At 47.5% G+C, this 57,671-nt stretch carries 41 protein-coding genes (1 of these 41 running past the window's edge); 30 read left to right on the forward strand and 11 right to left on the reverse strand.

Going from position 1 to position 57,671, the window contains the following annotated elements:
• Together H8K36_RS13085 and H8K36_RS13090 are read right to left on the reverse strand one after the other, a co-directional pair.
• On the reverse strand, positions 1-310 hold a 310-nt coding region (locus H8K36_RS13085; protein ID WP_186916944.1), incomplete at its 3' end, for a helix-turn-helix domain-containing protein.
• A gap of 116 nt (positions 311-426) precedes the next feature.
• The gene (locus tag H8K36_RS13090) at positions 427-3,030 is read right to left on the reverse strand and encodes a TonB-dependent receptor plug domain-containing protein (protein ID WP_186916945.1); all 2,604 of its coding nucleotides are present in this window, start codon (positions 3,028-3,030) and stop codon (positions 427-429) included.
• Positions 3,031-3,490: 460 nt separating this feature from the next.
• On the opposite strand from H8K36_RS13090, the gene H8K36_RS13095 reads away from it, so the two are divergent.
• The 11 genes from H8K36_RS13095 (at position 3,491) to H8K36_RS13145 (ending at position 23,683) form a co-directional block, all read left to right on the forward strand.
• On the forward strand, positions 3,491-8,614 hold the full coding sequence (locus H8K36_RS13095; RefSeq protein WP_186916946.1) for an alpha-2-macroglobulin family protein: 5,124 nt from the start codon (positions 3,491-3,493) through the stop codon (positions 8,612-8,614).
• An 83-nt stretch (positions 8,615-8,697) separates the two neighbouring features.
• A complete protein-coding gene (locus H8K36_RS13100; protein WP_186916947.1) occupies positions 8,698-9,252 on the forward strand; it encodes a PH domain-containing protein in 555 nt (184 codons plus the stop codon).
• A 375-nt stretch (positions 9,253-9,627) separates the two neighbouring features.
• Entirely contained in the window at positions 9,628-10,713 is a 1,086-nt protein-coding gene (locus tag H8K36_RS13105; RefSeq protein WP_186916948.1) for a DUF5694 domain-containing protein, read from the forward strand.
• A gap of 505 nt (positions 10,714-11,218) precedes the next feature.
• Positions 11,219-11,650, forward strand: a complete 432-nt coding sequence (locus H8K36_RS13110; protein WP_186916949.1) for a hypothetical protein — start codon at positions 11,219-11,221, stop codon at positions 11,648-11,650.
• A 96-nt stretch (positions 11,651-11,746) separates the two neighbouring features.
• The gene (locus H8K36_RS13115) at positions 11,747-13,450 is read left to right on the forward strand and encodes an alkaline phosphatase D family protein (protein WP_186916950.1); all 1,704 of its coding nucleotides are present in this window, start codon (positions 11,747-11,749) and stop codon (positions 13,448-13,450) included.
• Between the two features lie 99 nt (positions 13,451-13,549).
• On the forward strand, positions 13,550-15,610 hold the full coding sequence (locus tag H8K36_RS13120; protein WP_186916951.1) for an esterase-like activity of phytase family protein: 2,061 nt from the start codon (positions 13,550-13,552) through the stop codon (positions 15,608-15,610).
• A 225-nt stretch (positions 15,611-15,835) separates the two neighbouring features.
• Positions 15,836-17,248: an amino acid permease gene (locus tag H8K36_RS13125; RefSeq protein ID WP_230404623.1), complete on the forward strand. Its 1,413-nt coding sequence runs from the start codon at positions 15,836-15,838 to the stop codon at positions 17,246-17,248.
• Positions 17,249-17,302: 54 nt separating this feature from the next.
• Entirely contained in the window at positions 17,303-17,677 is a 375-nt protein-coding gene (locus H8K36_RS13130) for a DUF2845 domain-containing protein (RefSeq protein ID WP_186916952.1), read from the forward strand.
• 334 nt (positions 17,678-18,011) lie between these two features.
• Positions 18,012-21,626, forward strand: a complete 3,615-nt coding sequence (locus H8K36_RS13135) for an ATP-binding protein (RefSeq protein ID WP_186916953.1) — start codon at positions 18,012-18,014, stop codon at positions 21,624-21,626.
• Positions 21,627-21,752: 126 nt separating this feature from the next.
• Entirely contained in the window at positions 21,753-22,376 is a 624-nt protein-coding gene (locus tag H8K36_RS13140; RefSeq protein WP_186916954.1) for a DUF7010 family protein, read from the forward strand.
• 113 nt (positions 22,377-22,489) lie between these two features.
• Positions 22,490-23,683: a pyridoxal phosphate-dependent aminotransferase gene (locus H8K36_RS13145; protein WP_186916955.1), complete on the forward strand. Its 1,194-nt coding sequence runs from the start codon at positions 22,490-22,492 to the stop codon at positions 23,681-23,683.
• A gap of 4 nt (positions 23,684-23,687) precedes the next feature.
• On the opposite strand, the gene H8K36_RS13150 is transcribed toward H8K36_RS13145, so the two are convergent.
• Positions 23,688-25,196: a M20 family peptidase gene (locus tag H8K36_RS13150; RefSeq protein ID WP_186916956.1), complete on the reverse strand. Its 1,509-nt coding sequence runs from the start codon at positions 25,194-25,196 to the stop codon at positions 23,688-23,690.
• Between the two features lie 201 nt (positions 25,197-25,397).
• Here H8K36_RS13150 and H8K36_RS13155 point away from each other — a divergent pair, with 201 nt between their 5' ends.
• Entirely contained in the window at positions 25,398-26,891 is a 1,494-nt protein-coding gene (locus H8K36_RS13155) for a DUF4214 domain-containing protein (RefSeq protein WP_186916957.1), read from the forward strand.
• 72 nt (positions 26,892-26,963) lie between these two features.
• Here the strand turns inward: H8K36_RS13155 and H8K36_RS13160 are convergent, their stop codons facing one another.
• Positions 26,964-28,118, reverse strand: a complete 1,155-nt coding sequence (locus H8K36_RS13160; RefSeq protein ID WP_186916958.1) for a hypothetical protein — start codon at positions 28,116-28,118, stop codon at positions 26,964-26,966.
• Between the two features lie 296 nt (positions 28,119-28,414).
• On the opposite strand from H8K36_RS13160, the gene H8K36_RS13165 reads away from it, so the two are divergent.
• Entirely contained in the window at positions 28,415-29,359 is a 945-nt protein-coding gene (locus H8K36_RS13165) for an alpha/beta hydrolase (protein ID WP_186916959.1), read from the forward strand.
• Positions 29,360-29,368: 9 nt separating this feature from the next.
• On the opposite strand, the gene H8K36_RS13170 is transcribed toward H8K36_RS13165, so the two are convergent.
• Positions 29,369-33,235, reverse strand: a complete 3,867-nt coding sequence (locus tag H8K36_RS13170; RefSeq protein WP_186916960.1) for a sensor histidine kinase — start codon at positions 33,233-33,235, stop codon at positions 29,369-29,371.
• A gap of 624 nt (positions 33,236-33,859) precedes the next feature.
• On the opposite strand from H8K36_RS13170, the gene H8K36_RS13175 reads away from it, so the two are divergent.
• Both H8K36_RS13175 and pbpC read left to right on the forward strand, forming a co-directional pair.
• A complete protein-coding gene (locus H8K36_RS13175; RefSeq protein ID WP_186916961.1) occupies positions 33,860-35,536 on the forward strand; it encodes a response regulator in 1,677 nt (558 codons plus the stop codon).
• Between the two features lie 62 nt (positions 35,537-35,598).
• Positions 35,599-37,992: a penicillin-binding protein 1C gene (pbpC, locus tag H8K36_RS13180; protein WP_186916962.1), complete on the forward strand. Its 2,394-nt coding sequence runs from the start codon at positions 35,599-35,601 to the stop codon at positions 37,990-37,992.
• 21 nt (positions 37,993-38,013) lie between these two features.
• On the opposite strand, the gene H8K36_RS13185 is transcribed toward pbpC, so the two are convergent.
• On the reverse strand, positions 38,014-38,580 hold the full coding sequence (locus tag H8K36_RS13185) for a hypothetical protein (protein WP_186916963.1): 567 nt from the start codon (positions 38,578-38,580) through the stop codon (positions 38,014-38,016).
• A gap of 278 nt (positions 38,581-38,858) precedes the next feature.
• Here H8K36_RS13185 and H8K36_RS13190 point away from each other — a divergent pair, with 278 nt between their 5' ends.
• Positions 38,859-40,961 carry an SPFH domain-containing protein gene (locus H8K36_RS13190; RefSeq protein ID WP_230404628.1) on the forward strand — a complete coding sequence of 701 codons (2,103 nt, stop codon included), beginning with the start codon at positions 38,859-38,861 and terminating at the stop codon, positions 40,959-40,961.
• A 197-nt stretch (positions 40,962-41,158) separates the two neighbouring features.
• The gene (locus H8K36_RS13195; RefSeq protein ID WP_186916964.1) at positions 41,159-41,629 is read left to right on the forward strand and encodes a nuclear transport factor 2 family protein; all 471 of its coding nucleotides are present in this window, start codon (positions 41,159-41,161) and stop codon (positions 41,627-41,629) included.
• 54 nt (positions 41,630-41,683) lie between these two features.
• On the opposite strand, the gene H8K36_RS13200 is transcribed toward H8K36_RS13195, so the two are convergent.
• The gene (locus H8K36_RS13200; RefSeq protein ID WP_186916965.1) at positions 41,684-42,427 is read right to left on the reverse strand and encodes a helix-turn-helix domain-containing protein; all 744 of its coding nucleotides are present in this window, start codon (positions 42,425-42,427) and stop codon (positions 41,684-41,686) included.
• A 136-nt stretch (positions 42,428-42,563) separates the two neighbouring features.
• Between H8K36_RS13200 and H8K36_RS13205 the strand changes: the two genes are divergently transcribed.
• Positions 42,564-43,322 (forward strand): hypothetical protein, encoded by a 759-nt coding sequence (locus tag H8K36_RS13205; RefSeq protein WP_186916966.1) that lies wholly within the window; start codon positions 42,564-42,566, stop codon positions 43,320-43,322.
• Here H8K36_RS13205 and H8K36_RS13210 read toward each other — a convergent pair.
• Positions 43,267-44,190 (reverse strand): C13 family peptidase, encoded by a 924-nt coding sequence (locus H8K36_RS13210; RefSeq protein WP_186916967.1) that lies wholly within the window; start codon positions 44,188-44,190, stop codon positions 43,267-43,269. The genes H8K36_RS13205 and H8K36_RS13210 overlap by 56 nt on opposite strands.
• Before the next feature lie 287 nt (positions 44,191-44,477).
• Between H8K36_RS13210 and H8K36_RS13215 the strand changes: the two genes are divergently transcribed.
• Positions 44,478-44,651 (forward strand): hypothetical protein, encoded by a 174-nt coding sequence (locus tag H8K36_RS13215; protein ID WP_186916968.1) that lies wholly within the window; start codon positions 44,478-44,480, stop codon positions 44,649-44,651.
• Here H8K36_RS13215 and H8K36_RS13220 read toward each other — a convergent pair.
• Both H8K36_RS13220 and H8K36_RS13225 read right to left on the reverse strand, forming a co-directional pair.
• Entirely contained in the window at positions 44,629-45,528 is a 900-nt protein-coding gene (locus tag H8K36_RS13220) for a DMT family transporter (protein WP_370587146.1), read from the reverse strand. The genes H8K36_RS13215 and H8K36_RS13220 overlap by 23 nt on opposite strands.
• Positions 45,529-45,549: 21 nt before the next feature.
• A complete protein-coding gene (locus H8K36_RS13225; RefSeq protein ID WP_186916970.1) occupies positions 45,550-46,620 on the reverse strand; it encodes an MBL fold metallo-hydrolase in 1,071 nt (356 codons plus the stop codon).
• A 205-nt stretch (positions 46,621-46,825) separates the two neighbouring features.
• Here H8K36_RS13225 and H8K36_RS13230 point away from each other — a divergent pair, with 205 nt between their 5' ends.
• The 3 genes from H8K36_RS13230 to aceK all read left to right on the forward strand — a co-directional run bounded on the left by H8K36_RS13230 (position 46,826) and on the right by aceK (position 50,601).
• The gene (locus tag H8K36_RS13230; protein WP_186916971.1) at positions 46,826-47,218 is read left to right on the forward strand and encodes a MerR family transcriptional regulator; all 393 of its coding nucleotides are present in this window, start codon (positions 46,826-46,828) and stop codon (positions 47,216-47,218) included.
• Positions 47,219-47,443: 225 nt separating this feature from the next.
• Positions 47,444-48,628 carry an isovaleryl-CoA dehydrogenase gene (locus H8K36_RS13235; RefSeq protein WP_186916972.1) on the forward strand — a complete coding sequence of 395 codons (1,185 nt, stop codon included), beginning with the start codon at positions 47,444-47,446 and terminating at the stop codon, positions 48,626-48,628.
• A gap of 206 nt (positions 48,629-48,834) precedes the next feature.
• Positions 48,835-50,601, forward strand: coding sequence for a bifunctional isocitrate dehydrogenase kinase/phosphatase (aceK, locus tag H8K36_RS13240; protein ID WP_186916973.1), 1,767 nt, complete (start codon positions 48,835-48,837; stop codon positions 50,599-50,601).
• Here the strand turns inward: aceK and H8K36_RS13245 are convergent.
• Entirely contained in the window at positions 50,578-50,940 is a 363-nt protein-coding gene (locus H8K36_RS13245) for a hypothetical protein (protein ID WP_186916974.1), read from the reverse strand. The two genes, aceK and H8K36_RS13245, sit on opposite strands and share 24 nt — an antisense overlap.
• On the opposite strand from H8K36_RS13245, the gene H8K36_RS13250 reads away from it, so the two are divergent.
• The 8 genes from H8K36_RS13250 to H8K36_RS13285 form a co-directional block, all read left to right on the forward strand.
• Positions 50,939-52,120, forward strand: a complete 1,182-nt coding sequence (locus tag H8K36_RS13250; RefSeq protein WP_186916975.1) for an acetyl-CoA C-acetyltransferase — start codon at positions 50,939-50,941, stop codon at positions 52,118-52,120. The genes H8K36_RS13245 and H8K36_RS13250 overlap by 2 nt on opposite strands.
• A 123-nt stretch (positions 52,121-52,243) precedes the next feature.
• Complete coding sequence (locus H8K36_RS13255; RefSeq protein WP_186916976.1) at positions 52,244-52,912, forward strand: SDR family oxidoreductase; 669 nt, start codon at positions 52,244-52,246, stop codon at positions 52,910-52,912.
• Between the two features lie 67 nt (positions 52,913-52,979).
• Complete coding sequence (locus H8K36_RS13260; RefSeq protein WP_186916977.1) at positions 52,980-54,113, forward strand: acyl-CoA dehydrogenase family protein; 1,134 nt, start codon at positions 52,980-52,982, stop codon at positions 54,111-54,113.
• 60 nt (positions 54,114-54,173) lie between these two features.
• Positions 54,174-54,779: a 2-hydroxychromene-2-carboxylate isomerase gene (locus tag H8K36_RS13265; RefSeq protein WP_186916978.1), complete on the forward strand. Its 606-nt coding sequence runs from the start codon at positions 54,174-54,176 to the stop codon at positions 54,777-54,779.
• A gap of 111 nt (positions 54,780-54,890) precedes the next feature.
• Positions 54,891-55,289, forward strand: coding sequence for a rhodanese-like domain-containing protein (locus H8K36_RS13270; protein ID WP_186916979.1), 399 nt, complete (start codon positions 54,891-54,893; stop codon positions 55,287-55,289).
• Positions 55,290-55,340: 51 nt separating this feature from the next.
• Positions 55,341-55,718: a YchJ family protein gene (locus H8K36_RS13275; RefSeq protein WP_186916980.1), complete on the forward strand. Its 378-nt coding sequence runs from the start codon at positions 55,341-55,343 to the stop codon at positions 55,716-55,718.
• Positions 55,719-55,826: 108 nt separating this feature from the next.
• Positions 55,827-57,449, forward strand: a complete 1,623-nt coding sequence (locus H8K36_RS13280) for a carboxyl transferase domain-containing protein (protein WP_186916981.1) — start codon at positions 55,827-55,829, stop codon at positions 57,447-57,449.
• Positions 57,450-57,608: 159 nt separating this feature from the next.
• Positions 57,609-57,671 carry the 5' end (the start) of an enoyl-CoA hydratase/isomerase family protein gene (locus H8K36_RS13285; RefSeq protein ID WP_186916982.1) on the forward strand. It continues 720 nt past the right edge of the window, so only the first 63 of its 783 coding nucleotides appear in the window; its start codon is at positions 57,609-57,611; its stop codon lies beyond the right edge, outside the window.

Consider the following 57,671-nt stretch of genomic DNA (forward strand, 5'->3'; position numbering starts at 1 on the left):
CACCATGACGATAAAGTCGTACCCACTGGGCGAGAATCCCAGGATTGCGAATATTAAAGTGCGTTGCAACTTGACTGTAAGATAAGGCATTGTCCCATAGATGTCTCAGCACAGACAATTTAAACTCAGCGCTGTAAAAGGTGAACTTTTTGGTCAGTCCGTCCATGCCGTGTGTTTTATACCAACCAACCCAACGTTCTACCATTGAGCTCTGCAAGCCGTATTTTTTACCCAAGGCGACATATCCCATCGGGCCCTCTAAATATTCTTGCACTACACGGTACTTAAATTCTTCTGCATGTTTCGTCATTAAAAAACCCCAAAAGTTGGTGTCCAACTTTTGGGGTTCAGTTCATTGCAGCCCTTTTTTTGTTGGTACTGGACTGAGAAAAGGCCCTGTCCTATTCACCTATAAACTATCTTAGATTAGAAGCGATAGTTCAAAGACACTTGATACATACGGCCTAATTGGCTGAAATGAGAACCATCGTAGGTCACCATTGGGTAACGACCATTGAACGTCAGATTTTGCCATTCGTTTTTCAACTTGGCTGGATCGTTAATAATCGCCTGACCTTTTGCGATGTCATTTACAGCTTGAAGTTTCCAAGATGGAGTGACGTTGAACATATTATTAACGTTAAACGCAAGAGTCAGATTCTTGTCGAGCTGGTAGTTAATCGCCAAGTCTGTGAGTGTCTTCGTTTTGAACGCAACTTCCAAATTGTTCGTATCGCTCAAATCTGCATTGCGGAACTTGGTTGGGCCAAACACGGTGTTGTTCAAGGAAACATTGAACTTGTCGAAGTCAGCATCGATACCAATGATTGTTTTGAATTTCGGACGAGATGTGAAAATCAAAGCTTCTTGCGTTGGATCTAACACTGATTTACCTGCATTAGCAATGCCGCTTGGGTTCTTTACAGCACCGTCACGTTTGTTTTCGATCGTGTAGTTACCAGACAAATTGAAGCCGAATTTGATATCAGCCACGTTAATATTGCGTTGGTTGAAAACGTAGTCGATACCAGAAGTTTTGCTATCGAGTGCATTAGCAAAGAAGCTCAAGCCAACCCATTCACGTGCTTTCAGTACTTGGTCGATCGCTTGGTTAGCATTGCCTGTTGGTCCTAATACAGAGCCCAATACAATACGGTCTTTCATCGTAATATTGTAGTAATCGAGCGTCAAGCTTGTATCTGGAGTTGGCTTGTATCCCAAACCTAAAGTGAAGTTTGTGGATTTTTCTGCCTTCAATTTCGCGATACCTAATTTTTCAGCATCAGCAGATACGTTGTTCAAGATACCCGTGACCAAGATCGTACCACCAGAGAATGAGTATTGATTTTTCTCAGTGTAGATTTGAGCTAAGGAAGGTGCACGGAAGCCTGAAGAGACAGAACTACGCAAAGTGAGCTCTTCGTTGACCTTCAGTTTGCCGCTCAATTTACCAATCACAGCATTACCGAAATCGCTGTATTTTTCATAGCGTGCTGTCGCATCAACCACAAAATCTTTGGTAACATCGATGATGCTACCGCCATAGATACCGTAGTTGGAACGAGTCCAATCACCCGCTTGACCGCGTTTTGTTATGCCATCTTGAAGGTAAGTCGCTGGTGCATTACCAGCATAAGAATCTGCACCAGAGTAGAGGTAAGATCCACGATCACCAGCGATCAAGGAATACTTCTCAGAACGAATCTCAGTACCAAAATAAGCGTTAATACCTTTTGACAGCTCTTTAGAGAAGTCAGCATTCAAGACCACGTGCGAGAACTTAGAGCCACCCGCGTCGAAGCGTGTTTGGCCATGTTCAGGCAAGGTGATGCCAGCTTTATATTTCTCTTCAACGGCACGGTTAACAGAGTTTGTGACGGTGTACATCTGCTCGTTGCCGCCGAACGTCAAGCTGACGTCAGAATCCCAGCCAGCAGTATCGAATTTCGTGCCGATGGTGCCGTTGTAGTCTTTGAGGTCACCGATGAAAGTTGGAACGTAACCTTCGTATGGAGAACCCGCTGGGTGCAACAGACCGTAGTCAGTCGGACGCCAGTAAGGATTGCGGTAGTTCGCAAAACTGTCGATTTTCTTGTTAATGTAGGCCGCATTCGCGTAGATGTTGACACCTTCAGCGATATCGTAGCGAGAGTTGACTAGGAACTTTTGCGCGCGTGTGTCTGGGGAACCATTAACGTTGCCGCCGTCTGGGCGCTTCGCCAAGAAATTCTTTACTTGAGTTGGGTCAGCACCCCAGTAATTGACTTCGTCTTCTACTGACAAAATACCTGGGCGATTTGCTAACGCATTGTGAGAATAATCAACTGTAAAATTAACGAAACCACGATCGCCTAATGCAAAACCTTGGTTCCAGCTAACAATTTCAGACTTACCGTCGCCCTTGTCAGTCACACCAAGGCGGCCAGTAACGCTACCGCCTTCTGGGTTGTCTTTCAAAATGATATTGACCACACCCGCAATCGCATCGGAACCGTATTGCGCGGACGCACCGTCGCGCAATACTTCAATACGTTTGATGGCATCTTGTGGAATAGCAGAAATATCGGCACCACTTTCACCACGGCCTGGTGAAGTTTGTGTGTACACCAAGGAGCTCATATTTTTACGTTTGCCGTTGATCAAGATGAGCGCGCGGCTTGGACCCATGTTACGGATTTCGTATGGATCGAGTAAAGAGGTCGCATCATTAACAGGTGTCTGTACCGTATTGAACGATGGAACGCGGAATTGGAGTGCTTTATCGAGTGATACTTGTGCTGATTTTGTTAGTTCGCTGGAGGAGATCATGTCGACAGGAACTGGCGTATCGATGACCGTGCGAGTTGATCCGCGAGTACCGGTAGAGGTGATCGTAACGGTTTGAACTTCGTCAGCCTTCTTCTTTTCTTGTGCGTCTTGCGCGAAAGCTGTGCCGCCTGTTGCCAATAAGACGATCGCTACTTGTACTGCATTTTTTGCGAAGACTTTAGCCTTTGCGTTTTTGTTTGAATCCAATGCTCTCTTGTTCATGTTTCATTCTCTCTTTTGTTATTTTTGCGCTGGCACCTGGGGAGTGTGCAGCGCAAGGTGATGACTACTAAGAAACAAACTGGTATTCCCTCAAGACCCACTCCTTGAGGTCAATCGATACTACCTGACACCTTTGATGTGCTGCAACATGAACGAAAGCCTTGTTGTTTTTAAGTAGAATTATTGCAATAGAGAATCTTTACTTACAAAATTCATTCATGTATAGACAACTTTTAAAATGACAAAATATTGTTTGGAAATCATGTGTTGTTGTTATGTTCAGGTGGTATATTTCTGCAATGAAGTGCTTGAAAGGCGTATATTGAGTCGGAAAATTTCATTCGGATTAATGCCCTATGGCATCACCTCGATTGGTGCCGCACTTATTGCTTCATTCTTCGCTGAAACTAAATTTTCATTTTTGCTTAAAAAAACAGTGGTTTATTGATCGGGAAAAATCATGCCGCAATTTTCTAAAAAGACCCTAGGTATTGTTTTATTGTCCACCGCAGTAGCTGCCGCGGGTGCGGGTGCTTGGTGGTTCAAGAAACATAAAAGTACGCGCGCTGTTGGTGGTGACGCCATCGTCAGTAATCCAGACGGTCCGTTTGTAGTAAATAGCTGCATCGCCCGCTTGCACGACGATAAGCCAGCGTTGGCGGTCATGTTTTCCGATAACGTCGATACCGATCAAGCGCTTGATAAGTTGATTGAGGTCAGCGACCTCGGCGATACAAAGGCGAAAGGGAATAAACCAGCGCAGGCAGCCTCTGCATCGGCGGCATCGAAAGCGAGTGAATTGGTTAAAGGTGGATGGATTGTTTCTGATAATCCGCACGTGTTGCTATTCCCGTATGTGAAGGCCGGCCATCAATATCGTATTAATTTAAGTGCGAATGTCGCATCCGATAAGACTAAGAAGTTAGATCAAGCCCATACTTGCGAGGTTCTGAGTGATGAGATGGCACCGTCTTATTTCTTTGCGAGTAAAGGTACGGTATTACCAGCGGGTTTGAACGGTGGTTTGCCTGTTGTGACAGTGAACATTCCTGAGGTTGATGTTGAGTTCTTACGAATCTCGCCTGAGAAGACGCCGAAGTTCATCGATATGGTAGTGGGTAAGCCACGCAAATCTTCAAATGCGGAGAGTGAAGAAGAAAGTGACTCTACAGAAGCTGAAGGGGAAGGCGAAGGTGATTACTACTATGACTATTATGGCTCGCGTAACAAGTTCAAAGGACAAACTTCAGGCTGGCAACTCAATGCCTTGCAGGGAATAGCACAGAGTGTCTATAACAATCGTTTTGTCACCAACGAAGTACCGAATAGTCGCAAGGTAAGTTTCCTCCCCGTTGAGAAAATTAACGAACTCAAGGAGCCCGGCATTTACGTCGCAGTGATGCGTAGGCCCGGCTATTACGACTACGACTATCAAGTCACTTACTTCTATGTCAGCGATATCGGTTTGCATGTAAGACGCCAAGTCAAGCAAACCGATGTATTCACTACCTCACTCAAAGAAGGTAAGGCACAAGGTGGTATCGAGTTAGAAGTTTTGGGTGATGAAGGTAAGGTACTGCTACGGGGTAAAACTGACGGCGATGGCCATGGCGTGTTACCGGGCCTGCCTGCCAATGCTCGTTTGTTATTAGCCAAACGCGGCAAAGAAGTCTCGATGATCGCTCTGCAGGAACCAGGTTTGGATTTAGCAGAATTCGATATTGGTGGTCACCTGCCACGCGATGCTAAATTATTCGCCTGGTCGGGGCGCGATCTGTATCGTCCTGGCGAGAAGTTTGTGGTGTCAATGATGGCGCGCTCTGCGGAGGGTGTTGCTTTGCCACCGACGCCGATTAAGGTGGATTTGAAAAAACCAAGTGGCGATGTCGTGAGCTCTAGTGTCTGGCAACCAAATTCAAAAACGCCAGGCTATTTGCAAAACCATATAGATTTGCCGCCTGATGCCGATACCGGTCGCTGGTCACTGGAATTCCGCGCCGATCCATCTGCCAAGCGCGCAGATACGATCTACACCTTTCAGGTCGAAGAGTTTTTGCCTGAACGAATGAAATTGAGCTTAAAGAGTGACAGCACTCCCTTAGGTGTAAATGACGATTTTAGTGTTGCCGTACAAGGCGATTATCTATACGGGGCACCTGCTGCAGGTAATCGCCTACTCGGCAGCGTAGCACAGGAGCGTACGCGTAATCCGGTAGCCAAAGAATGGCCGGGCTTTATCTTTGGTGATTTCGCCGATGACGCCAACAAGAGTCGTGCAGAGCTTGAAGAATCAGCACTCGATGATGGCGGCAAGGCCAATGTCGACGTGCCTTATACAGCGAATGCTAAATCAGCGTTGAAAGTGCGTGCCTCCTTCAGTTTGTTGGAGTCGGGCGGTCGCCCAGTAGTGCGCTCTATCGAACGCATTTGGTGGCCTGCTAAAGCCATGTTGGCGGTCCGTCCTGCATTTGATAGTGATGTGGCACGTGAAGGCAGTATGGCCGAGTTTGAAGTGGTTCGCGTCAATCAAAGCGGTAAGTTCGAAGCGCTTAAACAAGCACCCTTCAAACTCGTGCGTGAAGATCGCCAGTACTATTGGCGTTACGATGCAGGCCGCGGCTGGCATTCAGGTTATTCCGAAGCGGAAGAGACCGTGCACTCTGGTGCTATCGAGCTGAAAAATCGCGCCAAACTCACAGTGCCTGTGACGTGGGGAACCTATCGTTTGGAAATCGTCGATCCTGAGACCAATCTAGTCTTACGTTATCGCTTCTATGCTGGTTGGAATGCACAAGATAGTGAAAGTGTCGGTAATCGTCCAGACCGTGTTCGCTTGCAGCTCGAAGGTGCACCGGCTAAACCAGGTAACGATGTGAAATTAAAGATTGTACCGCCGCATGATGGTGAGGCTTTGGTGTTGGTTGAGGCAGACAAAGTGTTGTGGAGCAAGCGCGTCGCGGTGAGCACTGAGGGTACTACTGTCAGTATCCCTATCGATAAGAATTGGAATCGCTCTGATATGTATGTGTCGACGGTCGTTTTCCGTCCTGGTAGTCAGGGAGATAAAGTCACACCAGCTCGAGCTGTTGGTTTGACATGGTTACCTCTGGCACGTGAAGCACGCAAGCTGAAAGTGAATGTTAACGTACCTGCTCAAATTGAACCTGAAAAACGCTTGGTAGCGAAAGTGAAGGTTGAAAATGCGGGTGGTAAAAAGGCGATGGTCACTGTCTCCGCCGTCGATGTCGGTATCCTCAATATTACCAATTTTAAAACCCCAGATCCGTTTGACTTCTTCTTTGGTAAGCATCGATTCGGTGCGGAACTTAGCGATCTCTACGGTAAATTGATTGAACGTCTCGACGGCAGCGTCGGTAAAATCAAATGGGGTGGCGATGCGGGTAAACGCGATACAAAGAGCATGCCGAAGAAAGTGAAGTTGGTTGATTTATTTTCTGGCCCCGTGCAGTTGAACGATAAAGGCGAAGCTGATGTACCGTTGAACATTCCTGACTTCAATGGCACTTTGCGAGTGATGGTAGTCGCATCGACCGAAGAAGCCTATGGCAGCACCGAAAAAGAAGTAGTGGTCAGTGCACCTATCGTTGCTGAAATTGCGATGCCACGATTTATTGGCCCCGGTGATAGCTCGACATTTGCGCTTGACGTTACCAATATGATGTCGGCCGAACAAAGCATTAGCATCAAACTATCTTCGGATAAATTATTGAAGATTGCGGACGGTGAGCGCAATATTAAGCTCACACCGAAGCAAAGAAATATTTTGCGCTTCAATGTCGAGCCAACCGAGCCCTATGGTTTGTCTCGTATCAGTCTCGATGTGAAAACCGCTGGCACCAAACCCGTGGTGATCCATCGCGAATTTGCGCTGCAGATTCAACCACCCGTGCCACGTGAGCAAGATGCGCGTCGTATTCGCATTGAACCGGGTGCCACGCAAAAATTGGATGCGGCGATGGTGGAACGCTTCTATCGTGGTTCTGCCACGTTGAGTGTGGCAATGTCTAACCGTCCACCTTTGAATGTGCGTAGTATCGTGCAAGGTTTACTTGATTATCCTTATGGTTGTTTGGAGCAAACCACGAGTGCTGCTTATCCTCATGTGTTTATCGATGAGGAAGGCGCGAAAGCGGTCGGCTTAAAACCCCATACACGTGAACAACGTGCGAAATTTATCGAAGGTGCGATTGCACGTATCGCTGGTATGCAAGGTGCTGAAGGTGGCTTCCGTTTATGGAATGGCACCGATGGTTCTTACGAAGTTTGGTTGACGCCATACGTCACCAGCTTCTTGGCTGACGCGCGTGAAGCAGGCTTCAATGTGCCAGAGGAAATGACAAAGCGTGCACAGAAATGGATGACTGATAAGTTAAATGGCGCCGCGAACCAGTTCTCACCTTTACCAGCAGCAGTTAAACCTGATGCGAATGGACGATATGATTGGCGCGACTACGATTTGATTCGCAATAGTCATCAACGTTTTGCCGAGTTGGCCCATATCGGTTATATGTTGGCGCGTGATCAGAAAGCATCTTTGGCCTCATTGCGTTTGCTCCATGATAGCTATCGTGATCGTGCAAAATCGCCTTTGCCTTTAGTGCATTTAGGTTTGGCCTTGCAAATGATGGGCGATCAAAAGCGTGCTGATGTGGCATTCAACGATGCCATGACAAAACCCTACGGCATACGCTCTGATTGGGAATGGGATTGGCTCGGTGACTACGGAACAGCAGTGCGTGATCAAGCGATGTCGTACGCCTTGATGTTACGCCATAAGATTGCGCACCCACAGCGTGAGACCATGTTGACCAACTTGGCTGATCGCCTCGGTAAACCACGTGGCTACTTCTCAACCCAAGAACGTATTGCCTTGTTCTTAGCAGCTCGTGCGGCAGGCGGAACAGTAACAGATCCATGGGAAGCGATTGTGAAAACTGCGGATGGCAGTACCACATTGACTTCTAAAAATAGTGAGAGCAGAAGCTTTGATCCTAGTCTGGCGCTTAAAGGCATCAGCATCGAGAACAAAGGCAGTAATCCATTATGGATAGAGGTTGAGGCGAGCGGCTTCCCCACCAAGGCACCAATGGCAAGCAGCGACAAGATTACACTCGAACGTAAATGGTTCACCGTCGCTGGTAAGCCATGGAGTGGTGGTAGCTTGAAAACGGGCGATATGTTGATCGCACGGGTTACTGCGAAATCGAAGCAAGTAATTGAAGATGCGATGATCATTGATCATATCCCAGCGGGCCTGGAAGTCGAAAATATGAATTTATCGCAAGGTCCTCAAGCAGGTGAATTTAGTATCGACGGTGTCAATGTTGGTAATGCTATGAGCGATAGTCGTATCAAACATCAAGAATACCGTGACGATAGATTTGTCGCTGCGGTGCGCTTGAATGGCGATACCGTACAATTATTCTACATGTTACGCGTGGTGACGCCCGGACGTTTCCGTGTGCCTGCTACATACGCTGAAGATATGTATCGCCCTGACATCCGTGCATACGGTGTTGCGCCCGAACCAGTCACGGTGGTTGATCCACGAGGGGCGAAGTAAGAAGGTCATGGCGCTAACTCAGCTGAAAATTTCTCGCTGATTTAGTGTCGTGCGCCCTGTTTTTCTATGAAGAGAGTCGAATCATGAGTAGTCAAGTAAGCCCCAATGCACAAGCGATCAAAGCAAGCTTCAATCCTTTGATTCGTCCTTACCTGGTGATTTACGGTGCAGCGATTTTTGTAATTACAGTGGTCGGTATCCCTCTAGCGATCATTTGGCTGTGCGGCGTTGGGCAATGGTGGGCAAGGCATTACTTTGATAAACTCGAATGCGAACTCAGTGAAACGTCATTGCGTTTTCGTAAGGGCATTTTGTTCCAAGTCGAGAAGACTATTCCGCTCGAGAATATTCAAGATGTGACCTTTGTCGAAGGGCCGCTGTTAAAGATGTTTAATCTCAGCATCTTGAAATTTGAAACGGCTGGCCAAAGTGCCGGGCAAGCTCACGATATGCGTTTGATTGGCCTCATTAATGCCCATGAATTCCGCCATCATATTTTGATGAATCGCGAAAAGCTGAAGCATGCACACAATGTGAACGCTTCTTCGCAGCAGAGTGCAGATGAAAATACAATCTTGCTCCGTGCGATTCTTGAACGCCTTGAGATTATTTCAACGCAGCTGGGTCCTCGTGAATAGTCTTCAATAAGAAGCCTCAGTAAGATTTGTAAGAGGTAGGGTGGGTTGACGACGACATCTCGATCGGTGGCTTGTGAACCGCCTCCGCCATGTTCTATGTATGGAATCAGATACATTAGGTCGACTGAATTCATCATTGATGGGGCCTATCTAAAGCCGATAGAAATCGACTTAGTTGGAAATGCCGCCGCATAGGGAAAAACAAATTACGTGCTGTTTCCTGCGCCAGCATCTTAGATGTGACGATCGGCCGTTCACATCGCAAAAATTGCAGTGTGCAACCAGATTTTTACGCTCTATCGCTTAGTCATCGATCCTCAATCCTGAACTTGTTAAGCTAACCTCACTTTAACAAACAAATGAAGGAGACATCACATGAAAAAGACCGTATTGACCTTGGCATGCGTGTTCGGCTTTATCCACTGTTTTGCGCAAGCGCAGACCGCTGATTTCGATCCGCGCGCTTGGAAGAAAAATGTGTACGGTAAGCCGACTCAAGTCATGGTCTTGGGAACTCCGCACATCAGTGGCTATGGTGAGAAGCTAAATCGCGTACATTTGTCTGGACTATTGGACCGCCTAGCACAATACGAGCCAAATATCATCGCGATTGAAGCGTTGTCCGGTGAACAGTGTGATTTTTTGCGGTTAAATACACTGACACATCCCGATGTACATAAAGATTACTGCTGGGATCCAGCTCCTGCTCAGAAAGCCATTGGTTTGGGCTTGCAAGAGGCACTGGTTGAAATCCAATCCACGCTACAGCAATGGGCACAGCATGCCAACAGGAAGCCAAGTGCAGAGCAAAGGCGTCGTCTAGTTGCAGTATTTTTAGCCGCAAATGATCGCGCTTCTGCTTTGGTTCAATGGTTGCGTCTCGATGTCAGCGAACGCAAGGCGATTGATGGTATTGAGCCTAGCATGTTGAAGTTCCTCAACCGTGAAACACCAAATTTAAATGAAAATTACGAAGTTGCTGCAGTGCTTGCCGCACGTTTAGGCCTTGAACGTGTGTACGCCACTGATGACCATACGTCGGATGAGATTACTGATAGGGCAGGACCTAAATTCGGTGAAGCACTGCAGGATATGTGGAGCAAGATTGATATCCCTGAGAAAAAGGAATCACTTGCACTGGAAGCGAAAATGAACTCAGCGCAAGATGTGCTGAACTTGTATCGCTTCTATAACAATCCGCGTAAGCTGCGTTCTTTTATCGCAGCGGATTTTGGTGGGGGCCTCAAACATGCTACGCCTGAACTCTATGGACGCCAGTATGTCGCGTGGTGGGAAACACGTAATTTGCGTATGGTAGCGAATATACGTACAGCTTTCGGTAATCATCCTGGAGCGAAAGTCTTAGTTGTTGTTGGCTCCTCACATAAGCCTTACTTCGATGCTTATTTAAATATGATGCATGAGGTGCAGCTGGTCGACTCATTTAAATTGCTCAAGTAAGCGTATCAACCAGAGTCGGATTGGGTAATCCGACTCTTTTTAATTTGTCTTTGCACGTCCGTAAGGAATAGGTCGTACCAAGAAATTGACACTTACTGCAAACATAAAAAGTGATGTCGCAATTATGATTGAAAGGCCAGAGAAATAACCTAATTGAGGCAAAAATAGTAAGCCTATAAACACACCCAACAAAGCGATCAAGCTGCTCGTTAACCATTGTCTGAAACTTCCAAAACAAGATGTATGTTGGCATTCGGTACAAGTTAGTACTGACTTGAGCCAAATTTTCCTGCGTGGAAAAGGATACTGGCAGTGTGGGCAAAGTCTATACATTGATAGTCCCCCTCTAAATTCTCATGTGCAGCCAGAGCTGCGCTAGTTTAATCTCGATTTGCTTTGCTGATGGTAGCGCAAATTGCACAGTATGTGTCACTAAGCTGACACAATTCCACGCTAAGGTAGGACTCTACATAATGCTAAACCATTAGCTTGAGGAGACCTTTGTATGGCATTACAAAATGAGAATCGTGGGAATCGTCGTGTTGAATTTTTTCACATCCCTATGGGAGAATGTGAGATACGCCCGGTCTGGGTTTTTAGCTCTGGTCGTTCGGAAACCGCTATCTGTGGCGTCGTGATCAACATGAGCAAGGGCGGTGTGCAAGTGTTAACCGAGGCACAGTATCCGATGCTGGCCTCACGCTACAAAATCTCTTTCATTCGTGATGATCAAGCGGCGAACTTAGCACTCGATGATTGTTATCTACAACGCATTTGGACTGAGGCTCATAACTCTTTGCATACCTTGTCTGGCTTTAGTTTTGTCGGAGAGATACCGGAGACAGTCAGTGCCTTGTTGCAGTCTCAAGACAATCATGTGAGACCATTTTTGCGGTGCGAAATTGATGCGATTGAAGTCGAAATTCGTCGGCAATAATGCTCGCCAAATTCGAGATGTTCTTCTAATCGAGGTCATGCCGTAGTCATATTTGAGCCCTAGCATCAGCGTTTTCTTCATTCACGGGGCAAGCGCATGAAACATCAAAATTCTTCACGTCGTCAGTTTATTCGTCAGTTCGCCGCATCGACCGCTGCACTCTCAACAAGTGCAGCGCTCTCCGCGTGTGGTGGCAGCAGCGTGCAGCCTGTGTATGTGACTTTCGAACACGGTGTAGCGAGTGGCGATCCATTAAGCGATCGTGTTATTATTTGGACGCGTGTTACGCCTACGACTAATTATGATGGCCGTGACTTCGATGTAAGTTGGCAAGTGTCGAGCGATGTGGATTTTTCAAAAATCGTTAAGACCGGAAATGTCATTACGAATGGCGCGCGCGATTTCACTATCAAAGTTGATGTGACAGGTTTAAGCCCTAATTCGATTTACTTTTATCGCTTTAATTTTGATAGCCGCTTATCACCTGTGGGAAAAACCAAGACACTGCCTACAGGTAAAGTAGCACAAGTTAAATTGGCAGTGATGACTTGTTCTAACTATCCAGCAGGCTATTTCAATGTCTATGCTGAGATTGCCAAACTCAATGATATCGATGCGGCAGTGCATTTGGGCGACTATATCTATGAGTATCCACGTGATGGCTATGCATCTCAAGATGCGGCGGCGTTAAATCGCTTGGTGGAGCCGAAAACGGAAACTGTCACATTGACAGACTACCGCAGCCGTTATGCAATTTATCGCCGTGACGCTGATTTGCAAGCCATGCACGCCGCGGTGCCTTTGATTGCAGTGTGGGATGATCATGAATTTGCAAACGATGCATGGATAGGTGGCGCTGAGAATCATGATCCTGCAACTGAAGGCCCTTTCAGTGCACGTCGCGCTGCGGCTCTGCAGGCCTATCACGAATGGATGCCTGTACGCCTAAATGATCCGAGCAAAAATGATCGCATCTATCGTTCTTTTGACTTTGGTGATCTGGTCTCATTGCATATGCTTGATACGCGTTTGATCGGCCGTGAAAAACAATTGTCTTATGCGAGTTATATGGGCGCAGGTGGTGCCTTTGATGCTGCTCGCTTCGCCGCTGATATGAGCAATCCCACGCGTCAACTCTTAGGTACCGAGCAACTCACATGGTTGCAATCGCAGATGACAAAGTCGACCGCAACTTGGCAAATTCTTGGACAACAAGTATTGATGGCGCGTATGAACATTCCAGCGCCATTGGTGTTAGGACAAATCAGTTTCTCTGACTACACCAATTTACTTGGTAAAGCGCAAGTAGCACCGGCGAGCTTAACTGTTGCTGAGAAAACCATCTTAGCTCAACCAGCTATTCCTTATAACCTTGATGCATGGGATGGCTATGTGGTCGCACGCGAAACAGTTTTTGGCGCGGCGAAAGCGCTCAATAAAAATTTGATCGCTTTGGCGGGAGACACACATAACACTTGGGCTAGTGATTTGCAGGATATGAATGGAACTGCGATCGGTGTCGAGTTCGGCGTCACTTCGGTGACTTCACCAGGTTTCGAAGAAATTTTCCCTAAAGAAGATCCGGCAAAAGTCGCGGGAGGCTTGGAACAGATTATTGGACCTCTGGTGTATGCAGAAACGAAAAACCGCGGTTACATGGTTGTGACTGCTACGCCGACAGAGACGAGTGCTGAGTGGCGTTATGTTAGTACGGTCAAATCAAAGACTTATAGCCTAGTTGCTGGTAAGACTCTGAAAGTCTTGCCGGGCGCAGGAAACCGCAAATTATTGGCAGGTTAAATAGAGAGCAAGCACTGTCATTGGCGTGTCATATTTGCTGATTACAGTGCGGGCTTCTATTGTGTTCCCTTATAAGTTTTTAGTTCGTCGGAGAAAATAATGCGTGCGAAATATGTCGGTGCCCTAAGTGTCATTGCTGCAGCTAGTCTCTTAGTTGCCTGTGGCTCTAGCGATAAACCTGCTGATACGACAAAACCAATCAATGGTGTCTTTTTAGATGCCGCCGTTGAGGGTTTAGATTACACCACAGTGGGGCTCAAAGGGACTACGCGCGCAGACGGCGGATTTGCATGCAATTCTGGTGATGCCATTGCATTTACTTTAGGCGGCTTGAATTTCGGTTCATCTGCCTGCGCCAATATTTTGAGCCCTTTAAATTTGGCGAATTCGACAAATTATAAAGACGATGCTGTCGTCAATCGTTTGATGGCTTTGCAGTTGTTGGATGCGGACAATGATGCGTCGAACGGCATTCAAATCGCCAATGAAGTAAAGACAGCCCTATCGGCGCAGACTTTGGACTTCTCCGCAAGTGCAGCGAGCTTCAACACGGCGATGGCGGCGGTGTTGGCCAAGCTCCCGGCTGCGTATGCAACTCGTACGTCGGATAATGATCGTCGAGCCTTGGTGCGCGAACATTTTGAAGACACTTTAGCCTCCAAAATCGGGAGCCCAGTTGCAGAGAGCCTAACCCAAACCAATACGCTAGGGGCCGTTAGCGTAGCGATTACACGTTATCAGATTCAGGCCGATAAATCATTTTATGTCCCATACGAAGGTAGTGTCGCCGCGGTGAAGGCCGATTTCCCAAATGGTTTCTTACCATCGTATGGTTCTGGCCTGACTTTCAAAGGCTTAGCCGCTGATGGATCACTTGAATTCTATGGCATTACCGACCGTGGTCCAAACGGTGATGGTCCTAAAGTGCCAAATAGCAGCGTTACAGCAGGTGCGAGTGGTACCAGTGATGGAAAATTCTTTCCTGCACCGAGTTTTACTCCATCGATAGGTGTGATCTCTGTCGGCAAACAAGGTGCAGTTCTGAAATCATCGATGCCAATTAAATTTTCCGCTACCGCTAATGCCTCAGGCTTGTCGATTGCAGCAGGAAAAGTCGGTTCCTCTGGCGAGATTCCTTTGACAGATGCAGCACGCTTTGAAGTGAATTCCAAAACTATCTTTAGCGATTACGGCGTTGATACCGAATCTATCGTGCTCGATAAAGCACGTAATGTATTGTGGGTGTCGGACGAGTATGGTCCATTCATCCTGAAAATAGATATCAATACCGGCATCGTCTTAAAGAAATATCAGCCAGGTTCAGGTGCTGCGGATTTGCCAGCCGTATTGGCGAAACGTCGCGCTAATCGCGGCATGGAAGGTTTGTCTCTTGAAGTTGCTAGTGGTAAGTTAAACGGTTTTATTCAAAGCCCATTGGATGACGGTAAGGCGAGCTTCATCGTTCCAGGAGCGACAGTGGCAAGTAATGAAAGCATTAAAGATTATGCGAAGTTCACTCGTTGGGTAGAGTTCGATCCAAGCACTGAAAAGACAAAGCTCTACGCTTATCCTTTAGATGGAAAGATATATGCTAGCGGTAAGACGGGTAACGCAAAGCTCGGCGATGTCGTAGCACTGGGTAACGGTAAGTTCATCGTGATCGAACAGGGTGCCGGTGTGGATGGTAAGGTGTTCAATCGCTTAATGTTGGTGCAGATCCCTAGCGATGTCACTGATATCGCAGCAATGAGTACTGACCTCGAAAAGAGCAGTATGAGTGGCGTTGTAGTCAATGCAGCCAATTATGCCACCGTTGTTACTTTGAAGAAGACACTGTTATTCGACTTGAACTCAGCAGGTTGGTTAGCAGAAAAAGCTGAAGGTTTAGCCCTGGTTGATGATAATACCTTGGCTCTCGTGAATGATGACGACTTTGGTTTGAAGACCATTGTGCAAACACCAAATGGTAGTATCGTCGATGGTGCAGATATCACGAAATGTACGGTCGATACGAATGGCGCGATTCAAACCACAGCTGGCGCGATAGGCTGCGTTGCGGGGAACACGGCAAGGGTTGCACGCGGTGCTGATTCTGAGCGTCCGAATCGATTGTGGTTAATCAAGTTCGCGAAAAAATTGAACGATTTTGTTGTGCAGTAAGGATATGAGATTCATTTTCATATCAGTTTTATGTGAGTTTATTTTGTAAGTTTTATTCTCTTTGTTATCACCGCTTCTTTGCTCCGCCAGCATCGCTCGATGGCTGGCGGTTTTTTTTGTGTGCACGGCGTCTGCTTTAGCTAGTTTTGATGATCGTGCTAGTATTCAGCACTTTGACTGAATCAGCATTCAGTCCCACCATTCTTTACGCTGGATATCTTTCACATGCAAAACATGGATCAGAGAAATTTCGAACAAATTGTTCAACGCGAGCAAGGTCTGCACCGAAGTTTGAGCGGCCGCCAGATGTCGATGTTGGCGATCGGTGGTGCAATCGGTACCGGACTTTTTCTAGGCAGTGGCTTTGCGATTAGCTTTGCGGGCCCAGCGGTATTACTTAGTTATGCGATTGGTGCGATTATTGCTCTGCTGCTAGTGGCTTGTTTAGCAGAGATGACAGTTGCTCATCCCACTTCAGGTTCGTTTGGTGCCTTCGCTGAACATTACGTCAGTCCCTGGGCTGGTTTTGTGGTTCGTTATGCGTATTGGGCAGCTAACGTGCTAGTGATTGGTACCGAGGTGACTGCAATCGCTCTATATATGCAGTATTGGTTCCCGGACTCGCCGAGTTGGTGGTGGATTAGCTCATTTTCCGCTGCGCTCATCTTAGCCAACGCACTTAGCGTGCATGTATTTGGAACCATAGAATATTGGTTTTCTACAATTAAGGTGATAGCGATCGTGACGTTTATCGTGACGGGCGCTTGGATGGTTTTCGCTTCACCAGCCGAGGGCCCTATTGGATTTGCTAACTATGTACAACATGGTGGATTTTTCCCAAAAGGATGGGGCGGAATGTGGCTAGCAGTGATCGTCGCGCTGTTCAGTTACCTCAGTATTGAAATGATCGCGGTCGCCGCTGGTGAAGCGCGTGACCCAGAACGAGCGATAACCCTGGCCTTTCGTTCTGCCTTATTACGACTAGTGATTTTCTACATCTTGACCTTGGTGTTGGTGTTGGCTATCGTGCCTTGGAACCAAGCGGGGCAGGGTAAGAGCCCTTTTGTGACAGCGATGGAAGCCGCGCATATTCCTGGTGCTGGTGGAGTGATTAATTTTGTGATTTTAATTGCTGCTTTATCGGCGATGAATAGTCAACTGTACACAGCGACGAGGATGATGTTCAGCCTCTCGCGAGCTGGTTTTGCACCGAGTATTTTTGGCGAAATTAATCGTCAAGGCGTACCTATGAGAGCGTTATTGATTTCTTGTGGAGGTATCGCGGTTGCAGCTGCGATGAGTGTTTTTTACCCGAAAAGTTCTTTTGTTTTTATGATGGCGATTTCCATGTTTGGTGCAATGTTCGCGTGGTTGATGATCTTTGTAACGCACTGGTTTTTTCGTCGTCAGTGGCGTGCAGAAGGGCGTGCCGCTTTAGCTTTTCAGATGTGGGGCTTTCCGTGGTTAACTATTTTCGGAGCCCTGATGATGTTCGCTTTGATGGTCACTACTTTATTCACAGACGCTTTTTTTCTGACCTTAGCGACTGGCATTCCATTCTTGATAGTCTTAAGCGCTGCTTATTGGTTTTGGTATCGTCGTCGACCGAATTTGGTGCTTGGGTCAACCGACATCTAACTTAAAGCGTTGCACGATAAAATCCATTTGCAACATGAACATTAGGACCTCTCAATGAAAGTTTTTTACTCTACGCTTTTGATTCTCGCGTGTAGTTGTTTTTCCAGTTCGCCAGCACAAGCGATGTCTTTTCGCTGTAATTCCTATGTGATCGACAAAGGAATGCATAAAGTTGAGTTAATGCAAAAGTGCGGGACGCCCGCTAGTGCAAGTGTTCGATTTGAGAAACGTACGGTACGTGTAAAGCAATTCAATGAGCCGCAAACTTATCCACGCATGCAGAACGGTACCGTTGTCGAAGTCGAGAAAGAAATTGAGGTTGCGGTGGAGGAATGGGTTTATAACTTTGGGCCATCGCAATTTATGCAATTGGTCTTGATCGAGGAAGGGCGGATTCGATCAATCAGCGATCTTGGCTACGGACGATAAATAAGTCGATTAAGCGCAAGAGTTCGACGTTCAGATACGAACTGCCCCCCCATTTTCTTGTTGTTCTTCTATTGAGCCCGAGGTGATTGTTGTTGTTTAAGAACATAAACGCCATCGGGGCATACCACTGATGCAACAAAAGCAGTGATTTATGACAATTTTTCTTCACGGATACAGTGGTTCGTGAGCGAAACCATTAAAATAATCTTTTACGCTACAGAAGCAGAGACCCCTAGTTGTGATGTGCATTTGCTAATCACTTAGCGTTCCTTCATTGACGCTTTAAGGGATAGGCAATGCCCGACCTTTCTGATTTCTTTGCCGCCAAGATTGAATGAATAAACCCTTTTTGTCTAACACGCAATTTAAGACCTTGATGCTAAGCTTGGTCCTGTTTTTTGGCGTGCTCGATATTTGGGGAAGTTTTTATTGGCAGCGGGCCGCAGGGCCGGGGGTTGCCGCAGATCTCGGTACCGTTTTGGGAGCCGCAGATCGTCAATATCGCCTGCCTATTGAGCAGATCTATCCTGGATCCCCTTTACTTGAACATGGTGTGTTGCCCGGTGATCGTTTGGTGTTTGAGCACCCTGGTGACGAAAATCGTTTATTTTCGGTGGACGATATAGTTGGCGTTTATTTGTATCGCCAGTCGGCGAACGGAGGCGCAAATGCCTCAGCTCCCGAATATGTTCAATTCAAGCCAGTAGCCAAGAAGATTCAACAAGCGCAAATGTGGCAGGCAATCACCTTGGTCCAGTTTGCCACCACTTACATCGCGCTGTTAATCATTATATGGATCGTATTGCGTCATCCCGGTAGCGTGCCCATGCGCGTGTTGTCGTTTGCGATGTTGGCGATCATTCCCGATACTTTCATTTCTTTCTTGCCCTGTGGGCCATTGCAAGACTTTTTGTCGGTCTACCTGTTTCCTGTTGAGGTCTTTGTCGGATACGTCTATTTCACCTATTTCTGTCTCATTTTCCCTGAAGGGCGCCCCCATTGGAATAAACCTTGGGTGCGCTGGGGTTTTTATGTGTATGCAGCTTTGTTTGCGACTTATACGATCTCGTATATTTTGCTGCGCGTAGGCCTACTGCCTTGGGAAGTGCGTGAAGTTGTGAATCTCTTGGTGTGGCGTCGGTGTTCCGCGGTTGCTTCTGTCATTCTTTCTTTAGGTGCCTTAATTATTTCTTGGCGTTTCAGTACCGGTATCACGCGACAACGTTTGGCATGGATAGGTTTCTGTATGGGGAACATTTATGCCATCTATATGTTCCATAATTTATTTAGGATTGTGTTTGAAGAACGCGAGGTCGTTTATTTCGAATTCTTTAATTCGTTCGTCATTTTCTTAGCCTATTGTGGCTTGGGCTACGCTTTGCTTCGCAATCGTTTGTTCGATTTTAGCTTTGCGATTAATCGCTTCAGTGTGTATGCCGTTATTAGTATCGGCATCTTCTTAAGTGGAGCTTTGATTCAAATCGCCATTGCCCCGCTGTTTAATTTGGATGAACGCTGGAAAACATTGTTCTTCGATATCGTGTGCGGTGTGATTCTTATCGGCCTTTTTAACCCTTTGCGCGCTTTAGCAGAGCAACTTGTTCGGACTTGGCTGTATCCAAAATGGCGTGCGCAAGAGGAAACGTTGCAAATTGCGGTGGCGAACGCGGCAAATATTATTGGTCAAGATGATTTAGCACAGCACTATTTAAATGCCTTGCGCGCATACACTGGTGGTGCAAAGGCCGCCATTTACACATGCCATGAAGGCTTCTGTAACAAGATCGCTGGTGATCTTAGCGATGCGCCGATGAAGATCAGTGCTTTAGGCGGCGAGCTCGCCAGAATGTTGACGTCGCGCTTGCCGCAGTCGATGCAATCAATCGCGGGGGAGAGTGCCTTGCTAGTGCCTTTTACGCACCGTGGGCAATTAACCGGCTTGCTGTTGATCGGAAATAAGCCAGATTTCAATCAATACCGTCCAGATGAAGTTCGCTCGATTAAGAGTACCGCTGATGCACTTGATCAAGACTTACAGGCTGAGGCTCAGCGTTCACATCAACAAATGTTGGCTGAAAAAGTCGCCGCTGAGTTGCATGCGCGTGAGATGGCGGAATTGGCGAATGAAGCGAAAAGTTCGTTCTTGGCGAACATGAGCCATGAAATTCGAACTCCGATGAATGCGATTATTGGTTTGGCTTATCTTACTTTGCGTACTGATTTAAGTAGTAAGCAGCGCGACTATCTGAGCAAGATTCATGATGCAGGTAATGCCTTGCTCGGCATTGTGAACAGTATTTTGGATTTCTCAAAAATTGAAGCGGGTAAAATGGAGGTCGATTTTAGTCCGTTTTCTTTGGATGACGTGATTAATCATGTGCACACTGTCACCGCACAAAAAGCGCAGGAGAAGGGGCTGCATTTACAGATTGCTGTGCCAGCAAACGTCCCCCGTTTCCTAGTCGGCGATGCCATGCGCTTGGGTCAAATCTTGGTAAACCTCGTTAATAACGCGATCAAATTTACAGAACGCGGTGCGGTTCGTGTTGCAGTTGAAAATTTGAGTGAAGATGAGCAGCAAACTGGTCTGCCTTTGCAGTTACGGTTTTCTATTCTCGATACGGGTATCGGCATGACCTCGGACCAGGTAGAACGACTATTTTCAGCGTTCACTCAGGCCGATAGTTCAACTAGTCGTAAGTTTGGTGGTACCGGATTAGGCCTTTCTATTTCGCGCCAGTTGGTCGAATTACTCGGCGGCGAAATTCAAGTGCAAAGTGAATTTGGCAATGGCTCATGCTTTGAATTTAGTTTGCCGTTTAGCGAATGTACGCAAGCGAATTTGATGCAGATGGGACGTGCCATCTCAACAGCGAAGAATCATTACACTGATACCTTAATCTTATTGGTCGAAGATAATGAGATTAACCAACAGATTGCGGTTGAGCTGTTGGCGACAGTGGGCGTCAAAGTAGATGTGGCCGGAGGTGGACAAGAGGCAATAGATCGATTGGCGGCCGCATCTCCAACAACGTATGACATGATTTTGATGGATCTGGAAATGCCCGGCATGGATGGTCATCAAGCAACACGATCGATTCGCAGTTCTGATCGCTATCATCAAATTCCAATTGTCGCGATGACCGCGCATGCCATGGCAGACGTACGTCAACGTTGTATGGATGAGGGCATGCAAGATTTCTTGCCTAAGCCTGTTCAACCAAATTCTTTGTTTAATATGTTGGCACGTTGGTTGGAACATAAAGCCTTAGCTGGCGGCACACACGAAATTCGAGAAGAGCGAGAAGCTTATAATGCTGGCGCTGTGGCTGAAACGGAAGTTGATTTTGCCCGTTTCCGTCATATTGATAGCAATCAAGGCTTAAGTCTGATGATGGGGAAACGTGACCTATACCTGAAGGTACTGGGTAATTTCCGTGATGGTCAGAGCCAAACAGCGCATCAATTATCACTTGCGATTGAGCGCAATGAATTCGAGCAAGCCTTAATGCTAGTGCATACCTTAAAAGGTTTGGCAGGAAGTATTGGCGCCAAACAGGTGCAAGCGGATGCGGTCCAACTCGAGTTGTCTTTGCATCTATTGAAGCAAGATGGTGAGAATTTTGAAGAAACCTATCAACATGCTGAAAAGCTGCATCAATCACTGAGCCAAGTTTTGGTGGAACTACAGCGGCTGCTGCCTGTACATCGAGAATCTCATCTTTCCACAATGGAAAAGTCTAATTTGAGTACAGAACAACTCGACCAGCACCTTGATCAATTCCGTGAATTGTTGAGCGCCTGTAGTGGTGATTGTCCTCAGTATTACGAAGAGCATCGAAACCTTTTCATGCAAATATTTGCAGCGCCGATCCTAGGGCGAATCGATCAACACATCGCTCAATACGAGTTCGATGAGGCGCTGATCTTATTAGACCAACGCAACTAGGCCTAGCCTTGATCATGACAAATGTCATTTGAAGTGATGACATTTGCTACTACTTTCGAATCTTCTTTGACCGCATCATAACTCCTACGCACTGTCGCGATATGAACCGCAACTAGGAGAATGAAGATGAACACGACACTCAGCACTCAAAAGCCAAGCTTAGACCAACAATTGCATGACTTTCGTCAACGCCGGTTTCTGGCAACCCCTTTAGCGGGCACTTTGGTTTGGTTGGTTTTGATTTTCACCGGTTTGTTTTGCAATGCGAAAGCGCAAGTCTTGGCTGTATTCATTGGGACTGGAAGTATTGTCTATTTGGCGTTATTGTTATCTCGTTTTACAGGTGAACACATCCGATTCCAAACTAAGCAACATCGCAATTTCTTTGATACCTTATTCCTAAGTGCAGTTGGCATGAGCTTTCTCGTATATGCGATCGCTTTGCCTTATTTTATGCAAAACTTTCGTGCCTTGCCGTTTGCGGTTGCCGTGTTGACTGGTTTGATGTGGTTGCCTATGAGCGTTTTGATTCAACATTGGATAGGTTTGCTGCACGCAGTTATCCGCACTGTTTTGTGTACCGCGGCATGGATACTGTATCCGGAGCATAGCTTTGTATTGCAACCTGTGATTGTTGTCGCTATTTACGCATTTACGATAGTTGTCTTGGAACGCCGCTGGCAACTTTTGCAGCAACATACTGTGCAGAGTGTGCCGTTGATTATCGATCCTGCTCCGTCAATGGCATAAGCTCGTGTATGCCGTTATCATTTGATCTGATACCGGCATTGCATCGAAGTATTTCCCAATCTTGTTAGAAAGCTCTACACTCAGTCAATTTCTTAATTTCTGAGGTTGTTGCAATGTCGAAAGTGTCCTTGTTTAGTGCGCGAAGCCAAGCGATTGAACCTTTTCATGTGATGGCTTTGCTTGCGCGCGCAAATGAGCTTCAGGCCGCAGGTAAGGACGTCATTCATCTAGAGATTGGCGAGCCAGACTTCACCACCGCCTCTCCTATTATTGCAGCAGGGCAGCTTGCTTTGGCAGAGGGCAAGACGCGTTATACCGCGGCACGTGGTTTGCCAGCATTGCGTGAAGCAATCTCGCAGTTTTATCAGCAGCGCTATGGTGTTCATATTAATCCGCAAAGAATATTGATCACCCCGGGTGGCTCGGGAGCACTGTTGCTGGCAACAAGTTTGCTGGTCGATCCAGGCAGACAATGGTTAATGGCAGATCCAGGCTATCCCTGTAACCGCCATTTTCTGAGATTGATTGAGGCGTCTGCACAATTAGTGCCAGTCGACGCAAAAGTAAATTACCAACTAACGCCCGAACTAATCGAACGTCACTGGAATGAGGATAGTGTCGGTGCGCTGGTCGCTTCGCCTGCGAACCCTACCGGCACTGTTCTCAACAAGTCTGAATTAGCTGCATTGTCTGAGGTGATTCATGCCAAGAATGGACATTTAGTTGTCGATGAAATTTATCATGGATTGAGTTATGGAATCGATGCGCCAAGTGTGTTGGAAGTGAATGATCAAGCTTTCGTTCTCAATAGTTTTTCAAAATATTTTGGAATGACTGGCTGGCGTTTGGGTTGGTTAGTGGCACCAGAAAATGCGGTTCCAGAATTGGAAAAACTAGCTCAAAATCTCTATATCAGTGCCTCAAGCATTGCTCAATACGCGGCTTTGGCATGCTTCCAGCCAGAGAGTATTGCGATATTTGAGGAGCGCCGCCACGCGTTTGCACAACGACGAGACTTTCTCTTACCGGCTTTACGTCAACTCGGTTTCAAGATTGAGGTCGAACCACAGGGTGCATTTTATCTGTATGCAGATATCAGTGAATTTTGTGAACAAGGTGGCGACGCTTTTAGTTTCTGTCAGCATTTTCTGGAAACCGAATATGTGGCATTCACTCCGGGACTTGATTTTGGTCGATACCGTGCGCAATCTCACGTGAGGTTTGCATACACCCAAAATATTGACCGCTTGCGCCAAGCGCTTGAACGCATTGAGAACGGGCTACGCACCTGGCGAGCGAAGTGGTGAGTGACTAGTTGAGCTGAGGATTGACTGCTGTTGTTATGGTAATGAACCGATGATAGAAACGAATCATATCGAGATAGTTTTCAATTCCCATGCGCTCATTGCTCCCATGAAAACGACTTAAGTCTTGATTGTTTGCATGGACCGGAGAAAATTTGAAAATATGCTCACTCAAGCCTTCAAATTTAATTGAGTCGGTCGCACCCAACATCAAGCCTGGTGCAACGATCGTATTCGGGAAGGTTTCCCTGATCGTTCGATTCAATAGTTGGTACTGACTGGAGCTAGTAGAACTCACTTTCGACGCGTTGACAGCCTTAGGCATCACGCTTACGGTGTATTCTTTTTCATTTAAGACTTGGCTAATTTGTTGACGGATATCCTTGACCACTTGATCAACGCTGTCGCCAGGTAATAAACGAAAATTGATGGTTGCTTCGGCGATGCCTGGCAACACATTTTCCTTGTTGCCAGCATGGCTCATCGTGATGGCAGTGGTGGTGTGCAAGAGCGCGCGTGTTGCATCGCTTTTTTCTAAATCGTTTTGTACTATTCCACCGAATAGCCATAAATTAGACAAAGCGAGTCGATTCAAACCATGCATTTCAGGTGAGACAGTTTCGAATAATTCTTTAGCGACCCCTTGAATTTGACTCGGCCTTTGGTGCTGGTCTAAATAACTTAAAACCTGACTCAATTTGGCGATAGCGCTTTGACCAGCTGCAGGTGGCATGGAAGAATGGCCCGGTTCCGCTTTGACTTGGATTTGTACACTTAAATATCCTTTCTCTGCAACACCGATCAGAGCCGCTGCTTGATCTAGACCAGGTAGCATGTCATGGGTGATCAATAGACCTTCATCAAGCACTAAGTGCAATTTCACTCCGCGGTGTTTTAACAGTGCGGCAATCGCCGCAGCGCCACGTGTTCCCAGTACCTCTTCATCTGCGCCGAAGGCAAAATAGAGTGTACGTTGTGGCTGGAAACCCGATTTGACTAGCAATTCTAAGGCCTCCATTTGTGCCATCAAATTACCCTTGTCGTCCCATGCGCCGCGTCCCCAGATGAACCCCTCCTGTAATGCGCCTGAAAACGGAGGTACCTTCCATTGAGACTCGGTTCCCGGCGCGATCGGGACAACGTCTTGATGTGCCATTAAAAGTATGCCTTGAGCAGTTGGATCACTACCAGGCCAAGTATAGAGCAGACTTAGTTCACCAACTGTTTCACGTTGTAGTTGGCGATGACTCAATGGAAAACGTTGTTCTAGTAATCGGTGCAAAAGTTTGAATTGATCAGCGTTTTGTTGTGCATCGTCTGCGGATGCGATGGTCTTCAGACGAACCGCCGCACTTAAGTTATCAAGTACTTGTTGCTGCTGGATATCGAACGGGGGAATCGCTTTCACTTGTATTTGTTTCGACTTTTGATGCAAGGTGTTAAAACCAAGAACCAAGAGCAAAATGGCAAAACTTAGAGCGAGAACTTTGAATGTGCGGGTAAGCAGGGTCAGCATGTTTTGCCTTATGCGAGAGTGCAGGTGGTCGGTACTGTGGCTCAAGACGCCTCTTCCGTCAATTGCTCTTTATCAGAAATGCCATATGCCTTACAGATTCAGACAGATCTTAGAGCTAAAAAGTTCTAGCGCACCAACCATCTTCCTTAGTTAAATCTGTCTTACAATGTGCTTTTGTTTGGCCGCACGATTAAAACAGCTATGCCCAAATTAGACACCATAAAAGCCTCCATGCTCTCAGGCTGGAACCATATTGATGCCCTTTTAGATGATGGCCCGGGGTGGAATTGGCTAACACCCGCGCGAACGACCATTTATTACAGCTTTTCAGTTAGCTCTGGCACCGACCCCCAAAGCTCAGGTGTGACCGGTGCTTTATCGACGTTTAATGTGTCACAGCAGGTGGCAATTCGGGATATCTTCAATAAAATTAATCAGATTACGGGCATTAGTTTTTCTGAGGTCATTGATGGCGCTAAGGCGGATATTCATTTCGCGAATGCCAATATTACGAATGCCAATAATGCGGGTCTGACGCAATGGAACTATAACTACTTCTATGATGCTTCTCAGCAGATCACTAGTTATGTTGCACAAGCCTATGTATATGTTGATAACGCAGAGTCTGGGACCCGGTACTTATCCCCGACTGCGGGTAATTATTCCTACGAACTATTGATGCACGAATTAGGTCATGCAATGGGCCTAAAACATCCTTTTTCTGGTGCGGTTGTTTTGCCCGCTAATGAGGATAATACCGATTACACCTTGATGTCTTATACCCAGAAAAGCCTGCATGCGAATTATGGCCCCGATGATATTGCAGCATTGTATTGGTTGTATGGTGGAGATGGACTTGGAGGTAATTTAGGTGTTGGCTCACAAGGGAAGTATTTGTATGCAACAGAGAAGCCTGACACTATCAAAGCGACCGCAGGCAACGATTGGATCGACGGACAACTTGGTAGTGATGTTGTCAGTTTTAGCGGTGTTCGTTCAAGTTATACCTTGAGTCCATTACTGAGTGGATTGAAAGTGGCAGGCAGTGAAGGAATAGACACTTTGCTCAATATCGAACGTTTGCAGTTTTCGGACATGTCCGTCAACTTAAGCGTTCAGTCATTGGCGAATTCCATTTCTGTAAACAACTTAAAGGGTATCGAGGAGTTGTATGTAGCCTTTTTTAATCGCGTACCAGACGCAGATGGCTTGGCGTACTGGATTACGCGATTCAAAGAAGGAATGCCAATTAAGCAGATTGCCGAATCATTCTACAATGCTGGCATCATCTATTCGGCGCAGACCGGATACACAGCAGATATGACACCTGAAGCCTTTATTAATTTAGTTTACAAAAATGTCCTCGGGAGAACCGATGGCGCTGATAGTGAAGGCTTGGCCTATTGGAAGAAGGGACTAACGAGCGGGTCTGAAACGCACGGTTCTTTGGTGACGAATATTTTGGCAGGAGCCCATACCTTTAAGGGTGATGCCCAATATGGTTGGGTTGCTGATTTGCTGGATAATAAAATCCAAGTGGCGCATCAATTTGCCGTCAAAGCTGGCTTGAATTACAACTCCGAGAGTGCGTCGATCGTGAATGGTATGGAGATCGCCGCTAGAGTAACGCCAAGTAGTATCGAGAACGCGATTAAGTTAATTGGATTGAGTCCAGATCAATTTAATCTTGGCTAGTCCATTCGCTGAAGTCGTACGCACCAACTTCGCATGCTCATGGCACGGGAAGTTGGTGGATCTGGTAGCAGGTTAATTTACCCAATAGAAGTAACGAACAAAACTCCACTCCGGACTTTTGGGATTATTTCTGCCTTGCTCGAGCGCTTCTTCTGCCATTTTAGCAAGTTGGCTCGCTGGATGATCTTTATCAACGCTCATGCAGGCGTAACGTACTGACAGGCTGCTATCAAAATAAGTGGGTGCACGCTTAAATAGGGTGGCTACATTGAGTCCTTGATTTGGCGGACACATTTTTGCCGTGCTACCGAGCATTCCGCCTGCATTGCTAGGCGGTGCTAGTATTGTTTTACCATTCCAGAGAGGGATGGTCTCACCTAAGAACTTACCCCAAATATTGAATGCAGCTTGGTCCATCGCGAGAGGGAAGACATGATTCTTTTGGTTTGGATTTGGAATCCATTCATCTTGGTCATCAGTTTCCGCTAACAACGATTGGCGCATGCGCTCGGATGTTGCTAAGCCTGCTCCAATTAAGGCATGCGATTTCTGTAATGAAACGGGGTCGATCATTTTAATCCGCATTTGTCGACGGTCGCTCATGTCTATTTGAAACGACAGAATTAAATTAGTGAAGCCTTCGAAGAACTGATGATAGGCCAATGCCCAATACACATCGCTTTGATCAACTTGAAACTTGGCCTGTAAGTTGAAATGCTCTTGGTAGTAGTTGGGATCATCGCTTGGCATGCTCATAGTGAATGGACGTTCACCGGGCTTTACGACTGCAAAGAAGTATTTTTCCCACGGACTAATTTTGCTGTCGCCATTCAAGTCTAATTGCCACTGAGCGGGTTCTATCATTAAACCTTCGTTTGGCTTGAGTTGCATTTTCTCTAGGGTTTTTCGACTGGCGCCAAGTTGCTGACGAATGTAGGTAATTTCTTTACGAACCATGGTGTCAAAATCGCGACTCGTAAAATCGCGATTGGGGCTGACTTTGAGTTGATCCACCCAACGCGCAACCTGCTTCAAGAGTGCAATATCGCGACAGATAACCTGACTTTGTTTATCTGCATTCGAAGTACCATGATTGAAGTTTTGCTTTTCCTGTAGTGCACAGCTTTTTTGAATGCCTTCAGTGCTGGTGAAATTGTTTTGCGCTGAACTGAGGCCAGGGAGTATGCTGAGGGTAAGGCTGGTGACGAAAAGTATCGGCTTTAGCATTGATGAAGTTATCCTTCTGTAAGGGGAAAATTGTCACGTAGGACGCAGCATAGCAAATCTAGGTCATGCGTCCATCCTAAAATCGCTAGTAGCACGAATTGTCAAATTGAGTCGCGTATTGTTATACTTTTTCATGTAATGGATCAAGACATGAGATTGAATGTGGAATCATGCGATGGATTCATGTTTGAACAATTAAACTGATGAAATGTAGCCTCATGCGAGGCTTATTCTTGACTAATGATTGGTATAGGTGAAACATGGTCGCATCGCTGATTTGTCGCTGTTTGTTTCTCATGAGCTTACTTGTCGCAGGCAATGCATCTGCAGAATATCTGAGCACGTCGATCGTTTGCGGTGATGGCAACAATGCCTTATATGGTACTTTGTTAGTGCCTGGACATAAGGAGCGACCACCAGTCGTTCTCCTCATCTCTGGTTCTGGACCGACCGATCGGGATGGCAATAATCCTATGCTCCGCGGTAAGAACGATAGCTTGAAAATGTTAGCTGAGGAGTTAGCAATTGCGGGCTTCGCCAGCGTTCGATTCGATAAACGAGGAATCGGAGAAAGTGCCATCGCTGCTCGTTCGGAAGAAGAACTTCGGTTTCAAACCTATGTCAATGATGTCGAGGCTTGGGTCAAGTTATTAAAGGCGGACACCCGATTTAGTGGTGTTTCCATCATTGGACATAGTGAAGGCTCGACCATTGGAATGCTCGCAGCGAAGAATGCCGATGTCGATGCATTCGTTTCATTGGCGGGGCCAGGTCAATCTGCGGCGCGCATATTACGTCAGCAGTTGAAAGATCGTTTGCCGCCAGAGCTCGCGCAAGCGAATGAATCAATCTTGCAGAGTTTAGAACGCGGGCAAACCTATAAAGAGGTGCCTCCAGCCTTATTGGCGCTCTATCGGCCAAGTGTACAAGCTTATTTGATGTCTTGGTTTCCCATTGTTCCGAGTGAGGTGATAGGACAGTTGAAGATGCCGGTCGCGATCTTTCAAGGTGATCATGATATCCAAGTATCGGTTGCGGAAGCGATGTATTTGAGCAAAGCACTACCGAAAGCGCGAGTCGCGGTGATCAAGGGAATGAATCATATTTTGAAAAATGTCCCACTCGATAACGCTCAACAAGTGGCATCGTATAGCGACCCTAATCTGCTGCTCGATCAAGAATTATTGAAACAGCTGATTACCTTTCTCAAGCAAAATCTCCTACTAAAAAATAAGGCTTGAACTCTGCACTTAGCTCTCGTATGGGAGCTTAATTGTGAAGCACGTGCCTACACCGAGCTCGGTTGTAAAGCTAATCTTGCCGTGATGTTTATTGACGATCTTCTTGACGATATCCAAACCTAAACCGCTACCTTCACCTACAGCTTTCGTCGTAAAGAATACGTCAAATATCTTGTCGCGAATGGCCTCGGGAATGCCTGGGCCAGTATCGGCGATCGTGACCACCGCATGATCGTCTTCCTTCCGAATGCCGATGCTTAGGCACCCTTTGTAGTCCATCGCTTGCAATGCATTGTGTATGAGATTCACCCAGACTTGAACTAGCTCGTCTGGCCAACAAGAGATTTCGGGAATTTCTTCGAAATGACAAATAAGTTCAGTACCCTTATTGATCTTATTCTGGTATAGCGTTAATACTGTCTCCATGCCCTCACGTAGATTGCTCAGTTGCTTCTCGTTGCTACTGCCAATACGAGAGAATGACTTGAATGCGAAGACAATTTTGGAGACTCGATCGACCGCGACTTGAATATTTTTAGCGCTGTTGACGATAGCAGCAATTTCGTTTGCGGCATGTAAAATGCGATCGCATTCAAGATGTTGGAGCAGGGGTAAGAAACGATCGATATGATTCTGTGCCCGCAATTGCACGAGTATCGCGGCTTTGCGCCTAGCGTCCGAAATATTGAGCTGCTCTAGTGCGACTGTCGTATCACTCGCAACTTTGCGCTCCTCACGAGTGTTGAGAATGACATTGGTGGAATTCAGATTTTCAATCAAATCTAAAAACAACTGGCGTAAATCGGGTTCGAGTAGATACATGAGGCTCGATAGTTCCGTCATGGCTGTATTTAAGGCATTCGAAATATTATTTCCGCTCGATTTGATAGCTCCAATCGGTGTGTTGATTTCATGAGCCACGTTGGCGACGAGTTGTCCCAATGAAGCCATTTTTTCCTGTTGCGCCAACTGTCTTTGTGCATCGATCAAGTGGCGGTGAGACTGTGAGTTCGCCACGGCAATGGCAACGTAGTTCACCAATGCGCGTAAGAATTCGACTTGATCTTGTGGATAAGCGTGCTCGCGCGGACTTTGTATGGTCATGCAACCGATGACTTTCTCTTCCACCACGAGTGGCAAATAAATAATTGATTGCATCGGCTCACCAGATTTTGCTGGTGCGATTTTATCGAAATATTTAAGTAGCTCTGCTTCGGTGTTGGTAATGAGTTCACGCTTATGTTCCACGCACCAGACCGCGGGTCTATCTTTTTCATCCATGGTGTAGCGGAACGGCTCCTGCCTGACACCACCCTCAATCATGTAACCAACTTCAATCGCATCAGTACTGTTGTCAAAGAAGGCGATACCGAACACGTGTGCATCGACCCTTGCAAACACTTGTTTCTGGATACGTTCAAACGCTTTTTCAGTGTCGAGTGTCGCGGTGAGTCCTTGTCCGACTTCCCCTAGTTTCATAATGTCTGAGGTACGCGCATCGACGAGATTTTGCAGCAGACGTTTTTCTTTTCTCACTCGTTCTATGCGCAGTTTATACATGCTGTAAATGCTGCCGCTGACAATTAAGAGTACCAGTAAAATAAACCACTTTGTTTGCCAGAAAGCAGGCAATACGATAATAGGAATACTCAGCTCATTTTCACTCCATTCGCCTTGATTATTGCTGGCTTTGATTTGCAGCGTGTACTCTCCGGGCCATAAATTGCTGTAGCTGACGCTGCGATGTTCAGAGTCAGTTTCAATCCATTCACTTTGATAGCCCAATAGTCGATAGGCATATCGATTGCGTTGTGGAACAAGAAAATCTAAAGACGAAAATTCAAATTCGAAATGGCGTTGGCCTGGGCGCATTTGCAGACCTTCATTGATTTGCGCGAGATTCTGATCAATCCCATTGGTTTTTAGTTTGGTGATGACCACTGGTGGCTGAAAGGTCCATGCGTCAAATTTATCTGGTTTAATGATCGCCGCGCCTTTAGTGCCGCCGTAGAGAAAAAGTCCATCCTTGGTTTTGGCAAAACTACCTATCCATGCAGTACCAATATCAATGCCTATCGATTTTGATAGCTCCATCAATTTGTTTGCCTTTGGATCGTATATAAACCATTGAGTCCAGATACGGCCCAGGGAGTCTTCCAGCAAATTACCGCCGAGGTATAAGGCGGGGCGTCCAACTTTGTCGCCTATATGTTCGAAGCGGGCGCGGTTGCCATCCCACTGGATGAGTCGATCAAATCCTTGGGACGTATCGACCCATAGCTGGCCACGGCTATCGAACAAAAGACCATTGACGTCATCATGACTTAGGCTATTGGGATCGTAATCGAGGTGAGTTATTTGCTTGAGTTCTTTGGTGTGGGTATTAAGGACCCATACCCCATGCTCACTGGCCGCCCAAATATTGCCCAGATTGTCTTCACTGATTGAAGTGACGTACCCCGAATTTTGAAGATCTTTATTGGTGGCGTAGGCCTCGAATTGATCTGTTTCAGGAATCCAGCGGGCAAATCCTTGTGTAGTGCCTACCCAGAGTTCCTGTTTCTTGCTGACATAGAGTGTGGGGGTTTGATTACTCGGTAGACCGTGGATCACCGAATACGTTCGCCATTCACTCGCTTTAGGTTTGAGTCGTTTCAGACCAGATTGGCGGGTACCTGCCCATAAATTTCCATCTGCCATTTCCGCTAAAGCCAAGACGGCTGGCGCCATCGATGTTTCAGATTGATTCGCAGAAGGGCGATAGCCACCGATAATGCCGCGACGACGATCTACAATATCGATCCCATTGCCCTCGGTACCGAATAAAATGCGTCCATCCATGGTTTCCAGAATGCTTCGCACATTGGCTCGCGTCAATCCCGTTGAATAGGTGGGGCTATGACGCAGCATGCGAATGGTGTCGTGGCTCGGTAAATGTTTCTGTAATCCATTTCCCCAAGTGCCTACCCAAAGTATGCCCGATCTGTCTTTCAGCATTGAACCTATTTGGTCGAGGGCTAGGCTACTAGGGATGGCGGGATCGTTGCGCATACGATGCAAGATGTGGCCGTCTTTGGCACTCACGATATAAATTCCGTAGCCATAACGTGAGAGCCAGATTTCGTCTTCGTCAGCCTGCAAAATACCATCAACCACGTTGTCAGCGAGGACATTGCCTGCGATAGCGTCAAGTCCTATGCGGTGCAAAGAGTTACTTTGAGGTTCTATCCACGCTGCTCCGTTGCGGGTGAGACCGACCCAAATTTTTCCATCAATAGCCTCGAATATACTACTCACACCATGACCAGCGAGAGAGTTTGCATCATTAGGATCGGACGCAATCATTTTGAATTGTTTTTGATCGCTGGAGAGGCGCTGTAGCCCGTTGAAGGTGCCTATCCAGAGGTTGTCAGATTTGTCGACGTAAATACTACGTATCTTCTGTTCTGACAGACTGTTGCTATTGTTTGCTTGTGGAAGAAAGCGTACTAATTTGCCGCCTTCCGCTGGAAGGTAAGCTAGGCCTAAGACTTCTGCAGCAATCCAAATACCGCCTTTGGAGTCTCCCGTTAAACCTATAATGCGTCCCACTTTTGCTTCGTCGTTTAACTCAGGTGACAGTTGTACTTCTTTGAATTGTTTGAGTTTAGGATTAAAAGTTGCGATTTTGCCGCCATATCCAGCTATCCACAGTGTGCCATCTTTAGCTGGCCACAAAGCTTTGACATAGTCGTCTGGAAGGGAAAATGGTTCGCGATTGCTGTGGGTGAATTTTTCAAATCGATAGCCGTCGTAACGCACTAAGCCAGCTTGCGTTCCTATCCATATAAAGCCAGAACTATCCTGAGTGAGAGAAGAGACGATGTTGATAGGCAAGGATTCATCATTGCCTACTTTTTCGAAGAAGTGGTGGGTGTACCAAAAATCTTGTGAATAGGGGATTGAGTCATTTTTTGACGTACTTTTGCTTTGATCTGCATAGCTAGTGTTTGAGACTGCGCAAAAGTAGAGGATCGGTAAACAAAGAAAATAGCGGCGCAAATTGAGACACCGGGATATCGTTTCATGAATCTTTGACGGTAAACTCTTTATCACCTCATGATCTCCAAGATAGTGCAGATCCGTGTATTGCAGACAACGCTCATGTTGGATTGTCGGTAGGATCAAATGTTTCTATTTTGCATGAAAGCATAGTATCACTCAGCAAACTATTGGCGGTGCGTATGTGGTTTTTATGATGGCTAAGTTATTGATCATGTGCCTTACCGCCGAATGGATTTGCAAGCAGCAAGGGCGAGTAAATGGAAATTATCAAGAAAACTAGTCAACTTAAAATGATTTTTGCTTGATCTTTCTCAGAAAATCCCACACCCGCAAAAATTCCTCTTGCGCAACATCTTCACTTCGTGAATACTTTACTTCGTGGAAAGTCAAAATTCCGCCCGCGTAAGTCGCTACTTTTTCGACTCGCCTAAATGGTACTGCCAACGGATGTAATTCATGAAGGATAGCGGCATCATACTTTGCGTCGATGACGACACCACCGTGCTGATTGCATTGCGCACGTTGCTCTCGCACGCATTAGGCACAAACTATCTCATCGAGATTGCCGAGAGCGGCGAAGAAGCTTTAGAAATTCTTGAGGATTTGGAGGCAAGCGGCGATACCATTAGTGTAGTCATTTCTGACTTCATCATGCCGGGTATGCGGGGCGACGAGTTGTTAATTGAGATCCATCAACGTAGCCCGCGGACGATGACCATTATGTTGACGGGGCAAAGCGACTTCGAAGGCGTAAAAAAAGCGATCAATCAGGCCAATCTTTATCGTTTCTTGGAAAAGCCTTTCAATCACGACGATATTGTTCTCACCGTACGTTCGGCCTTGCAAGCGTATTCTCATGAACAACAGCTCACCGAGCAAAACGGTCAACTGCGGAACTTAAATTCAGAACTCGAAGTCATGCTAAAGAAGGTGCAAGAGTCTGAGAAATTTCTTGAAGAAAGAGTTGCTCAACGCACCCGAGAACTAGACGAAAAGAATCATGCCTTGCAAGATGCACTGCGGACCTTGGAAGACGTTGAACGTATTTCTCGTCATGATCTCAAGACACCGCTAGTGAGTATCGCCGCTGCACCAACACTGTTGCGCGCTGGTCGAACTCTCAGCAAACACGAAGAAGACATTTTGACGATGATTGAGAGCGCGACCAACCGCGCCTTGAGCATGGTAAATTTGTCGCTCGATTTGTTTCGCATGGAGAGCGGTAGTTACGTGTTTCGCCCAGCCTGCGTTGATCTGACCAATATTGTATCGGCTGTAGCCCTGGGTTTATCCGCGCATGCACAGTCCAAGTCAGTCAGTATTCACATTCCCGATGAGGAGCCGCACGTTTTTGCCGAGGCAGATGACTCATTGTGTTATTCGATTATCGGTAATTTATTAAAGAATGCAGTCGAAGCTGCGCCGGAACACTCTGCGGTGATGGTAAGCTTAATTGATGGTCCGGAAGTCTTGCTGGCGATTCATAATCAAGGATCGGTGCCAGTCGCATTGCGCGAGACTTTCTTCGATAAATATGCAACGTCTGGAAAAATTGGAGGCACTGGTTTAGGTACTTATTCGTCGCACCTTTTAGCCAAAGTGCAGCGCGGTAGTCTAAGTATGCAAACCTCGGAAGAAGATGGTACAACGCTGAGTTTACGTTTGCACCGCAGTCAAAATCATCCAACCGCTTCACATAAAAAAGAACAGGCAACAAGGTTGGCGACGCCAATGCGAAGCACTGAACCGATGTCTGTGCTGTTGGTAGATGACGATGACTTCAATCATATGGTCATGAGCGATAATTTCCGCACGCCACATTATTCTCTGGATTGCGCGATCAATGGGCGAATGGCGGTTGACCGGGCAATTGCATCAACTCCCGATTTGATTATCATGGACATCGAAATGCCGGTGATGGGTGGGATTGAGGCCATGCGTAATATTCGTGAGTATCAGGCGAATCATGGCAAGAAGCCGAGCTTTATTGTTGCGTACTCTGGTCATGACGATGAGAAAAGTAGAGCCAATTATTTGGCACAAGGCTTTGATGCTTGTTTGAATAAACCCTGTTCTCAAGATGAACTGTTTGATGTCTTGGAACAAGCGAGAGCGCAAGTCTGCATCGCTTAAATCCCCCTATTGCTTCGTAAAGCTTTTACAATACCCGACTTCATCGCGATTTTAGTTTGGGTATGGCGTTCCCTGAATCTTTACATCTTGGTCTTCAACTTCGGCGGGCTGGCCGTTGGTTGCGTGCGCATCCATGGCGGGGTGGTGTCGCCATGCTGCTGAGCGCGTTGTTGATTCTGGATCAAATTTTTCCGCCGCCTATTCCCAAAGATTTGCCTGGCATGGTGGTCGTTGCGCGTGATGGAACTCCTTTACGCGGTTGGCCCGATGGTGATGGCGTATGGCGTTATCCAGTGACACCTGATCAGGTCTCGCCAAAATATCTTGACGCCTTAATGACCTATGAAGATCGTTGGTTCGAGTGGCATCCCGGCGTTAACCCAGTGGCCTTGGCACGTGCGGCTTGGCAGTGGGGTGCGCACGGTCATATCGTATCGGGAGGTTCGACACTGACGATGCAAGTAGCGCGCGCGCTCGAGCCTGTACCAAGAACGATGCGCGGCAAATTACGTCAAATTGCACGAGCCATTCAATTGGAAATGCGGCTCTCAAAGAAAGAGATCTTAACTTTGTATCTCAATCACGCACCAATGGGGGGAATCGTCGAAGGTGTTGAGATGGCAAGCCGTAGCTACTTAGGGAAAAGCGCGCAATCCTTGTCGTCTGCCGAAGCCGCTTTATTGGTGGTTTTACCGCAAGCGCCCTCGCGCTTGAGGCCTGATCGTCATCCTGAGTTAGCTCAACAGTCGCGCGATAAAGTACTGCGTCGTATGGCTGAGTTAAAGCATTGGACACGGGCCGAAGTCGATGATGCCTTGATCGAAAAAGTGGGGGCGAACCCGCCACGGGTAAGTTGGCTTGCCCCATTGGCTGCCGAGCGCCTACATCAAGCTGCGCGAGCAGAGGCGCGCCAGAGAACAAAGAAAAACAGTGGTACCGCAATTGGTATCGTTCGTTCGACTTTAGATCGCGAGATTCAAACGACACTTGAGAGAATGTTGGCTGACAAAGTTAACCAACTACCACGCTTTGTGTCGATGGCCGCCTTGGTGGTCGATAGCAAAACCATGGAAGTATTGGGCTATGCAGGCTCTGCTGATTTTTCTGATCCTCGTCGTTTTAGCCATGTCGATATGGTGCGAGGTATTCGGTCGCCCGGCTCAACCTTGAAGCCATTTTTGTACGCGATGGCTTTAGATGATGGCGTCATCCACTCTGAAAGTTTGATGGCCGATACGCCGCAATCATTTGGCGGTTACGACCCTGGAAACTTTCAAGCGAATTTCTCAGGTCCAGTGAGTGTGTCAGAAGCTTTGCAACGTTCTTTGAATGTGCCAGCGGTAGATCTATTGGATCGCATCGGCCCAACCCGCTTTACCGCGCGCCTCTCAAGTGCCGGTTTGCGCTTGCGTTTACCAAAAGACGCTTCACCAAACTTAAGCGTCATTTTAGGCGGCGCTGGTACGAGTTTGGAAGAATTAGTTGGTGCGTATCGCTCTTTAGCAATGAAGGGGATGGCTGGTGTCCCGCGTATTACACCGGATGCTCCCTTAAAAGAATCTCGAATGATGAGTGAGGGTGCCGCTTTCATTATTCGTAATATTCTTGAAGCGGGTGGACACCCCGACCAGCCTTTTGTTGAAGGTGATGCAAGTGGTGTGCGTCTTGCGTGGAAGACGGGGACCAGCTATGGTTTTCGGGACGCTTGGGCGGTCGGTGTAAGTGGTCGATATACGATGGGTGTATGGATAGGACGACCCGATGGCACGCCAAATCCAGGTTTTTTTGGCGCCAATATCGCAGCCCCCTTATTGCATCAAATTGCTTATGCGATGCCTCGGGGTGAGGGTTTGCCTCGCGACATGCCTAAAGAGGTTACGACGGCACAAATCTGTTGGCCGCTCGGTGTGGCTGCAAGTTTAACTAAGCCAGAACATTGCCATGCGAAGCGCAGTGCTTGGGTCTTGCGCGATACCATTCCGCCGACGCTTCCTGACCGACTACGTGCGCGTAGTTTAGTAGAAACGATTTGGATGAACCCGACAACCCAAATGCGCACCATGCCTAGTTGTGATTCAAAAGCCGAACAACGTGAAGTCGCACGTTGGCCCGCTTTACTTGAGGCATGGCTGACACCAACGCGTAAGCACGAACTTGGCTTACTTGCCTGGTCGCCTAATTGCCCGCAGGTGAACAGTGTAGGAAGTATTCGTTTGATGGGAGTGAAACCTGGCAGTCGACTGCGTACAGCACCTGGCCAAAATAGTCTTAGTGTTAGTGTCGATGCCGTTGGCGGAACTGGTCAACACTATTGGCTCTTAGATGGAAAACAAAGTGCTGCGGGCATCAAAAAACGCCAGACTATCAATATTGCTGATGCTGGTTCACATAGCATTACGGTGATCGATGCGGCAGGGCACGTCGATAGCGTGTCCTTTACCGTCGATAAGAAGTAATTTTCTTAACGATGGAGGCGTCTATGCTGCTTGTTGCAATTGATATTTTTGCGTCAGTAGTTCGAGGTAATACGTCTGCAGTTTCAGAGAGAAACCAGCGGCAAATGAATTCATGAATCCATGCTTCGCAAGTTTGGCGACTTCAGCGTGGTGCCCGAGCCGGTGGAGCTTTCCCGTCAAGTGTTGGGCGTCATAAGCCACTTCATGTTGAGCGAAAATGAAGTGCGTCGTGCAAGCACTCGTAATGTCAAGATGGTGGCGTACACGTGACGCATAGAATAGTGTCGCGGATTGTAATTGAACCGCGTTTGTCGCTGATTTCATCCACCACGCACTTCCACCAACTCCAAATCCCAACACATGCTGTACTTCGGTTTGCACCAGCTGCGCTTGAATTTTCTCGGCGTACGCCGCGACACCTCCAGCGGCTAGGAAACGTTCATAAGCTTGCTGCTCTGTTTTGAATTGTTGTGCCCCTTCATAGGGACTAATTACTTTGGTTGAAATCGGAAGCTGACGGCAAAGACTAGCGGTAGCAGGCGTTTCGCCGAAGACATCGGTGGCGAGTAAAAGAACAGCTTTAGACATGAACAACGACGCGGGTGAAGCAAAAATCAAAAGAGGCCGCAGAGTAAAGCAGATCAAGGCAATTTGCAAGTAGATCTCATACTCCTTTCGATTCGAACTGTCTTGGTTAAATTTTTGCCGAATTGCCGTTGTCACTAATTTTGCAATTCTTATACTGATCGAACGACCAGACGAGAAAGCAATCAATCTTGATTACTCAGTTTCCTCCGCTACTAAAAACATGAAGAAGCAGCGTTAGAAATACTCGCAGACCGGTCGTTAACTTAATGGAGCAGATAATGAATGGAATGGAACAAATTGGCGATGTGCCTTGGTCTTATGCATGGATTGTAGTGTTGGTTGTATTAGTCGCCTTGTGGCGTCGTGTGCTGTGGTTCTTCGGTGTGATTATCATTCCCGATAACATGATTGGTCTGGTGACTAAGAAATTTGTACTGTGGGGCGAACATAAAGATCTACCGCCCGGCAAGATCGTTGCTTTGAATGGTGAGGCGGGTGATCAAGTGGATACCTTGGCTTCAGGCGTGCATTACGCTCTATGGCCTTGGCAGTACTCAGTGGTCAACGCACCTTTGACGATCATTCCTGAGAATTTCATTGGTGTGGTGGAGTCTCGCGACGGTGAGCCTTTAAATGACGGCGATATTATCGGTAAACATGTTGATTGCGATATGTATCAAGATGCCCGTTCCTTCTTGACCGGCGGCGGTCAGCGTGGCCCACAAGGCCTCGTTATTCCTGAAGGTTCTTATCGTATCAACACGCTGTTATTCCGCGTTAGCCAAGAGTCGGTGACGACCATCGAAAAGAATCAGATCGGTATTGTTGAAGCGCACGGTGGTTCACCGATACCAAACGGACGTGTGTTGGCACGTCATGTTGACTCCAATACTTTCCAAGATGCTCAAGCCTTTTTGAATGGCGGCGGCGAACGTGGTCCACAGATTTCAGTGATCCCGAACGGCCACTATCGAATCAATCCACGGCTCTTCAGCGTGAAGGCTGTCAACGTGATTGACGTGCCTGACAATATGGTCGGCGTGGTGACCACACGTGAAGGCGCTCCTTTGAACACAGGTGAAATCGCGGGCAAAGAAATAGCGAATCACAACATGTTCCAAAACGGTCAAGCCTTTATCGACGCGGGTGGTTTCAAAGGTTTGCAAGAACAAGTGATTTTGGCTGGGCGTTACTTTATCAACCCGATGTTTGCGACAGTTGAAATCGTGGAGATGACGAAAGTACCCATTGCTAATGCGGGTGTGGTGATTGCGTATGTTGGCGATGAAGGTGAAGACGTCACCGGGGATAATTTTAAACATGGTAATTTGGTGAGGAAAAGTCAAAAAGGCGTATGGGTAGAGCCGCTCGATCCAGGTAAATATCCGATCAATCCCTACACTCATAAAGTCGAATGTGTACCGACCGCTAACGTTGTCTTGAACTGGGCAACCGGTAAAACTGAAGCACATAACCTTGATAAGAATTTGTCGACCATTACGGTGCGTAGCTCTGATGGCTTTACCTTTAACTTAGACGTCTCGCAAATTATTCACATTCCACGTACCGATGCACCGAAAGTGATTGCACGTTTCGGTAATGTGGCGAACTTGGTGACGCAAGTATTGGAACCGACGATTGGTAACTATTTTCGCAATACGGCGCAGGGTTCAGATGTGATTGACTTCTTAAAAGGACGTGCACAACGTCAATCAGACGCGAAGAACCGCATTGCGGAAGCCCTACGTGAATACAATGTGGTGGCGGTTGACACTTTAATTGGTGACATCTCACCACCAGAGGCTTTGATGAAAACGCTGACGGATAGGAAAATCGCGGAACAGGAGCAAGTAACTTTCAAGACCCAACAGTTGGCACAAGTTGCACGTAAAGAGTTAGCTCAGGCACAAGCGATCGCCGACACTCAATCGAAAGTGGTTGCGGCTGAGCGTGAAGTAGAAATCTCACAATTCTCTGCCAGCGCAATGGTGAAAAAAGCAGAAGGTGATAAGAATGCACGCGTGTTGAACGCCGAAGGTGATGCACGTTCCAAAATCGTCAATGCGGAAGCGGACGCGCAAGTGTTTAGTGTGGTCGGTAAAGCGAAAGCGGAAAATACTTTGGCTGTGGGTACTGCTGAAGCGGAAGTCATTCAGCGTAAAACTGAGGCTGTTGGGCAAAGTAACTATGCCTTGATTGAAGTGGGTCGTGCTTTAGCAGAAGCGAAGATTCCTCTGGTGCCTCAGATTGTGGCGGGCGGTAGTAATAGTGATGGCGGTGGCTCTTTGGTCAACGTATTGTTGGCAAATTTGGTCAGCAAAAATCTGCTGCCACCTGAGGAAATCGCAGCATTGAAAGGCGTTGCGACCGAAGCAAAATAAATGCAAAAATCTAGTTAAGTTGGTAAATGAAAAACTCCTTGGGCGAACAAGGAGTTTTTTTATAAGGGCGCACGACTGGTTTCGTCACGTTTAATCAGATTTGATTCACGTATTTGGCTATTTTGTCGCGTGACATAGGCTTTCAATCAAAAGCTCTGCTTTAATTCTTCCATGGCGAATAATTTGGAGGAAATATCATGCGCAACCGTCAAAGAAAGACTGGCTTGTTGATTGCTCTAGCGGCACTCACACTTTACTTGGGGTTTTTTTCTTATGTCGCCCACGCGCAAACCATCACCGTTGAGCAAGCGAAGAAAATGGTGGAAAAACATGTGAAGGCGCAGTTAGCGTTTGACGTTGAAATGTTGAACCAACTGACGCACAGCCGGTATTTCGAAATTTCTCCAGTTGGGGAGTTTGACCCGAAAGAAAAGATGCTGGGATTCTACGCGAAGAAAGGCAACGGCCCAGTCCCTGAACTTCACATCAGTGATTGGGAAGTTCGTGAGCTAGCTACCTCGACGGTAGTCTCTGCGCGATTAAACTACAACATGACGCGTGGTGAGCAAATTCGGCAGTTTGCGATGCGTGCTAGCTATGTGTTGTGCCCAGAAGCGAATGTGGACAAAGTCTGCACTGCACATTACACACCAATACGGGAGCGTTAATGGAAATTGGAGTCTGAATAGGGGGTTGAGGCTCTCCAGCCTCACGCTTCATATTCAGTTCTTGCGTAGTTTAGTGAAACCCTCAGGCTCCCATTGTCGCATGGCCATCAATAGCGCAGTACCATGGCGCTTTTTGAGTGGCGAGTTCAGACTTTCCGCGTGTAGTTCAGCAAAGCGTCGTTTTAATTGACGGATCTCTGCCTGCAATTTCAGAATCGCTCCCTCGGTCAACATCCCGTGGGTGAAGCTAAAGGTTTCGCCCTCATGATGGAAGCGAGCATTCAAGAAATCGAACATACCAACTTCGCGGAAATATGCGCGGATGGGGCCGTTCGGGAGCCAATCGAAATCTCGACTGATATTCAAACGAATGCGATTACCTGGTAGAAGTGTGATCAAACGCAATTGATCTAACTTCAGCAGCATCCTCAGGCAGCTCGCTTCACTAAGTTTGTAGTACTCCAAGATCTCGGCCATGCTCCATTGGTTGATGGCGCAAACAGCAACGACCAGCAATTCACTATCTGAAATCAATTCTTTTTCTTGCTCTAAGGTCAGCGTTTTCAGCTTGGCGTTACTTAAGCTAGCTTCCTGTGTGAGTTCGGCCAAACTAAAGCCCAAGAAATGACTGAGCTGTACCAAACGTTCCAAGCTTATCGGTGCGTCACTGCTGTGACTGAACATGCGCTTGATACTCGCCTCTGACAAATCGAGTGCTTCCGCAACATCGCGGTAGGTTTTCGCTTGTTGTTTCAGCTGGTACTTGATGGTATTCATCAACTGCGTGATTTCGGTCATGGATTTTCGCGCCTAGAAGGCATTTAGTTTAAATGTTTGATACTTTTTAACCCATATGTGTCGACTCTGTCAAATGAAGTTTCTTTGGGCGCTTAATTGCGGCACACTCGCGCCTTGTTTGATGAGGAGCAAAATAATGAAGAAGTATTTGAGGTTTATTCCGATCGCGCTGACGCTCACTTTGGTCGGTCTCTTTCTCTGGCACGGACCCATCGTTCAATTAGCCAATTACCATGCGTTTGCCGATCAAAGTACGTGGCTTGGTATCGACCACGCAATGGACGTTTTGTCGAATTTTGGATTTCTGGCGGTTGGCCTGTGGACCCTATTTTTTTTGTTCAGTAGACCTCAGTGTATCAACAGCAATAATAAGCCCGCTTTGACGGTGTTTGCACTGAGTGTGTTGGCAACTGCTTGGTGCTCGTCTTATTACCACTTGGCGCCCGATGATACGCGTTTGTTTTGGGATCGTTTGCCGATCGCGATTGCTTGTGCGTCCTTGTTGAGTTTGATTCCAGCTGCCTGCTTCGTGTCGCCTAAACAAGCAAGACTTGAATTGATCGGATTCTGTGTGTTTGCTTTTGCTTCCGTATGGTGGTGGCAACAGACATCCGATCTGCGTCCTTACTTATCGCTACAAGTGTTGGCGATTACATTGCCGCCTGTATGGCAATGGCTTTATGGGCGTCCGAGTCGAGAAAGAGTTTGGTTCGCAGTCGCGATTGCTTGCTACGTTTTGGCAAAATGTGTTGAGATGGCCGACGCTTCTATCTTATCGGCCACGGCCATGGTTTCGGGACATACCATCAAGCATGTATTGGCAGCGTTTGCCGCCTACTTTATTTTGAAGGCGCAGCTGAAGTTGCCAGACGCTTTGGTAGTAAAGCTTCATTGAGCGGAACCTCAACGATTGCTTTCATTTTTTCGCCAATAAAAATTTGCGGTTCTGAAGGAACTAACTCTTTCTCAGACTCGCGTTTTTTGATGCGTTTCAAAGCCGCTTCGAAATTTGCTTTGAGCGAGAGGCGAGAGTCGAAACCGTCGCCGAATAGTTCCTCAACGAAGAAAGTATTATTGGATAGAGGTTGGCAGCCATAAGACGTTTTTCCTTTTGCTGCAGCAGTAAGGATAATGCGATTTTGACTCTCTAGTGCCGGGATCAATGAGCCAGAGTGACAGGCCGAAACAATGATGATGGTTGGCATATCTTTGAGTGACCTGAGCATCGTCGCTAATTGACCATCGTTGATATTGGCATAGCGTTTATTCCCAATTTGTGTCGCTAGAAGTGAAATGTTGCCGTGAGCCGTTAAAAATACCAAGGCAAGATCACCTTCTCGTTGATTTTTGCCAATATGCTTTAGCGTGTCATTGATATTGCTTAGGTGTGCAAAGGGGCGTGTCAGCGTTTCGGACTGCGGATGGTTATCCATTGCATATTGGATGCTGTTGGGATTAATTTGCGATATCCGTTTTTGAACCAAATCAACGTCCCCGCGAAACGCTTTAGATTCGGAATCCAAGCCAAACCCTGCGAACCATAAATGAGCGGAGTCAGATGCCTGCGCTCGTTCCGCGTTGGCTTTCATTTGTTGCAGAAGTAAGGCTTTTGACTGTGCATTCGCCTTTGCATCATCGGGGATGAGGGCCTTCTCCAGCGCGACCGCTTCTTGACCTTGCGCGACCGCAATGGCGGCTACCCCGGTCGCGACCATCAGGCAGATTAAAAGTGATGAGAGTTTCTGGGTGAATCGAGTGTTCATGTTGAGCGAAAATGCAGTTGTCAAAAAGTCAATCGACACTGTAACGTGAACATACGCAGCGTGTCAAATTTGCATCGATTAAATGTTGATTTTGTTTCGTGATGAATGTTTCAAACTACGTGAAGACTTCGTCATCCATGAGCGAAATCTGATGGGGTGCAACTCGAATGAAAGAAATTCGTAGCATCTTTTAGTACGACTTAGTTTGGATTGCGCTACTTCCGAGATTATTGAGGTTTGCACATGAGGCTGTGTTTAAATGAGCTCCACTTTTAATGGAGGTTGAGATGTCACACTGTCGTGTATTGCCACTCGCTGAAGTTTCTCCGAGCGCTGATTATCTCGTCGAGCTATCATCGAGTAGCGTTGACACCAAAGCTGTACTGAACAAAACCTTAGTAGTTGTGCTGGCAGTGCTGTTGTGCTCGTCGGTCTTGCTTATTGCCGCGGTCTATTGGTAATCATCACGCCAGTAATTACCAGTAGGCCACCTACCACCATCGAAATGAGGATAGGTTCACCGAGCATCAATGCGCTCAAACCCACTCCAAACACTGGCACCAAATTATTAAAGACTGCAGTTCTTGCCGGGCCAATGGCTTTAACGCCTTCGTAATACCAAACAAAACCAATCACGGTGCCAAAGATACCTAAGAATCCTATTGATGTCAGCACTTGCCATGTGAGTTTTGTCGCATCGAGTTGAGGCAATTGCATAACCGCACCCAAAGATAGTAATAGCAAGCCCCAAAGAGAGGCATAGGTTGTCGCAGCAATTGGGCTCAAGCCTTGTAAGGCATGCTTGCCTAGAATGGTGTACGTAGTCCATGAACCTACCGCAGCCAACATAAATAATTCGCCACTGCCCATTGTTGCCGAAATATCGTGAACCACTTGATACAAGTCACCGCGCGTCAAGACGATAGCGGCCCCGAAAAAAGCAATGGCGATACCAAACCATTTCATCAAACCTAATCGTTCCCGAAATAAGACCGCCATGGAGAGCGCTGTGACGATGGGACTTAACGACACAAACAAGGCGCTGCGCCCGGCTGGCATACGTTGCAATGCTGCGAGAAAACAGAGGTTGTATAAGAAGATACCGGTCGCCCCAAGACCAAACGTAGCATGGATTTGTTGACGAGATAGTTTTGGCAAGCCACCTTCGACTTTCCATGCGAGCAGCAATAGAAACACGCAAGCGACAAGGAAGCGACCAGCGGCAGCAATCATGTGCGGCACTTCTGTTGAAACGATACGTCCAGCGATAAAAGTGCCGCCCCAAAAAAGAGCAACACAAACTAACTTCAGATAAACCGAGAGCGGTGGAGTTTGCATAGCATGCATTGCGTCGTGTAATTAGTGATGAAGCGCGACAAAGCGATACACATCATCGCTTCCGAGTTCGCGTTTGAGTTTACCTTCCAACCATAGGTAGTGGCAGTGAGCCAAGGCTTCGCCCAACGCAAAGGTCAATTGATGCGCGTCCAGCGGACGCTTAAACATCATCGGCACAATATCATGGGCGGATTGGGGCGTGGTACAGGCCTGCAATACTTCGCTAAGACGCTCGCGATGATGTTCGTGTAATTGACGAATTCGCGTATGCATGCCGGTGAATGGTTTGCCGTGTGATGGCAATACCAAAACCTGTTCAGGCAAGTCGGCATACTTCTTCAAGGATTCTAAATACTGTAAGACTGGATTAGCTTCGGGCTCAGCCGCGAACACCGAGACATTGGTTGAAATTCGCGGCAAGACCATATCGCCCGAAATCAAACAATTCAAGGCTGCGCAGTATAAAGAAACATGTTCCGGAGAATGACCAAAGCCAGTGATGACACGCCAGTCGTGACGACCAATCTTCAGTGCTTGGCCTTCTTGCAGTCGGTGATAGGAAGTCGGCATAGTCGGCACTAAGCGTGTGTAATAGGTTTTGCGTTCCTGGATTTTTTCCTGCATTTCTGCCGTTACTAAACCATGCTTGCGGAAATGCGGGAACATCGCCGAACCATCAACACCTGGCAAGCCTGCAGACATCATTCGGGCAAACGCATATTCACCGGTGCTCATGAACAGCGGGGCTTTCCAACGCGAGCATAGCCAATCAGCGAGACCAACATGATCTGGATGGCAGTGAGTAGCAATGACGCGCACGATAGGCAAGCCACGCAAATGGCTGCCAAACAATACTTCCCAGGCATCACGCGTGGCGTCGCTATTGATGCCGCAGTCCACCACTGTCCAACCGCGAACTGATCCTTTATCTGTCTGGTAAGTGTCTTCAATCAGCCATAAATTAATATGGTTCAGCGCGAAAGGCAGACCCATGCGTATCCACAAAATACCTTCAGCAATCTCTATGGTTTGGCCAGCTTCAGGGATGCGTTCTTGTAAGGGGTAATGTAATTCTTGTTCTAAGTGATTCATTGTTGTTTCTTCGCGCTGGCCATGATTTTCATGAGTTCTATATTCTTTGGCAACACTCTCACCAGCTTTTGTATGATTGCTCGATGGTAATTCCAGTGTTGTTGTAAATTGACGTTTACGTTAACTGCGTTTCAGGTAAGATTCTAAATTCAAAACCGATCTGAAATTCGGTTTTCGTCTTCGTTTGACCAAAAAAACTTTAATAATGGCAACTTATACAATTACCGAATTAGCAAAAGAATTCGACATTACCCCGCGTGCGATCCGCTTTTATGAGGACCAAGGTCTCATTAGTCCAAAGCGGGAAGGCCCTAGTGGACGCAATCGTGTGTACTCGGCACGTGAGCGCACACATCTCAAATTAACCTTACGTGGTAAGCGTTTGGGTTTGAGCCTGTCGGACATCAAGCATCTAGTGACGATGTATGACTCGCCCAAAGACACAGAAGTTCAATTGCAAAGTTTTCTAGAAGTCTTGGCCAAACATCGTGCATCTTTGGAACAACAAAGAGAAGACATCGAAGTGATGTTGGCTGAAATCAAGGCGCATGAGGACGAAAGCCAACGATTGCTGATAATTGCTAAAAAAGCAAAATAATTGTTGAGGAAAGGCGCGAATTGACGTTTACGTTAACGTCAATTCAAAGTATCATTTTCCTCATCCGATAGCCTTGCAAATAAGCGCACGGCTATCTCAGGAATTAGTAGTGAAAACGGCGACTGTGAAGCAGACGCTGGGCATATAATCAAAGGCTGACCAAAATAGCTGTGTCATGTGCCCGAATTGTGTAGATCGATTCACCCCCATTTTATCGAGGAAACTATGTTGCACTTACCAGGTTTAACGTTTGATCACGGCGAAGACATTGCAGCTTTGCGCGAAGCAGTTCAACAATTCGCTGCGGCTGAAATCGCGCCGCTCGCTGCAGAGATGGATAGAACCGATCAATTCCCTATGCACTTGTGGAAGAAATTGGGTGACATGGGCTTGCATGGCATGACGGTCTCAGAGGAATACGGTGGTGCGAACATGGGTTACTTGGCGCACATCATCGCCATGGAAGAAATTTCTCGCGCTTCGGCTTCCGTTGGTTTGTCTTACGGCGCGCATTCCAATTTGTGCGTGAACCAAATCAACCGCAACGGCAATGCAGAGCAAAAAGCGAAATACCTGCCGAAACTGATTTCTGGTGATCACGTGGGTGCCTTGGCGATGTCTGAGCCTAACGCTGGTTCCGACGTTGTGAGCATGAAATTGCGCGCTGATTTGAAAGGTGATCGCTACGTCTTGAACGGTAACAAAATGTGGATCACTAATGGCCCAGATGCAGATACTTTAGTGGTCTATGCGAAAACAGATTTGGAAGCGGGCCCACGCGGCATGACGGCTTTCATTATCGAAAAAGGCTATAAAGGTTTCAGCATCGCGCAAAAACTCGACAAGCTCGGTATGCGCGGCTCACATACAGGCGAGTTGGTTTTCCAAGATTGCGAAGTACCAGTGGAGAACGTACTCGGTGGTGTTGGTAAAGGCGTTAATGTTTTGATGTCTGGTTTGGACTTCGAACGTGCAGTTTTGTCTGGCGGCCCACTGGGCATTATGCAAGCGTGTATGGACGTCGTCGTTCCTTACATCCACGAACGCAAACAATTTGGTCAAGCCATCGGTGAATTTCAACTGATGCAAGGCAAGATTGCTGATATGTATTCCACCATGATGGCATGTAAGGCTTACGTCTATGCAGTGGGTGAAGCTTGCGTACGCGCGAAAACACCAGAAGCAACACGGGCTTTGCGTAAAGACGCAGCCGGCGCGATTTTGTACTCCGCTGAAAAAGCAACGTGGATGGCCGGTGAAGCGATCCAAACCTTGGGTGGGAATGGTTACATCAACGAATACTCAGTAGGTCGTTTGTGGCGTGATGCGAAGTTGTATGAGATTGGTGCGGGTACGAGTGAGATTCGCCGTATGCTGATAGGACGGGAACTGTTCGCCGAAACTCTGTGATGACGCATCGATAAATCCGATTCTGGGGTGCATTTCGGCGTTGCCGGTCCTCGCAATATTGACATATTGCTGCGGGCGGCGCCTTAAACTGTCTCCCCATAATCGAATTTCTCAACGGTCATTGGTTCGTAGTACGCAATTCTGAAAATCGTTGAACTCGGTTCCTTGCGAGTTTGTGTTGAGAGGTTTTGAAACGGTTGACGCTTATGCCCCAAATCGCCTTTCCTAAATTGTTGTCTTCGCAAATTGCATTTGACATTGCAAGGACCATACTCGACGGTTTTGATAAGCATTACCGTTTGTTTCGAGCGACGACGCAAATGGCGAAGCAGCGCTTCGAACGTGGCAATTGGAAAGCAGCGCAAGAAGATGCGCGTGAGCGGATAGCTTACTATGACAAGCGTGCCAAAGAATGCGTACAGATTCTGGAAGATGAGTACGATAGCGACGATCTGACCGATGAAGTTTGGCGTGAAGTGAAGCTACATTACATGGGTTTGCTGATCGATCATTTGCGCCCCGAGTTAGCGGAAACTTTTTTCAATACGGTCTGCACGAAACTCTTACATCGCACGTATTTTCATAACGACTTCATTTTCGTGCGTCCCGCCACAGCGACTGATTACATCGAGCGAGAAGATACGCCAGCGACCTATCGCGTCTATTACCCAGCAGCCGATGGCCTGAGTTTTAGTCTGAAACGTATCGTCACTAACTTCCAATTGCAAACACCATTCGCGCATCTTGACGCCGATTTGGCGAAAGTGGAAGCGCGACTGCTCGAACAATTTGGTGATATGCGCTTCGAGCCGAATCATCAGTTCCAAGTACTGGCAAGTCTATTCTTTCGCAATAAGGCTGCCTACATCATCGGTAAGAGTATCAACGGTAATCAAGAAATGCCATTTGTGATTCCTATCATTCACAATAAGAATCGTGAATTGATTTTGGATACGGTGCTGTTTGATAACATGCACATCACCGTCTTGTTTTCGTTCACGCGTGCCTACTTCATGGTCGATATGGATGTACCATCGGCCTACGTGCAGTTCATTCGAAGTATTTTGCCGCGCAAACCGCGCAGTGAAATTTACACCATGCTGGGTTTGCAAAAGCATGGCAAGAATTTGTTTTATCGTGACTTCCTGCATCACCTCAAGTATTCCTCAGACATGATTGAAGCTGCGCCTGGTATTCGCGGTCTCGTGATGTTGGTGTTTGCATTGCCATCGTTTCCCTACGTCTTCAAGCTGATCAAAGATAGCTTTCCGCCGCCGAAAGAAACCACTAAGGCCTTGATTAAAGAGAAGTATCAACTAGTTAAAAACCATGATCGCGTAGGGCGCTTGGCCGATACTTTAGAGTATTCCGATGTGGCGTTTCCGCGCGCTCGCTTCTCCGAAGATCTGTTGGCGGAAATCCGTCGTTATGCGCCGTCGATTTTGGAAGTCAGTGATGATGAAGTCATTATCAAACATTTGTACATTGAACGCCGCATGACGCCTTTGAATATCTGGCTAACAGAAGCAGAGCAAAAAGGTGATGACGCAGCGATGGAGCATGCGATTGTCGAGTACGGCAATGCGATTAAGGAATTAGTCGGAGCAAATATTTTCCCTGGCGATATGTTGTACAAGAATTTTGGTGTGACACGCCATAAGCGTGTGGTGTTCTATGACTACGATGAAATCGAAACCATCGTCGACTGCAATTTCAGAAATATCCCACAGCCACGCAATGAAGAAGATGAAATGTCAGCAGAGCCTTGGTATCCGATTGCCAAGAATGATGTATTCCCAGAACAGTTCGGCACCTTCTTGCTTGGAAATGCCAAGGTCAAACAGTATTTTATGAAACATCACGCTGACTTGCTGACGGCGAAATATTGGCAAGAGCGTAAAGATCGCATTGTGAAGGGGAAGGTGGATGATGTGTTTCCTTATCCCCAATCAATTCGATTTGGGGGAGGCTGACGCAATCACGCCCCAGCGTTGTTGCGCCGTCTCGCCGTGCATGCGCACTGTCTTCGACGGCACGCCTAGCTGGGACGCGATTGCGTCAGCCTCTTGAAGTTGGGGGAGGAGGGAGGTTGAAGAAAGTATGCCCCAGCGTTGATGTGCCGTCTCGCCGCGCATGTGCACTGTCTTCGATGGCACGCTTAGCTGGGACGTGATTGCGTCAGCCTCTTGAGTATTAGAAGAAAATTTGTAGGGCGGGTGAAACCCGCGCTGAAAAGTAAAAATTCTGTTTTGTATCGAAGTAGTTAAAAAAATTTTTAAAAAGTAGTTACCAATAAATCCGGAGAAAACCATGAATGATCCTATCGTAATCGTCGGCGCTGCTCGTACACCTATGGGTGCGTTTCAAAGTGATTTCGCTTCTTTGACAGCGAGCCAACTCGGTGCTGTGGCGATTAAGGCTGCGGTTGAACGTGCTGGTGTTAAACCAGAATTGATTGAAGAAGTCTTGTTTGGTAACTGCTTGATGGCAGGCCAAGGTCAAGCGCCAGCGCGCCAAGCTTTGTTGGCAGCGGGTTTGCCATTTTCGACGGGTGCAGTGACTTTGTCGAAGATGTGCGGTTCCGCAATGAAAGCCACGATGATGGCCTACGATGCGCTCCTCGCTGGCAGCAATGAAGTGCTTGTGTCTGGCGGTATGGAATCGATGACTAACGCGCCTTACATTATTCCTAAAGCACGCGGTGGCTATCGTATCGGTCACGGCACGATTATGGATCACATGATGCTTGATGGTTTGGAGGATGCTTATGACAAAGGTCGTTCTATGGGCACTTTCGCAGAAGACTGTTCCGCTAAGTATGGTTTCACACGCGAAGCGCAAGATGCGTTTGCTATCGCTTCCGTGACACGCGCACAAGCGGCCGCTAGCAGCGGTGGTTTTGCTTGGGAAATTACGCCTGTCACAGTATCTGGCCGTAGTGGTGATGTGGTCATCGATAAAGACGAAGGCCCATTGAAAGCCAAGCTCGACAAGATTCCTAATTTGAAACCAGCGTTCAAAAAAGACGGCACAATCACAGCAGCATCTTCTTCCTCGATTAACGATGGCGCAGCAGCTTTGGTCTTGATGCGTGAATCGAAGGCGAAAGAATTGGGTTTGACGCCAATCGCGAAAATTTTGGGTCATGCTACGCACGCACAAGAACCAGGTTGGTTCACCACAGCACCAGTGGGCTCTATCGAAAAACTCTACAAAAAAGTCGGTTGGACAACAGCTGATGTCGATTTGTTTGAAGTCAACGAAGCTTTCGCCGCGGTGCCAATGGCAGCGATGCATGACCTCGGTATTTCTCACGACAAGATGAACGTGCACGGCGGCGCATGTGCGTTGGGCCACCCAATCGGCGCATCGGGTGCTCGTATCATCGTCACCTTGATCGGTGCCTTGAAAGCACGCGGTGGTAAGCGCGGTGTGGCGTCTTTGTGTATCGGTGGTGGTGAAGCGACTGCGATGGCGATTGAGTTGGTGTAATTGCTGAGTCATTCCTGCCAAGGCAGGAATCCAGCGGCGTCGTCTGAGCAAGGAAAGACGCTGGGCTCCTGCCTTCGCAGGAGCGACAACTGATTTTTAGCTTAACAAAACGGAGCGCAAGTAATGCCAACAGCCTTAATCATCGGAGCCTCACGCGGTATTGGTCGTGAATTTGCACGTCAATACAAAGCCGATGGCTGGCGTGTTATCGCCACTGCTCGCAAGTCCGAGGACCTTGCCGAGCTGACTGCGCATGGTTGTGAAGCCTTGCCTTTGGATGTGAATAAGCTCAACGATTGTGCTGGTTTAGCGTGGCGACTTGATGATGAAAAGATTGATGTCGCTATCTTTAATGCGGGTTTGCTCGGCCCTCGTACGCCAAGCATGCAATCGCCTGAGCAAACGACTTTTGATGAAGTCATGCATACCAATGTACTAGCTGCCATGCGCATCTTGCCTCTGCTGTTGCCATTGGTCGAAAACGCGGCGGGGAAATTAGCCGTACTGTCATCAGATATGGGTTCTATTGGCAGCCGCAATAACCCGCAAGTGTGGTTGTATCGCGCGAGTAAGGCGGCCGTGAATTCAGTGTTGAAAGATACGTCCTTGTGCGCACAAAGCGCGACCTGCATCGCTTTTCATCCCGGTTGGGTGCAGACCGATATGGGCGGTCCAGGTGCGCAGCTTACCGTCGATGTGAGTGTCGCAGGGATGCGAAAGGTGTTAGCAGAAAGCAGTCGAGAAAAGAATGGCTGTTTCTTGAGTTATAGCGGCACGCAATTGGATTGGTAGTTATCGAAGAGCTCAATTGCTACAAAGTACAAGAGAGTTCCAGGAATTTTTTGAAATAGGCAAAGAAATGCAACTAACATCAGAACACGAAATGATCCGCGACGCCGTGCGTAGCTTTGTGCAAGAGCGCATCACACCAAATGCGGCACGTTGGGATAAAGAGCATCATTTCCCTGCTGAGGAATTGAAAGAATTGGCGGCCATGGGTGCCTATGGTGTCGCTGTGCCAGAAGAGCTAGGTGGTGCAGGCATGGATTATTTATCCTTGGCCTTGGTGCTCGAAGAAATCGCTGCAGGTGATGGTGGAACTTCGACAGTAGTGTCGGTCAACAACTGCCCTGTCTGCAGCATAGGCATGATGTATGCGAACGCAGAACAAAAAGAGCAATGGTTGCGTCCACTCGCGAGTGGAGAAAAACTCGGCGCGTTTTGTTTGACCGAACCGCACGCCGGTAGTGATGCCTCTGATTTGCGCACGACGGCAAAGAAAGAAGGCGATGAATATGTCTTGAATGGCGTGAAGCAATTCATCACCAGCGGCAAGCATGCCGATGTCGCGATCGTGATGGCCGTGACCGACAAAGCAGCCGGTAAAAAAGGGATCAGCGCGTTTTGGGTCGATACCAAAACGCCAGGCTATATTGTTGCAAGCCTTGAACATAAGATGGGGCAGCACTCTTCCGACACCGCACAAATCTTGTTTGAAAACTGCCGTATCCCCGCCGCGAATCTGATCGGTGAAGAGGGCATGGGTTACAAGATCGCTTTATCTGGACTGGAAGGCGGCCGTATCGGTATCGCTTCACAATCGGTTGGTATGGCCCGCGCTGCATTTGAAGCGGCCCTCACTTACGCCAAAGATCGCCGCACCTTTGGCAAAGCGATCTTTGAACATCAAGCGGTGCAATTCCGTTTGGCCGATATGGCGACACAGATTGAAGCAGCACGCCAATTGATCTGGCATGCGGCAAGTATGAAAGATGCAGGTAAGCCATGTTTGAAAGAGGCAGCAATGGCGAAGTTATTTGCGTCTGAAATGGCAGAGAAAGTATGCTCCGATGCGATTCAAATTCATGGCGGGTATGGCTATGTGAGTGATTTCCCCGTCGAACGAATCTATCGTGATGTGCGTGTATGCCAGATCTATGAAGGTAGTTCGGACATTCAGAAGATTTTGATTGGCCGTGGGTTGATGGATTGATTGTTTGATTGTCTGAGTTTGCGAACGTAATTTCTTGTGTGGATGAATTGAGGAGTGGTAATGAGTAATCGCATCGAATACTGGTTTGACTACGTTTCACCTTATGCGTATTTGACCACGCAAGTGATTGAAGAGCTCGCCGCCAAATATGGCCGCGAAATCGAATGGAAGCCGATGTTATTGGGCGTCGTGTTTAAAACCACGAACTCCAGTCCATTGACTATGCGTCCACCTATCATGGCGAATTATCACCAACATGATATGGAACGCTCGGCGCGTTTTGCAGGTTTGCCTTTTGTGTTGCCTGAGCCATTTCCGATCAATACGCAAAACACGGCACGTGTGTGTTTGTGGATGAAAGAAGTTGCTCCACAACGTGTGGGTGAATTCACTCGTGGGGTAACGAAAGCTTACTTCTCTGGCCCTGCAGGATTGAATGATATTGCGTGGTTAGCAGAATACGTGAGCCAAATGGGATTAGACGGCACAGCCGCTGCGGCCGCCTGTAAAGACGAACGCTATAAAGCACAGTTGGCTGCTGCCTGCGAAGAAGCCGTCAGCAAAGGTGTGTTCGGCGCACCATGGGTGATTGTGGATGGTGAACCATTCTGGGGTAATGATCGTTTGCCTCAACTAGAAAAATGGTTAGCAACAGGCGGGTTTTAATTTTTGTAGGGCGGGTGCGACCCACGCCGCCAGACCTTTAAACAAAGAGCAGCGCGGGTTGCACCCGCCCTACGAGAACGAACTGACCTAAAAAGCGAGATGGGAAGAGACATGAAAAAAGGCTACAAACAATTAGTCGACGAAGCAAACGCGCAAATCAAAACCTATAACGTGGCAGAAGCGCAAGCCAAATTGGCCGACCCCAATGTGCAATTCATCGACGTGCGTGATGTTCGTGAACTAGAAAGGGAAGGCGTCATTCCCGGCGCATTCCACGCGCCACGCGGCATGATCGAGTTCTGGGTCGACCCCGATTCACCTTACTTCAAACCCGTATTCGGCGAGAACAAAGAATTCATCCTGTTCTGTGCAGCTGGCTGGCGCAGTGCGTTGACGACAAAAACAGTGCAAGACATGGGCCTAGAAAATGTCGCCCACATCGACGGCGGCTTTGGCGCATGGAAGGCAGCGGGTGCGCCTACGGCGGTGAAAGAAAGCAAGAAAGTATAGTGGACAAAAGGCGGGCGCAACCCTCGCTGCAAAGAAACGATTAGGTAAAGCGTGAGTAAAACAATCTGCCCCTGTGGCTCAAACAAAGAATTCGAACATTGCTGCAAACGCTACATCAGTGGTGCAGAAGTCGCACCAACGGCAGAAGCTTTGATGCGTTCGCGTTACACCGCATACACGCTTGATGATGAAACGTATTTGCGTGCGACTTGGGATGAACGGACTTGTCCGAAAGAGCCCATCGTGCATGGTGAGCCGACCAAGTGGTTAGGTTTGGAAGTAAAGAAACACACGACACAAGAAAAAGAGGCGATGGTGGAATTTGTCGCCCGTTACAAAATTGGCGGCAAAGCCCATCGCTTGCACGAAAAAAGTCGTTTCGTGAAATTTGATGGCAAATGGTTTTATGTAGACGGAATTTATGAATAAGAAAGAGTGAGCTGTAAAAGTGCAGAGTACGGAGACGGAGTTCTCTTTAAGGCTTTGCGCATCACAGTCAGCGCTTTAAGAATGTGGAAGTTTTTCGGATAAAACATTATGACAACCTTAGAATCCAAATTAAACCCTCGCTCTGAGGACTTCAAAGCTAACGCGGCGGCCATGCAATTGATCGTTGATGATCTTAAACAAAAGGTCGCCAAGATTGCCTTGGGTGGCGGCGAAGAAGCGCGCCAAAAACATTTAGGTCGCGGCAAGCTCTTGCCACGTGATCGTGTACAAAATCTGCTCGATCCATGTACACCTTTCCTCGAATTCTCTCAGCTCGCAGCGTTCAACATGTATAAAGAGAAGAACGATCTGGATGCGGCGCCGAGCGCTGGCGTGATTACCGGCATTGGTCGCGTAGCGGGCCAAGAGTGCGTTATTGTTTGTAATGATGCGACGGTCAAGGGCGGCACCTATTATCCGATGACGGTGAAAAAGCATTTGCGCGCGCAAGAAATCGCCGAGCAAAATAACTTGCCTTGTATTTACCTGGTTGACAGTGGCGGTGCGAACTTGCCAAACCAAGATGATGTGTTCCCTGATCGCGATCACTTTGGCCGTATTTTCTATAACCAAGCCAATATGTCTGCTAAAGGCATCCCACAAATCGCTGTGGTGATGGGTTCTTGTACAGCTGGTGGTGCCTATGTGCCAGCGATGAGTGATGAATCGATCATCGTAAAGAACCAAGGCACGATTTTCTTGGGTGGCCCTCCATTGGTGAAAGCCGCTACGGGTGAAGTAGTGAGTGCGGAAGATTTAGGTGGCGGTGACGTCCATACGCGTTTGTCCGGCGTGGTCGATCATTTGGCGCAAAACGATACCCATGCTTTGGCAATGGCGCGTCAGATCGTATCGAACTTGAATCGTCAAAAACCACAAAACGTGGTGATGAAAGCGGTGGAAGAACCGAAGTATCCTGCAAGTGAATTGTACGGAGTGATTCCCGTCGATACGCGCAAACCTTTCGATGTGCGTGAAGTCATTGCGCGGGTGGTTGATGGCAGTCATTTTGATGAATTCAAAGCGCGTTACGGCACAACTTTAGTCTGTGGCTTCGCCCATATCCACGGCATGCCAGTCGGCATTATTGCCAACAACGGTATTTTGTTCTCCGAATCTGCATTGAAGGGCACGCACTTTATTGAGCTGTGCTGCCAACGCAAGATTCCACTGGTGTTCTTGCAAAACATCACCGGCTTCATGGTCGGACGCAAATACGAAAACGAAGGTATTGCGCGCAATGGCGCCAAGATGGTGACCGCAGTTGCAACCGCCAATGTGCCGAAGTTCACGGTCATTATCGGCGGTAGTTTTGGCGCCGGTAATTACGGTATGTGCGGCCGCGCTTACTCTCCACGCTTCATGTGGATGTGGCCAAATGCCCGTATCTCGGTGATGGGTGGCGAGCAAGCGGCGAGTGTGTTGGCAACCGTGCGTCGTGATGGTATCGAAGGCAAAGGCGGCACATGGAGTGCCGAGGAAGAAGCCGCATTCAAACAACCGATTAAAGATCAGTACGAACATCAAGGCCATCCTTACTATGCGTCTGCACGCTTGTGGGATGATGGTGTGATTGATCCGGCGGATACGCGTATGGTGTTGGGTCTCGGTTTAAGTGCTGCATTGAATGCGCCGATTCCGGACGCCAAGTTTGGGATATTCCGCATGTAGTGAACCCCTTCCTAAATCCGATTGCAGGGCGCATTACGGCGTCAGAAATCCTCGCAATATCGACATATTGCTCCGGTTTCCTCCTTGTACTGCATCCCTGAAATCGAATTTTTGAAGGAGTTGAGTTCTCCAGTATTTGTTCATAGAAGAAGAGATTTTATGTACCAAACCCTAACCCTTACCCGCGACAACAAAGTCGCGACCGTCACTTTAAATCGTCCT

The organism is Affinundibacterium nitidum, assembly GCF_014284155.1.
GTDB classification, from domain to species: Bacteria; Pseudomonadota; Gammaproteobacteria; order Burkholderiales; family Burkholderiaceae_D; genus Undibacterium; species Undibacterium nitidum.

Bases quoted from the DNA above. Each gene is read 5' to 3' on its own strand.
- H8K36_RS13090 (WP_186916945.1), bottom strand. From the start codon at position 3,030: ATGAACAAGAGAGCATTGGATTCAAACAAAAACGCAAAGGCTAAAGTC.
- H8K36_RS13095 (WP_186916946.1), top strand. From the start codon at position 3,491: ATGCCGCAATTTTCTAAAAAGACCCTAGGTATTGTTTTATTGTCCACC.
- H8K36_RS13100 (WP_186916947.1), top strand. From the start codon at position 8,698: ATGAGTAGTCAAGTAAGCCCCAATGCACAAGCGATCAAAGCAAGCTTC.
- H8K36_RS13105 (WP_186916948.1), top strand. From the start codon at position 9,628: ATGAAAAAGACCGTATTGACCTTGGCATGCGTGTTCGGCTTTATCCAC.
- H8K36_RS13110 (WP_186916949.1), top strand. From the start codon at position 11,219: ATGGCATTACAAAATGAGAATCGTGGGAATCGTCGTGTTGAATTTTTT.
- H8K36_RS13115 (WP_186916950.1), top strand. From the start codon at position 11,747: ATGAAACATCAAAATTCTTCACGTCGTCAGTTTATTCGTCAGTTCGCC.
- H8K36_RS13120 (WP_186916951.1), top strand. From the start codon at position 13,550: ATGCGTGCGAAATATGTCGGTGCCCTAAGTGTCATTGCTGCAGCTAGT.
- H8K36_RS13125 (WP_230404623.1), top strand. From the start codon at position 15,836: ATGCAAAACATGGATCAGAGAAATTTCGAACAAATTGTTCAACGCGAG.
- H8K36_RS13130 (WP_186916952.1), top strand. From the start codon at position 17,303: ATGAAAGTTTTTTACTCTACGCTTTTGATTCTCGCGTGTAGTTGTTTT.
- H8K36_RS13135 (WP_186916953.1), top strand. From the start codon at position 18,012: ATGAATAAACCCTTTTTGTCTAACACGCAATTTAAGACCTTGATGCTA.
- H8K36_RS13140 (WP_186916954.1), top strand. From the start codon at position 21,753: ATGAACACGACACTCAGCACTCAAAAGCCAAGCTTAGACCAACAATTG.
- H8K36_RS13145 (WP_186916955.1), top strand. From the start codon at position 22,490: ATGTCGAAAGTGTCCTTGTTTAGTGCGCGAAGCCAAGCGATTGAACCT.
- H8K36_RS13150 (WP_186916956.1), bottom strand. From the start codon at position 25,196: ATGCTGACCCTGCTTACCCGCACATTCAAAGTTCTCGCTCTAAGTTTT.
- H8K36_RS13155 (WP_186916957.1), top strand. From the start codon at position 25,398: ATGCCCAAATTAGACACCATAAAAGCCTCCATGCTCTCAGGCTGGAAC.
- H8K36_RS13160 (WP_186916958.1), bottom strand. From the start codon at position 28,118: ATGCTAAAGCCGATACTTTTCGTCACCAGCCTTACCCTCAGCATACTC.
- H8K36_RS13165 (WP_186916959.1), top strand. From the start codon at position 28,415: ATGAGCTTACTTGTCGCAGGCAATGCATCTGCAGAATATCTGAGCACG.
- H8K36_RS13175 (WP_186916961.1), top strand. From the start codon at position 33,860: ATGAAGGATAGCGGCATCATACTTTGCGTCGATGACGACACCACCGTG.
- pbpC (WP_186916962.1), top strand. From the start codon at position 35,599: ATGGCGTTCCCTGAATCTTTACATCTTGGTCTTCAACTTCGGCGGGCT.
- H8K36_RS13185 (WP_186916963.1), bottom strand. From the start codon at position 38,580: ATGTCTAAAGCTGTTCTTTTACTCGCCACCGATGTCTTCGGCGAAACG.
- H8K36_RS13190 (WP_230404628.1), top strand. From the start codon at position 38,859: ATGAATGGAATGGAACAAATTGGCGATGTGCCTTGGTCTTATGCATGG.
- H8K36_RS13195 (WP_186916964.1), top strand. From the start codon at position 41,159: ATGCGCAACCGTCAAAGAAAGACTGGCTTGTTGATTGCTCTAGCGGCA.
- H8K36_RS13200 (WP_186916965.1), bottom strand. From the start codon at position 42,427: ATGACCGAAATCACGCAGTTGATGAATACCATCAAGTACCAGCTGAAA.
- H8K36_RS13205 (WP_186916966.1), top strand. From the start codon at position 42,564: ATGAAGAAGTATTTGAGGTTTATTCCGATCGCGCTGACGCTCACTTTG.
- H8K36_RS13210 (WP_186916967.1), bottom strand. From the start codon at position 44,190: ATGAACACTCGATTCACCCAGAAACTCTCATCACTTTTAATCTGCCTG.
- H8K36_RS13215 (WP_186916968.1), top strand. From the start codon at position 44,478: ATGTCACACTGTCGTGTATTGCCACTCGCTGAAGTTTCTCCGAGCGCT.
- H8K36_RS13220 (WP_370587146.1), bottom strand. From the start codon at position 45,528: ATGCAAACTCCACCGCTCTCGGTTTATCTGAAGTTAGTTTGTGTTGCT.
- H8K36_RS13225 (WP_186916970.1), bottom strand. From the start codon at position 46,620: ATGAATCACTTAGAACAAGAATTACATTACCCCTTACAAGAACGCATC.
- H8K36_RS13230 (WP_186916971.1), top strand. From the start codon at position 46,826: ATGGCAACTTATACAATTACCGAATTAGCAAAAGAATTCGACATTACC.
- H8K36_RS13235 (WP_186916972.1), top strand. From the start codon at position 47,444: ATGTTGCACTTACCAGGTTTAACGTTTGATCACGGCGAAGACATTGCA.
- aceK (WP_186916973.1), top strand. From the start codon at position 48,835: ATGCCCCAAATCGCCTTTCCTAAATTGTTGTCTTCGCAAATTGCATTT.
- H8K36_RS13250 (WP_186916975.1), top strand. From the start codon at position 50,939: ATGAATGATCCTATCGTAATCGTCGGCGCTGCTCGTACACCTATGGGT.
- H8K36_RS13245 (WP_186916974.1), bottom strand. From the start codon at position 50,940: ATGGTTTTCTCCGGATTTATTGGTAACTACTTTTTAAAAATTTTTTTA.
- H8K36_RS13255 (WP_186916976.1), top strand. From the start codon at position 52,244: ATGCCAACAGCCTTAATCATCGGAGCCTCACGCGGTATTGGTCGTGAA.
- H8K36_RS13260 (WP_186916977.1), top strand. From the start codon at position 52,980: ATGCAACTAACATCAGAACACGAAATGATCCGCGACGCCGTGCGTAGC.
- H8K36_RS13265 (WP_186916978.1), top strand. From the start codon at position 54,174: ATGAGTAATCGCATCGAATACTGGTTTGACTACGTTTCACCTTATGCG.
- H8K36_RS13270 (WP_186916979.1), top strand. From the start codon at position 54,891: ATGAAAAAAGGCTACAAACAATTAGTCGACGAAGCAAACGCGCAAATC.
- H8K36_RS13280 (WP_186916981.1), top strand. From the start codon at position 55,827: ATGACAACCTTAGAATCCAAATTAAACCCTCGCTCTGAGGACTTCAAA.